Source organism: Priestia sp. TGN 0903, assembly GCF_050846855.1.
Classification (GTDB): Bacteria; Bacillota; Bacilli; order Bacillales; family Bacillaceae_H; genus Priestia; species Priestia zanthoxyli.
The window spans coordinates 1-55,401 of record NZ_JBOZGL010000012.1 but is presented as its reverse complement, the minus strand read 5'-3'; the positions used below and the strand labels follow the sequence as shown (position 1 = coordinate 55,401).

The window sequence follows — 55,401 nt, the reverse complement described above, 5'->3', positions numbered from 1 at the left end:
TGTAAAAGAAAACTTAGGAATAGCCGTTGTTCCACAAATAAGCGCAACTCTTCCGCCGGATCAAGTGGTGGTTAAAACGATTCATGACTTACATGAGGGGCCTGCAATCGGCATTTTAAAGCACCAGTCTCAGACCGTAAGTACAGCTGGAAAAACATTTTTAGCTCTCTTAAAACAAAACCTCGCATTTGATTTAAAAAAGACGCAGATTGAACTCTCTGTATAATAATAAAAAGCACGCGCTCGAACAGCGCGTGCTTTTTATTATTTTCCTGTTGCTGCTTTTTCATTTTCGCAAATAAATGCAATCTTGCTTGCAATCTCTCCATATATTTGACCTAAACGATGCGATTCGTCGTAAATGGAAGGTGCAAAATCTTCTTCATTCCAATCAGGCTGACTTAACGGAAGCTGTCCTAACAGCTCTGTCTGAAGTTCCTCAGCCAGTTTTGGACCCCCACCTTTACCAAATACATACTCTTTTTCCCCTGTTAGCTGGCTTTCAAAGTAAGCCATATTTTCTACAACTCCAATGACCTCATGATCGGTTTTCAAAGCCATAGCACCCGCTCTAGCTGCAACAAATGCCGCTGTAGGATGTGGTGTTGTAATAATCACTTCTTTACAAGCAGGAAGCATGGAGTGAACGTCTAATGCGACATCACCTGTTCCTGGAGGTAAGTCTAGTAAAAGATAATCTAATTCTCCCCATTCAACTTCTGTAAAGAAGCTCGTCAACATTTTTCCGAGCATAGGTCCTCGCCAGATAACAGGTGAATTATCTTCTACAAAGAAGCCCATGGAAATAACTTTTACTCCGAAACGATCAACTGGAATAATCTTTTCACCTTCTACTACAGGACGTTGTGTGATTCCCATCATGTCTGGGACGCTGAATCCATAAATGTCAGCATCAATTAAACCAACTTTTTTTCCTAAACGAGCTAGAGAAACGGCTAAGTTAACAGAGACTGTTGATTTACCAACGCCTCCTTTACCGCTGGCAATAGCAATAAATTCAGGTGCATTCGGACTAGTTAGTAAGTTGCCAGTATTCGGCTGCTCAGCGCGGTACTGCTGAAGTTCCTCAGGCGTAAACTCAACAAATCGCAGTCCAACCGACTGTACACCTGCTTTTTTTAATTCTTCTACAATTGTGCCTTGCAGGCTCAACTGTTCACTCGTACCTGTTTTTGCAACAGCAATCTTCAGGCTTATATGCTGTTTTTCAGCTTTGATTGTTATTTCTTTAATCGCATCTGTTTCTGATAGTTTTTTATTTAAAAATGGATCTGTAATTTCCCCTACTACTTCTTTTACTTGCTTTTCCGTTAGCATACTCCCACCACCATGTTAAAATCTATTTATTTATACTATCAAGTATATCATACATATTAGATTTTTCTGAATAGAAGGGTGCTATGCTTTTTATTTAGGCTTTTCTCCAGTAAAATACCGGCTGACTCCTTCATAAATGGATTCAGCTAACTTTTTTTGATAGCGTTTCGATTGAAGCATTTTACGTTCTGTAGGATTTGACAAGAATCCTACTTCAACCAAAGCACCGGGTGGCTTAGAATGCTTAAGAAGGTAAAGAGTTTGAATAGCTTTTGCTTCACGGGTCGTATTGTCCAGATTATTTCTTAGCTCTTGTTGAATGAGTTTGGCCACTTGCTCGTTTTCTTTTAGGGATCCGTAATAGAAAGTTTGAGCCCCTCTCCACGCAGAGGATGGAATAGCATTCAAGTGAATACTTAAGTACAAATCAGCGTTGGATTTATTAATCATCGTTAAGCGATTTTTTAAGTCTTCTACTTTTCTGCGACTGTATCCTCTTGTATCTTTGGCCGCTAGGTCTTCGTCTTTTTCTCTCGTCATAATAACAAGTGCCCCTTGCTCTTGCAGATAGTCTCGAAGCATTAACGAAATTTTAAGAGTTATTTCTTTTTCAAGCACCTCATCCTCTCCTACCGCTCCTCCATCAACACCGCCATGTCCAGGATCTAGTACAATAACTTTCCCGCTAAGAGGAAGTGAAAGCGAACCGGATGATGTTCTATGATCTATTTGATATTGTACAATGACAAAAAGAACGAGAAGCGCTATAATTGTGCTCATTATTTTTACTTTAGACATTTTATCCCTTCCCTTCTTGCCTCACCTATTTATTTCTATATGGGACAAGAACGGGAATTATGAGTACTTTTTAATGCAAACGTAAACGGCGTCTTTTTTCTGCGGTTCGATAACCTTCTTTCCACCAGTCTTGCACATATCCTTGACACAAATAATACAGACCATCTTGATAAAGATCTGTTACAGACATGCTGACGGCTCCGTACAATGTATCAATTAAAAGAGACTCTTCTTGCTTACTGTGCTTCTGAACATCTTCGTAGCTTTTACCACGTTTACTCACCCGGGCACCTAATAAAAATGATTCGATAGCAATGTCAAGACAGTACTCCTCCACATGTTCGTCTCCTAGCATATTCCACTGAAACATTGGATGAAAATAACGGCGCAGCCTCTCTTGAAGCAAATCAAACGATAGTTCCCTTAGGACTTTGCGTTCATATTTCATTTCTTTTTCATAACGTTTTTCTTTTAAATATGTAACCTCGTTCACGATAACGCCTCCCTTTTTTACATATTGTCTGCACAAGCCTTCGTCTCATACGCAAACAACAAATAAAAAAAGCCTTGGTCCAAAGACCAAGGCTTGAAACGTAATATAAAATTAACGTTTTGAGAATTGTGGTGCACGACGAGCGCCTTTAAGACCGTATTTTTTACGTTCTTTCGCACGAGCGTCACGAGTTAATAGACCAGCACGTTTTAATGTTCCACGGTATTCAGGGTCTGCTTCTAATAAAGCACGAGAGATTCCGTGACGAATAGCGCCAGCTTGACCTGCATAACCTCCACCATTAACGTTTACAAATACGTCATAGTTACCTACAGTTTCAGTTAAAGCAAGTGGTTGTTTTACTACTTCACGTAGTGCAGCAAATGGAATGTATTCTTCGATTTCACGACCGTTGATTGTTACGCGACCGTTACCTGGTACTAAACGTACACGAGCAACAGAGCTTTTACGACGACCAGTTCCGTAATATTGTACCTGTGCCAAGATAATAACCTCCTCTTATTAATTATCCGCGAAGTTCGTAAACTTCTGGTTTTTGTGCTTCATGTGGATGTGTTTCACCAGCATACACATGTAATTTTTTGAACATTTGACGGCCTAGGCTACCTTTTGGAAGCATGCCTTTGATTCCTAATTCAAGCATTTTCTCAGAGTAGTTAGTACGCATTTCTAATGCTGTACGTTGTTTCAAACCACCTGGGTGCATGCTGTGACGGTAATAAATTTTATCAGTTAATTTTTTACCTGTTAATTCGATTTTTGACGCATTGATAAGGATCACGTGATCACCAGTATCAACATGTGGTGTAAAAGTTGGTTTATGTTTACCGCGTAAGATTGATGCTACTTCACTTGCTAAACGACCTAAAGTTTTACCTTCAGCATCGACAACATACCATTTACGCTCTACTTCGTTTGCTTTCGCCATGAAAGTTGTACGCATGAGTTTCCCTCCTAATTTTCATCATCAATTATAAAATTATTTCAACCTTCTATTTCAACACGATTAATTTCCGGGGCTAACCGTGGGGTTAAAATACATACCATATGATATATTATATCTTTAAGCTACTAATGTCAAGAAAATGTTACACCAGGTTTAGTTGTCATAGAAAACGCGCCATAAATATAGTCCTTGCGAAGGCGCAGTTTTCCCTGCACGAGGACGTGATTTGCTTTCTAGAATATCTTTTATAGCATCTGGTTCAATACGGCCTTGTCCTACTTCTAAAAGCGTTCCAACAAGAATACGAACCATATTATACAGAAAGCCACTTCCAACGAATCTAAACACAAGCTGACTATTCTCTTCATACATATCAATCTTGTAAATCGTACGAATCTTATCTTCCACTTCTGTCCTCGCTGAACAAAAGCTTGTAAAGTCGTGTGTACCGAGTAAATATGTGATGGCTTTTTTCATTTTTGAGTAGTCTAATGGATAAGGGTAATGGTATGCATAAGAACGAGTGAAAGGATTTCGATCTTCGCCGCGCAAAATATGATAGCGATACTCTTTTGAAGTAACGTCATACCGGGCGTGAAAATGTGCATCAACTTCACATACATTCTTCATTACAATATCATCTGGTAGCATTGAATTCAATGCTTTTTTCCACTTATCACATGGAATATTTAGGTTTGTGTCAAAATGAATGACTTGCCCCTGTGCATGAACATTTGTGTCCGTTCGTCCAGAGGCGTAAATCGGAACTTTTTTGTTATGCATTTTCTCTAAAACGGCTTCAATCTCCAGTTGAACTGTTCGCTTATTGGGCTGAACTTGATAACCTGAAAAGTGTGTGCCGTCGTATGCAACTATACATTTTAAACGTTTCATCTTTTCACCAAACAATCTTTACGTTCTAATCAGCACTAAAACAACTGCTACTGCCAGCAGAAGTAAAAGCATAATTGTATCTATGCTTCCCCATTTTAATTGACGATACTTTGTACGCCCTTCTCCGCCTTTATATCCTCTTGCCTCCATGGCAATAGCTAGCTCTTCAGCACGCTTAAATGAACCTATAAATAAAGGAACAAGCAAAGGAACGACAGCTTTCAACCGATCCGTAACGGGACCGCTGCTAAAGTCCACTCCTCGTGCTGTCTGCGCTTTAATAATTTTATCTGTCTCTTCCATCAATGTAGGAATAAAGCGAAGAGAAATGGACATCATTAAAGCTAATTCATGAACAGGAAGCTTGAGCTTTTTAAATGGATTCAACAAGCTTTCCATTCCATCTGTTACTTCAATGGGCGTAGTCGTTAACGTTAGCATCGTCGTAATTAAAATTAAGAACAAGAAGCGCAAGGAAATTAAAACACCTTGAATAAGGCCGCCTTTATAGACAGAAAACCATCCCCATTCAAACAAAAGAGAACCTTCCTTCGTCATAAAAATGTGCAAAAGAAACGTGATGATAATAATAAATAGAACGGGCTTTAACCCTCTTAAAATAAAGGAAACGGGCACTTTACTCATGGCCACTATCACAAGGGTATACACACCTAAAAAAGCATAGCCGATAGGGTTATTTGCTAAAAACACAATTAATACATACGCAAATACGAGAAGCAGCTTGGCCCGAGGATCCATTCGATGGACAACAGAATGACCCGGGACATACTTACCAATAATGATTGAGTCCATCATATTCGTTCACCTTGCTGCATAAGGTGCTGCACTTTCTCTACCACTTCAGAAAAGGTAATAACCGTATCCGATGCTTCAAGCTGAAATTTCTCTTGCAGCTTCAGCATAAAGCGAAGCGATTCTGGAACATCCAATCCATATTCTTTTAGCTGCGTATGCTGACCGAAAACTTCTCTAGGTGACCCTTTCATCGCAATCGTTCCTTTATTCATTACAATTAGCTCATCAGCGTACATAGCTGCATCTTCCATGCTGTGAGTCACGAGAATCGTCGTCAAGCCTTTTTCTTTATGAAGACGATAAATCATATTCATAATTTCTTGACGGCCTCTAGGGTCCAATCCAGCAGTTGGCTCATCTAAAATTAGCACATTAGGATTCATCGCTAGAATACCTGCTATCGCTACACGACGCATTTGTCCACCACTCAAATCAAAAGGAGATCTGGTGAGAATGTCTTCTGGCAACCCCACTAACTTGATAAGCTCTCGTGCTTTTTGCTTTGCTTCTTCTTCCGAAACGCCATAATTCATTGGTCCAAAAGCTATATCTTTTTCCACCGTTTCTTCAAAAAGCTGATGTTCTGGAAATTGAAACACCACGCCTACTTGCTGACGAATAGCTTTTAAATTCTTTTCTTTTCGATTGGCTTTAATAGTGCGCTCACCGATTTGAATTTCACCAGCAGTTGGCTTCAATAAGGCATTCAGATGCTGTATGATTGTTGATTTCCCAGAACCAGTATGGCCAATAACAGCCAAAAATGTACCTGATTGAATGCTTAAATTTAAGTCATGCAGAGCAATTCGTTCAAATGGTGTATTAACTTGATAACGATGCTCTACTTCTTTGAATATAATGTCCATAGTTCGTCCACCAAGTCCTCATCTGTTAAATGAATTTTTGATAAAGGAATTCCTACGGAAGCAAAACGATGGCTTAGTTTAACGGAAAACGGCAAGTCTAGTCCAATATCCGTTAACTTGGAACCTAATGCAAATACTTCGCGTGGAGTACCTGTTGCATAGATCTTCCCTTTGTTCATCACAACGACTCTGTCAGCCATTGCTACTTCATCTAAATCGTGGGTAATTGAAATAACCGTCAGTTGTTTTTCTTCTTTTAATTTTCTAACAGTTTCAAGTACTTCAGTTCGTCCAATAGGATCTAACATAGATGTTGCTTCATCTAGAATAATAACAGATGGCTGTACGGCAATTATACCCGCAATGGCCACACGCTGTTTTTGTCCACCTGATAGCTGATGAGGCTCTTGATCCAGAAAAGCACTCATATTGACCATTTCGATTGCTTCAGGTATACGTTTTTCCATAATTTCAAATGGAATCCCGTTGTTTTCAAGCCCAAACGCAATATCATCTTGAACGGTTGAGCCAACAAATTGATTATCTGGGTTTTGAAACACCATTCCAATCTGCTTGCGCACATCCCATATTGTTTCTTCAGATAAAAGAGTATCGCCCACTCGAACCGTTCCTTTTTCAGGTAGCAAAAGGCCGTTTAGAATTCGTGCCAGCGTCGATTTCCCAGATCCATTATGTCCAGCTATCGCTAACCATTCACCTTTATAAGCAGAGAGAGAAAGGTGATCTAATGTTAGGTCTGCTTCAGGATCGTACCGAAAGCATAAATCTTTTACCTCTAAAGACATTTCTTTCAACGCTATCTTCCTCTCAGCTTTTTCTATTGCAGCATTGCCTACATTGGTTTTTTACGCTATTTACCCGGTTTAAGGTATAAAAAAAGGGCAACGACTAGTTACACACTGTCTCGCCCTTTTCTATCTGTATTAAAAATATTAAACTAATTCAATGATAACCATTGGAGCACCGTCACCACGGCGAGGTCCAACTTTTAAGATACGAGTGTAACCGCCTTGGCGATCTTCGTAGCGAGTAGCGATATCGCTGAATAGTTTTTGTAAAGCGCTTTGACCAGCTTCCTCGTTAGCTACTTCATTACGGATGTAAGATGCAGCTTGACGACGAGCGTGTAGATCTCCACGTTTACCTAAAGTAATCATTTTTTCAACAGTTGAACGTAATTCTTTTGCACGAGCTTCAGTTGTCTCAATGCGTTCACTGATGATTAAATCAGTTGTTAAATCACGAAGAAGCGCCTTGCGTTGTGCGCTTGTACGACCTAATTTACGGTAAGACATGTGAGGTCCCCTCCTTTGTTAAGTAGTTAAACAGGTAGATATAATCAGTCGTCCTTACGTAGACCCAAACCTAATTCTTCAAGTTTAGCTTTAACTTCTTCTAAAGATTTACGGCCTAAGTTACGAACTTTCATCATATCTTCTTCTGTTTTATTAGCAAGCTCTTGTACAGTATTGATGCCTGCTCGTTTTAAGCAGTTGTAAGAACGAACAGATAAATCCAGTTCCTCGATCGTCATCTCTAGAACTTTTTCTTTCTGGTCTTCTTCTTTTTCTACCATGATCTCTGCTTTTTGAGCTTCATCTGTTAAGTTAACGAAGATATTTAAGTGTTCCGTTAGAATCTTTGCACCTAAAGCAACAGCTTTTTCTGGCTCGATGCTACCGTCAGTCCAAACATCCAACGTTAACTTATCGTAATTTGTCATTTGACCAACACGAGTATTTTCTACATAATACGATACGCGAGTAACAGGCGTATAGATTGAGTCAATTGGAAGTACACCAATTGGTTGGTCTTCACGCTTGTTAGCATCGGCAGGATTATAACCTCGACCTGTGCGAGCAGTAAGTCTCATACGGAAATGAGCATCTGACTCAAGTGTTGCAATATGAAGATCCGGATTTAGAACTTCGATATCACTGTCTGCTTGAATGTCAGCAGCCGTTACTGTACCAGGACCTTTAACATCGATCTCAAGTGTTTTCTCTTCATCAGAGTAAATCTTTAACGCTAACTTTTTAACGTTTAAAATGATGTTTGTTACATCTTCAACAACTCCAGGAACTGTTGAAAATTCATGTAATACACCTTCAATTTGAATAGATGTTACAGCTGCACCAGGGAGTGAGGATAATAGGATACGACGTAAGGAGTTACCCAAAGTAGTACCATATCCACGCTCAAGTGGTTCGACGACGAATTTACCGTACTTTCTATCATCGCTGATTTCTACCGTTTCGATTTTTGGCTTTTCAATCTCTATCAATATAAACCCTCCTTCAAAACGTCGAAACCTCGGCTAGACGGCTGATTTCTCAAATGCCTAACCGAAATTCCCTATTAGACAGTTCCCGAATGTGCACAACAAATGGAAAACATTTCGTTGCATGAATAAATTCTACACCATCATCATTATAGACAACGAAATAGAATCTATACATATTAATTATACACGACGACGTTTTGGTGGGCGGCATCCGTTGTGAGGTACAGGAGTAACATCTCTAATAGCTGTTACTTCTAAACCTGCAGCTTGAAGAGCACGGATAGCTGCTTCACGACCAGCACCAGGGCCTTTAACTGTAACTTCAAGAGTTTTCATTCCGTTATCCATAGAAACTTTTGCAGCAGCTTCAGCAGCCATTTGCGCAGCAAATGGAGTGGATTTACGAGAACCTCTGAAGCCAAGTGCGCCTGCACTAGACCAAGCAATCGCATTACCGTGAACATCTGTAATTGTTACAATAGTGTTGTTAAACGTTGAGCGAATATGAGCTACACCAGCTTCAATATTCTTTTTCACGCGACGTTTACGTGTATTAGTTTTACGTGCCATCTGTTAATGACCTCCCTTACTAATTATTTCTTCTTGTTCGCTACAGTACGGCGTGGGCCTTTACGTGTACGAGCATTGTTTTTACTGTTTTGACCACGAACTGGTAAACTACGACGGTGGCGGATACCACGGTATGAACCAATCTCAATTAAACGTTTGATGTTTAAAGAAACTTCACGACGAAGATCGCCTTCTACTTTATAGCTATCTAAAATATCACGAATTTTACCTAATTCTTCTTCTGTTAAGTCACGAACGCGAGTATCTTCAGAAACTCCAGCTTCAGCTAGAACTTTTTCAGCAGTTGGACGACCAATACCGAAAATGTATGTTAATGAAATTACTACACGCTTGTCACGAGGAATATCAACACCAGCAATACGTGCCATATGAATAGTGCACCTCCTTATTGATTAACCTTGTTTTTGTTTATGCTTAGGGTTTTCACAAATTACCATTACTTTACCTTTTCTACGGATAACTTTACATTTTTCGCAGATTGGTTTAACTGATGGTCTGACTTTCATGTTTCATACCTCCTTGATAGTACGGAGTGCATAGGTTTTATTTGAAACGGTACGTAATTCTACCGCGAGTTAAATCGTATGGTGACAATTCTACAGTTACTTTATCACCAGGTAAGATTCGAATGAAATGCATGCGAATTTTTCCTGATACGTGAGCAAGTACTGTATGACCATTTTCTAATTCTACCTTGAACATAGCGTTAGGTAAAGTCTCAGCAACTGTACCTTCAACTTCAATTACATCGTCTTTTGCCATTAAAGTGCTCTCCTTTCTTTGAAACAGTAACAAGCTATCATTAAACGACTTAAAAAGAACCTGTTCTGAACATCCGGAGATCGTAATCATTAAATTCAAGATGATTGACGCTAATATACATCTTTACCATTTTAACAGCAATTCAGACGAAAAACGATCATCGTGAATTTAGATAATTACTGTTTACTGTCCAGTGCATCTAGCGAGGAATGGATAGAGATAACATCCTTTAACATTACAATGCTGTCAGAATTTCATATCCCGTCTCAGTAATTGCAATAGTATGTTCGAAGTGCGCACACATTTTACCATCCACTGTCACAACTGTCCAGTTATCAGGTAATGTTTTTACATATCGCATACCAGCATTCACCATTGGCTCAACTGCCAATACCATGCCTGGACGTAGACGCGGTCCTTTATTCGGTGGACCATAATGAGGTACTTGCGGATCTTCATGTAAGTCTTTGCCGACACCATGGCCAACATATTCTCTTACAATCGAAAAGTTACGTGATTCTGCGTACTGTTGAATAGCATGTGAAATATTCGACAAACGCTCACCCGGCTTCGCTTCTGCTAATCCTTTGTAGAGAGATTGCTCAGTCACATCAAGCAGCTCTTGATTTTCTAATGAAATCTTTCCTACTCCATATGTCCAAGCTGAGTCACCATGATAGCCACCGAATTTAGCTCCGATGTCTAAACTGATGATATCCCCTTCATTAAGCTTGCGTTCTCCCGGAATACCATGAACTAATTCTTCATTCACAGAAGCACATACACTGCCGCGAAAACCATTATACCCTTTAAAAGACGGAATTGCATCATGTTGACGAATAAAATTTTCAGCAATTGCATCCAATTCTATAGTCGTAATACCTGGAACGATATGTTTTTTCAACTCTTGATGAGTTAAAGCCACGATTCGTCCAGCTTCACGCATGACCTCAATTTCCTCTGGTGTCTTGCAAATGATCATTGCTTAACCCCAGCAAGTAATTGACGAACATCCTCAAACACAATGTTAATATCTTGATTACCATTAATATTGCGTAGATAACCTTTTTCTTGATAAAAATCAAGTAGAGGTTGAGATTGTTTAACATTAACTGAAAGTCTAGTTGAAACCGTCTCAGCATTGTCATCTGCACGTTGATAAAGCTCTCCGCCACATTTGTCACAAACTCCTTCTTTCGCAGGAGGATTGAATACTAAGTGGTAAGTAGCTCCGCAATCTTTACAAATGCGGCGTCCAGTAAGACGCTCCATTAAAATGCTTTGATCTACATCAATATTAATCACATAATCAATTTGCTTGTTTAGTTCTTTTGTAATTGTTTCAAGAGCTTCTGCTTGGGCTACTGTTCTCGGGAAGCCATCAAGTAAAAAGCCGTTTTCACAATCTTGTTTGTTTAAACGCTCGCGCACAATTCCAATTGTTACTTCATCAGGAACAAGGTTACCTTGGTCCATAAATGATTTAGCTTTTAAACCTAGTTGCGTTCCTTCTTTAATTGCAGCTCGGAACATATCTCCTGTTGAGATATGAGGGATATCGTAATGCTCAACGATTTTTTCTGCTTGAGTACCTTTCCCAGCACCAGGAAGGCCCATTAACACTAAATTCATTTCTTGCTTCCCCCTCAGTATCTTATCCGTTTAATGGGAAAGCAGCCTGCCTCCCACTAAACAGCTTTACTTAATAAATCCCTTATAATGGCGTTTCACTAATTGACTCTCAAGTTGTTTCATTGTCTCAAGAGCTACACCGACAACAATTAACAAACTAGTACCGCCGATCTGAGCAGATGAGGGTAGGTTTGCAATTTTGATGAACAGAACCGGCAACACAGCAATTAACGCAAGGAATATCGAACCGATTAATGTCAGACGATATAACACTTTCGTTAAATAAGCTTGTGTGCTTTTACCAGGACGAATGCCTGGGATGTAGCCACCTTGCTTTTTCAAGTTCTCTGCTACTTGTTCAGGGTTAACTTGAACAAATGTATAGAAGTAACAAAAAGCAATGATTAACGCTACATACACTATCATACCAATTGGCTTAGTATAGTCAAATGTATTCTGAATCCACGTCGTTACATCATTTGGACCGAAAAATGATGCAATTGTTGGTGGTGTGATAATAAATGAAACTGCAAAGATAACAGGAATAACCCCAGCAGCATTTACTTTTAACGGTAAATGAGTGGATTGACCTCCAACAGGATTACGACCAGCTGAACCCTTTGCATATTGAATAGGAATTTTTCGTAGCGCTTGTTGGAAGTAAATAACCCCAACAATAATAGCTAAAACTGCAATCGCAATTAAAACTACCGTTACGATACGAATGAATAATTGATCCCCAACGTCTTCAAATTGCTGTGCATAAATTTGATTTAATGTTGTCGGAATACCAGCTGCAATCCCAGCAAAGATAATGATAGAAATACCATTACCTACGCCTTTTGCAGTAATCTGTTCTCCTAACCACATTAAGAAGGCAGTACCTGCCGTTAACACTGTAGCAATTAGAAGATACGTAGAAATTCCTGGATTAGCGATCAATTGTCCGCCCGAAATATTGTTGAATCCTATAGACATACCTAAAGCCTGGATAAATCCAAGCACAATTGTTCCATAACGAGTTACTTGAGCTAATTTACGGCGCCCAACATCTCCCTGCTTTGACCATTCTGTAAACTTAGGTACAACATCCATCTGCAATAATTGGACGATGATGGATGCTGTAATATAAGGCATAATGCCCATAGCAAGAATGGAAAAGTTTTTTAACGCGCCGCCGCCAAATGTATTCAGAACTCCGAATACATTTAACCCATCTTGCAATTTTAGTACATCCGTATTAACACTTGGTACAGGAATAAATGTACCAATTCGGAAGACAATTAACATTAACAAAGTGAAAAAGATTTTTTGTCTTATTTCACGCACGCGCATTAAATTGGAGATTGTTTGAAACATTAGATCACCTCAACTGTACCGCCAGCAGCTTCGATAGCTTCTTTAGCAGTTGAAGAGAATTTAGCAGCTTTAACAGTTAGCTTAGAGTTTAATGTACCGTTTCCTAGTACTTTAACGCCAGCTTTTGCTTTGCTTACTAAACCAGTTTCGATTAATAATTCTGGTGTTACTTCAGTTCCATCTTCAAAACGGTTAAGAGCTTCTAAATTAACGATCGCGTATTCTTTGCGATTGATATTAGTGAACCCACGTTTTGGAAGACGACGGAATAAAGGAGTTTGACCACCTTCGAAGCCAGGTCTTACGCCACCGCCAGAGCGAGCGTTTTGCCCTTTGTGACCTTTACCTGAAGTCTTTCCGTTACCTGAACCAGTACCACGACCTACACGGTTACGTACTTTACGTGAACCTTCAGCTGGTTTCAATTCATGAAGTTTCATTCCGGAGCACCTCCTTAGAGTGACAATTTATACTTATTGCTCTTTTACTGTAACAAGGTGAGCTACTTTGTTAATCATTCCGCGAATTGCAGGATTATCGTCTTGAACGACAGTTTGATTTAACTTACGTAGGCCAAGTGTACGAACAGTTACACGTTGATCTTCTGGACGACCAATTACGCTACGAGTAAGGGTAATTGCTAGTTTGTTTGCCATTCCATATCCCTCCCTTATCCTAACAGTTCTTCTACAGTCTTGCCACGTAGTTTTGCAACATCTTCAGCACGTTTTAGGTTAGCTAAACCGTTAAGAGTTGCACGTACCATGTTGATTGGAGTGTTTGAACCTAAAGATTTAGATAGAATATCACTTACTCCACCCAATTCTAGTACCGCACGAACTGGGCCACCAGCGATAACTCCTGTACCTTCAGAAGCAGGTTTTAAGAAAATTTGACCTGCACCAAATTGTCCAAGGATTTCGTGTGGAATAGTTGTACCAACCATAGGTACAGTAATTAAGTTTTTCTTCGCATCTTCAATTGCTTTACGGATTGCATCTGGTACCTCTTGTGCTTTACCAGTACCGAATCCAACGTGACCGTTTTTGTCACCAACTACAACTAATGCAGCGAAGCGGAAACGACGTCCACCTTTCACAACTTTAGCTACGCGGTTAACGGTAACAACACGTTCTTCAAGCTCTAATTTATTTGGATCAATACGACGCATGATTTTCCCTCCTTTTACAATTAGAATTGTAATCCAGCTTCACGAGCAGCGTCAGCTAATGCTTTAACACGGCCATGATATAAATAACCGCCACGGTCGAATACTACTTCGTTTACACCTTTTTCTACTGCGCGTTTAGCGACTAATTCGCCAACTTTGATAGCAGCTTCAGTGTTACCAGTGCTTTCTAAAGTCAGGTCTTTATCTAACGTTGAAGCACTTGCGATTGTTACTGAATTTAAATCGTCGATAACTTGTGCGTAAATATGTTGATTAGAACGGAACACGTTTAAACGCGGACGAGTTGCAGTTCCAGATAACTTCGCACGAACACGAGCATGTCTTTTTTTACGAACTTTGTTTTTATCAAGCTTCGTGATCATTTCGGGCACTCCTTTCTTTTACCTAACCGGCATTACTTCTTAGCAGTTTTACCTTCTTTACGACGTACATATTCGCCTTCGTAACGAATACCTTTACCTTTGTAAGGCTCTGGTGGACGAACGTCACGAATATTTGCAGCTAATGCACCTACGCGTTCTTTATCAATACCTTTAATAACGATCTTAGTTTGAGAAGGAACTTCGATTTCGATTCCTGTTTCAGGAGTAATCTCAACTGGGTGAGAGTATCCAACGCTCAATACTAATTTGCTACCAGATTTTTGTGCACGGTAACCTACACCGACTAATTCTAAACCACGTTCGAATCCTTTAGTAACACCTTCAACCATGTTACCTAAAAGGCTACGAGTAGTTCCATGAAGAGCGCGGTGCTCTTTATTGTCACTAGGACGATTAACAACTAATACGTTGTCTTCAACTTTAATTTCGATTTCAGGGTGGAATGTACGAGTTAATTCACCCTTTGGTCCTTTTACAGTTACAGTGTTGCTCTCGTTCGTAACTGTAACACCTGCTGGAAGTTCTAAAGGCTTTTTACCAACACGTGACATAGTTACACCTCCATTCACATTTAAAACTTATTACCAAACGTACGCTAATACTTCTCCACCAGTTTGCTTTTGACGAGCTTCTTTGTCAGTTAAAACACCTTGAGAAGTAGAAACGATTGCGATACCTAAACCGTTAAGTACACGTGGTACTTCGTTAGTTTTTGCATAAACACGTAGACCAGGTTTACTGATACGTTTTAAGCCTGTAATTACACGTTCGTTATTTGAACCGTATTTTAAGAAGATACGGATAATACCTTGTTTGTTGTCTTCGATGTATTCTACATCACGTACGAAACCCTCACGCTTAAGGATTTCTGCAATTTGCTTCTTAATGTTAGAAGCAGGAACTTCAATTTTCTCATGACGAACCATGTTCGCATTGCGGATACGAGTTAGTAAATCTGCAATAGGATCAGTCATTACCATATTAATTTACCTCCTTCCCAAACTTGGGTTTTACCAACTAGCTTTTTTAACACCAGGAATTTGACCTTTATAAGCAAGCTCACGGAAACAAATACGGCAAAGCTTGAATTTACGTAGTACTGAGTGTGGACGTCCACAACGTTCGCAACGTGTATACTCTTGTACTTGGAATTTTTGCTGGCGTTTTTGCTTCGCAATCATTGATTTTTTAGCCACATTTTCGCCTCCTCTGCTTAACGTTGGCAGTTATTACTTCTGGAATGGCATACCGAACTGAGTTAAAAGCTCACGAGCTTCTTCATCAGTGTTTGCTGTTGTAACAATAACGATATCCATACCACGAACTTTAGTTACTTTATCATAATCGATCTCTGGGAAGATCAATTGTTCTTTAACACCTAACGTGTAGTTTCCACGACCATCAAATGCTTTTTTAGATACACCACGGAAATCGCGCACACGTGGAAGTGATACTGATACTAATTTATCGAAGAATTCGTACATACGCTCGCCGCGTAAAGTAACTTTCGCACCGATTGGCATACCTTCACGAAGACGGAAACCAGCGATAGATTTTTTCGCACGAGTTACAACAGGTTTTTGACCAGTGATTTCAGCTAGTTCTTCAACAGCGTTATCTAAAGCTTTTGAGTTAGAAACAGCATCACCGATACCCATGTTGATTACGATCTTGTCGATTTTTGGCACTTGCATTACAGATTCATAATTAAACTTGCTAACTAGAGCAGGAGTAATCTCTTTTGTAAATTTCTCTTTAAGACGGTTCATGTGAACTAAACCTCCCTTCACATTTCATTAATTATTTATCTAAAGTTTCACCAGATTTTTTTGCTACACGTACCTTTTTGCCATCGATAACTTGGTACCCAACACGAGTTGGCTCACCAGATTTAGGATCCAACGGCATTACGTTTGATACGTGGATAGGTGCCTCTTGGCTAACGATTCCACCTTGTGGATTTACTTGAGAAGGTTTAGAGTGTTTTTTCACAACGTTCACGCCTTCAACAAGTACACGGTCTTTCTTTGGGAAAGCTGCAAGTACTTCACCTTGCTTACCTTTGTCTTTACCAGAGATAACCACTACTTTGTCGCCCTTTTTAACATGCATCCTATTCGCACCTCCTTAAAAGGCATTTTGTATTTGTTCTATATATCAATTAGATAACTTCTGGAGCCAATGATACGATCTTCATGAAGTTGTTATCACGTAATTCACGAGCAACTGGTCCGAAGATACGAGTACCACGTGGTCCTTTGTCGTCACGGATGATTACGCAAGCATTTTCGTCGAAACGGATGTAAGAACCGTCAGTACGGCGAACACCACTTTTTGTACGTACAACAACAGCTTTAACAACGTCACCTTTTTTAACAACGCCTCCTGGTGTTGCTTGTTTCACCGTACAAACGATAACATCACCAATGTTTGCTGTCTTACGACCTGAACCACCAAGTACTTTAATAGTAAGTACCTCACGTGCACCAGAGTTGTCTGCAACTTTTAAACGAGATTCTTGTTGAATCATGTACGAAACCTCCCTTCGGATGAATCATTCTTATCCGATCTATCTTAACTATTAGATGATAACAGCTTTTTCTACAACTTCTACTAGACGGAAACGTTTAGTAGCTGATAACGGACGAGTTTCCATGATCTTCACGATATCGCCTAGTTGAGCTGTATTGTTTTCATCGTGAGCTTTGAATTTCTTTGAGTATTTTACACGCTTGCCATAAAGCGAATGCTTTTTGTAAGTTTCAACAAGAACAGTAACAGTCTTATCCATTTTGTCAGAAACTACGCGGCCAGTGTAAACTTTACGTTGGTTGCGTTCACTCATTCTGAAAGCCTCCTCTCAGACTTAATTATTTATTAGCAGCAATCTCTCTTTCACGAACTACAGTTTTCATACGAGCGATCGATTTGCGCACTTCGCGAATACGAGTAGTATTCTCTAATTGTCCAGTCGCTAATTGGAAACGAAGGTTAAACAACTCTTCTTTTAAAGCCTTAACTTTTTGTTCAATTTCAGCAGTGGTAAGGTCACGAATTTCATTAGCTTTCATTAGAATCACCACCAATTTCTTCACGTTTTACAAACTTACATTTTACAGGTAGCTTGTGTGCAGCTAAACGTAAAGCTTCACGTGCAACCTCTTCAGATACACCTGAAATTTCAAACATTACTTTTCCAGGTTTAACAACTGCTACCCAACCTTCAGGAGCACCTTTACCAGAACCCATTCGGACTTCTAGAGGCTTAGCAGTATAAGGTTTAGAAGGGAAAATTTTAATCCATACTTTACCGCCACGTTTCATGTAACGAGTCATTGCGATACGAGCAGCTTCGATTTGACGGTTTGTAATCCAAGAAGCTTCAGTAGCTTGTAAACCGAATTCACCGAAATGTACTTCCGTACCACCTTTAGCGCGTCCACGCATTTTTCCGCGATGTTCGCGACGATATTTAACGCGTTTTGGTAATAACATAATTATTTTCCTCCTTCCTCAGTTTTCTTTTTAGTAGGAAGAACCTCTCCACGATAGATCCATACTTTCACACCAAGTTTACCATAAGTAGTATCTGCTTCAGCGTGAGCATAGTCAATATCAGCGCGAAGTGTATGAAGTGGAACTGTACCTTCACTGTAATATTCAGAACGAGCAATATCAGCTCCGCCTAAACGACCAGATACCATTGTTTTGATACCTTGTGCGCCAGCACGCATACTACGTTGGATAGCTTGCTTTTGAGCACGACGGAATGATACACGGTTCTCAAGTTGGCGAGCGATGTTTTCAGCTACTAGTTTAGCATCTAAATCTGCTCGTTTAATTTCAAGGATGTTAATGTGTACACGCTTGCCTGTTAATTGGTTAAGAGCTTTACGAAGTGATTCTACTTCAGTACCACCTTTACCAATTACCATACCAGGTTTTGCAGTGTGGATCGTTACGTTTAAGCGGTTAGCAGCGCGTTCGATTTCAACTTTAGAAACAGCTGCATCGTTTAAACGTTTAGCGATATATTCACGTACTTTTAAGTCTTCATGTAATAAGTCAGCGTAGTCTTTGCCAGCGAACCATCTTGATTCCCAATCACGGATGACACCGACGCGAAGACCGACCGGATTTACCTTTTGACCCATGAATTATCCCTCCTTCTTTTCTGATACCACGATTGTGATGTGGCTTGTGCGCTTGTTAATTTGGCTTGCACGTCCCATAGCGCGTGGACGGAAACGTTTTAAAGTTGGACCTTCGTTAACAAAAGCGTCAGTAATAACTAAATTGTTAGCGTCCATTTCATAATTGTGTTCTGCATTGGCAATAGCAGATTTTAATACTTTCTCAACGACTGGAGAAGCAGCCTTTGGCGTGTGAAGTAGCACTGCTAGCGCTTCACCCACTTGCTTACCTCGAATTAAATCTACAACTAAACGAACTTTACGAGGAGCAATACGTACTGTTCTCGCGACAGCTTTAGCTTGCATTTAAAAGCCTCCTCTCATATTAGCGTCTTGTTTTCTTATCATCACTTGCGTGACCTTTGTAAGTACGAGATGGTGCGAATTCACCAAGTTTGTGACCTACCATGTCTTCAGTAACATAAACTGGTACATGTTTACGACCGTCATATACAGCAATTGTATGACCAATGAACTGAGGGAAGATAGTTGAACGACGAGACCAAGTTTTTACTACTTGCTTGCTGTCAGTTTCGTTTAACTTCTCAATTTTGTTGATTAAATGGTCATCTACAAAAGGTCCTTTCTTTAAGCTGCGACCCATAAATGAACCTCCCTTCGTGATTGTCCTACGGTTCGTTTGAACCGTAGCTCAATCCCGTTATTTTTTACGACGACGAACGATAAATTTATCGGATTTGTTTTTCTTCTTACGAGTTTTGTAACCAAGTGTTGGTTTACCCCATGGACTCATTGGAGACTTACGTCCGATTGGAGAACGTCCTTCACCACCACCGTGTGGGTGATCGTTAGGGTTCATTACAGAACCACGTACAGTTGGACGAATACCTAACCAACGAGAACGACCGGCTTTACCGATGTTGATTAACTCGTGTTGTTCGTTACCAACTTGACCTACAGTTGCACGACAAGTTGCAAGGATCATGCGTACTTCACCAGAAGTTAAACGTACTAATACGTATTTACCTTCTTTACCAAGTACTTGAGCAGATGTACCTGCAGAACGAACTAATTGTCCACCTTTACCAGGTTTCAATTCGATGTTGTGTACTACTGTACCAACAGGGATGTTAGCTAAAGGAAGCGCGTTACCTACTTTAATGTCAGCTTCAGGACCTGACATAACTTCTAAACCTACTTTTAGGTTTTTAGGAGCAAGGATGTAACGTTTTTCACCATCAGCATAATGAATTAATGCGATGTTAGCTGAACGGTTTGGATCATATTCGATTGTAGCAACGCGTCCAGGTATTCCATCTTTATCGCGTTTAAAATCGATGATACGGTATTGACGCTTGTGCCCACCACCTTGGTGACGAACAGTCAATTTACCTTGGTTGTTACGACCACCTTTTCTCTTGACAGGTGCAAGTAACGATTTTTCTGGTTTGTCAGTAGTAATTTCAGCGAAATCAGAAACTGACATACCACGACGACCATTTGAGGTTGGTTTATACTTTTTAATCGCCATCTCAATTTCCCTCCTTCTCTAGTAATCTTAAGCTTCGAAGAATTCGATTTCGTTGCTCTCTTGAGTTAGTGTTACTACCGCTTTACGACGACGGTTAGTAAGACCACTGTAGCGACCTACACGCTTGAATTTACCTTTGTAGTTCATGATGTTTACTTTTTCAACTTTTACGTCAAAGATTTTTTCGATAGCATCTTTAACCTCAGTTTTATTAGCTTTTACATCAACATCAAACGTATATTTTTTCTCAGCCATTAAGTCTGTTGAACGTTCTGTAATTACGGGGCGCTTAATAATATCACGAGGATCTTTCATTATGCAAGCACCTCCTCTACTTTTTCAACTGCGTCTTTAGTGATTACAAGCTTATCATGGTTCATAACGTCTAATACGCTTAAACCATTAGCTGCAACAACTGTTACACCAGGAATATTACGTGCTGAAAGTGCAACATTTTCGTTAAGATCAGCAGTTACTACTAATGCTTTGCGTTCTACTGTTAGGTTTTTAAGAACTGCTACCATTTCTTTTGTTTTTGGAGCGTCAAAAGAAAGAGCTTCAAGAACAACGATGCTGTTATCTTGAGCTTTAGTTGATAATGCAGACTTAATTGCTAAACGACGAACTTTTTTAGGTAATTTGTAGCTATAGCTTCTTGGAACTGGACCAAATACTACGCCACCACCACGCCATTGTGGAGAACGGATAGATCCTTGACGAGCACGACCAGTACCTTTTTGACGCCATGGCTTACGGCCACCGCCTCTTACTTCAGAACGATTTTTAACTTTAGAAGTACCTTGACGTTGAGATGCGCGTTGCATTACGATCGCGTCGAAAAGTACTTTGTTGTTTGGTTCGATACCGAAAACGGCATCTTGAAGTTCGATCTCTCCAACGTTTTCACCGTTTTGGTTAAACAATGCTACTTTTGGCATTGGTTATTCCTCCTTTCTCGAAGAATTATTATTTAGATTTAACTGCAGATTTAACAGTAACTAGAGATTTTCTAGCTCCTGGCACGTTACCTTTTACTAATAAAAGATTGCGTTCTGCGTCAACTTTAACGATTGATAAGTTTTGCACAGTGATGCGCTCTCCACCCATGCGTCCTGGTAATAATTTACCTTTAAATACGCGGTTTGGAGCTACAGGACCCATTGAACCTGGGCGACGGTGGTAGCGAGAACCATGAGACATAGGTCCGCGAGATTGTCCGTGGCGTTTAATAGCACCTTGGAAACCTTTACCTTTTGAGATTCCTGTTACATCAATTACATCGCCTTCTGCGAAAATATCAACCTTGACTTCTTGACCAACTTCATATGCTGAAGCGTCCACACCGCGTAACTCACGGATGAAGCGCTTAGGAGCAGTATTAGCTTTAGTAGCATGTCCTTTTGCAGGTTTGTTAGATAGTTTTTCACGGATATCTTCGAAACCTAATTGGATTGCTTCGTAACCGTCTGTCTCAGCGTTTTTAACTTGAAGAACTACGTTAGCAGAAGCTTCAATTACTGTTACTGGGATCAAGTCACCATTTTCAGCAAATACTTGAGTCATACCGATCTTTCTTCCTAAGATTCCTTTGGCCATTAGTCACACCTCCTAAGTATCTTTTCATTCTTTATTTTAAATTAAAGTTTAATTTCGATATCTACACCAGATGGTAAGTCTAAACGCATTAATGAATCAACAGTTTGTGGTGTTGGATTCACGATATCAATTAAGCGTTTATGCGTGCGCATTTCGAACTGCTCACGAGAATCTTTATATTTGTGTACTGCACGTAGAATTGTATAAATTGATTTTTCAGTCGGTAATGGAATCGGACCAGATACAGCCGCACCAGAACGTTTTGCAGTTTCTACGATTTTCTCAGCAGATTGATCAAGAATTCTGTGATCATATGCTTTTAAACGAATGCGAATTTTTTCTTTTGCCATTATTTTCCCTCCTTTTTCGCCTATTTTACAATAGACATTCTCCGCGGAAATTTCCCCACACTCGCCATGGCAAAGCGGCCGGGTGTGTCGGCAACCTTCCGCATCATCGCAGTCAAAGACCAACATTTTTATTATACTAAAAATGGGTTCATATTGCAACAATAAAGTTAAAAAACTTTTTTATGTGTCGCACACTTTTTTCATTATATATAAAAGGAGATCATTTTGCAAGTGTAATAGTAAAAACTATCTTTACCTTTTATCACCAAATAAAAAAGGAGTAGGTTACCCTACTCCCTTTACTGAAACGAGAAATTACTCGCTGATTTTAGCTACAACGCCAGCGCCTACTGTACGTCCACCTTCACGGATTGAGAATTTAGTACCTTCTTCAATCGCGATTGGAGCGATAAGTTCAACAGTCATTTCGATGTTGTCGCCAGGCATTACCATTTCTACGCCTTCAGGTAAGTTACAAATACCAGTTACATCAGTTGTACGGAAGTAGAACTGTGGACGGTAGTTTGTGAAGAATGGAGTGTGACGTCCACCTTCGTCTTTAGAAAGAACGTATACTTCAGCAGTAAATTTAGTGTGTGGAGTGATTGAGCCTGGTTTAGCTAATACTTGTCCACGTTGGATTTCTTCACGTGCTACACCACGAAGTAAAGCACCGATGTTGTCGCCAGCTTCAGCATAGTCAAGAAGCTTACGGAACATTTCTACACCTGTTACAGTAGTAGATTTTGGCTCTTCAGTTAAACCGATGATGTCGATAACGTCACCAACTTTAACTTGTCCACGCTCTACACGACCTGTAGCAACTGTACCACGACCAGTGATTGAGAATACGTCCTCAACTGGCATCATGAATGGTTTTTCAGTGTCACGTTCTGGAGTTGGGATGTACTCATCAACAGCGTCCATAAGCTCGATGATTTTAGCTTCCCAATCAGCTTCGCCTTCAAGAGCTTTAAGAGCAGAACCTTTGATTACTGGTACATCGTCACCAGGGAAGTCGTATTCAGAAAGAAGGTCACGTACTTCCATTTCTACTAATTCAAGTAGCTCTTCGTCGTCTACCATGTCACATTTGTTTAAGAATACAACTAGGTAAGGTACACCTACTTGACGAGAAAGAAGGATGTGCTCACGAGTTTGTGGCATTGGACCATCAGCAGCAGATACTACTAAGATACCGCCATCCATTTGAGCAGCACCAGTGATCATGTTTTTAACATAGTCAGCATGTCCTGGGCAGTCAACGTGTGCATAGTGACGAGTGTCAGTTTCATACTCAACGTGTGCAGTTGAGATTGTGATTCCACGCTCGCGCTCTTCTGGAGCAGCGTCGATCATGTCGTAAGCCATTGCTGCACCTTTACCACTTTTCTTAGCAAGAACAGTAGTGATAGCAGCTGTTAAAGTTGTTTTACCATGGTCAACGTGACCAATTGTACCGATATTGGCATGTGTTTTTGAACGGTCGAATTTTTCCTTAGCCATTCGAAAATCCTCCTTAAAATTCATGTAGTTTATGGTTTATGAGGCCGTGAAAGGGAATGAGCTCCACTTTCACAGCGTACATAAGTAGTTATACTTCAATAAAGAGTGAAAATCAATTATTCACCTTTATTTTTTTTAATAATTTCTTCTGAAATTGATTTAGGAACTTCTTCGTAGTGATCGAAGTGCATAGAATATGTTCCGCGACCTTGAGTGTTTGAACGTAATGCAGTTGCATAACCAAACATTTCAGAAAGTGGAACGAATGCACGTACAACTTGAGCGTTACCGCGTGCTTCCATACCTTCTACACGTCCACGACGAGACGTAACGTCACCCATGATATCTCCTAAGTATTCGTCAGGGATAACAACTTCAACCTTCATCATTGGTTCAAGGATAGCTGGGTTACATTTTGATACTGCGTTTTTAAGAGCCATAGAAGCGGCAATTTTAAACGCCATCTCACTTGAGTCAACGTCATGGTAAGATCCATCAACTAAAGCAGCTTTGATATCGATTAATGGATAACCAGCAAGAACACCGTTTTGTAATGCATCTTCAAGACCAGCTTGAACTGCAGGGATGTATTCACGTGGAACTACACCACCAACGATTTTGTTCTCAAATTCAAAGCCTTTTCCTTCTTCATTAGGTTCGAACTCAATCCAAACGTGACCGAATTGTCCACGACCACCAGATTGACGAGCGAATTTACCTTCAACTTTCGCACCAGCGCGGAAAGTTTCACGGTAAGCTACTTGAGGAGCACCAACGTTTGCTTCTACTTTGAATTCGCGACGCATACGGTCAACGATGATATCAAGGTGAAGCTCACCCATACCAGAGATGATGATTTGACCAGTCTCTGTATTAGTTTCCGCACGGAAAGTTGGATCTTCTTCTTGTAACTTTTGAAGAGCTGTCGTCATTTTATCTTGGTCAGCTTTTGATTTTGGCTCAACAGATAAAGAGATAACTGGCTCTGGGAATTCCATAGACTCAAGAATTACAAGACTCTTTTCGTCACATAGAGTATCACCAGTAGAAGTATCTTTTAATCCTACAGCTGCCGCGATATCTCCAGCGTATACTTCAGAAATCTCTTCACGAGAGTTAGCATGCATTTGTAGGATACGACCTACACGCTCACGCTTACCTTTTGTAGAGTTTTTGATGTATGAACCAGAGCTTAGTACACCAGAGTACACACGGAAGAACGTTAATTTACCAACATAAGGGTCCGTCATAACTTTGAACGCTAATGCTGAGAAAGGAGCGTTGTCGCTAGACTCACGCGTAACTTCTTCTTCTGTGTCAGGTACGATACCTTGGATTGCTGGTACATCAACTGGAGATGGTAGGTAATCAATTACCGCATCTAGCATTAATTGTACACCTTTGTTTTTGAATGCTGAACCACAGATAACTGGGTAGAATTCAACGTCACAAGTACCTTTACGGATACCAGCTTTTAGTTCTTCAACTGTAAGCTCGCCTTCGTCTAAGTACTTCATCATTAATTCTTCGTCAAGTTCTGCAACAGCTTCTACTAGGCTTGCACGGTATTCTTCAGCTTGCTCTTTGTATTCCTCAGGAATTTCACGAGATTCTGAACGAGTACCTAAGTCATCTTCGTAGAAGTATGCTTTCATTTCCACAAGGTCAATGATTGCTTCGAAGTCATCTTCAGCACCGATTGGCAACTGAATTGGGTGAGCATTTGCACCTAAACGATCGTGGATCGTTTTTACAGAGTACAAGAAGTCAGCACCAATTTTGTCCATTTTGTTAACGAATACGACACGGGGAACACCGTACGTAGTCGCTTGACGCCATACTGTTTCTGTTTGAGGCTCAACACCAGATTGAGCATCAAGAACTGCCACAGCGCCATCAAGTACACGTAATGAACGCTCAACTTCAACAGTGAAGTCTACGTGTCCAGGAGTATCGATGATGTTAACGCGGTGACCTTTCCAAGAAGCAGTTGTCGCAGCAGACGTGATAGTGATACCACGTTCTTGCTCTTGCTCCATCCAGTCCATTTGTGAAGCTCCTTCATGAGTTTCACCAATTTTATGGATACGGCCAGTATAATAAAGAACACGCTCAGTTGTTGTTGTTTTACCAGCATCAATGTGAGCCATGATCCCAATATTACGAGTGTTTTCTAAGGAGAACTCTCTTGCCATCTTAGGTATTTCTCCTTCCATATTATAATTTGTTTTTTTAAAAGTTTCGTTAAAAGATTACCAACGGTAATGAGCAAATGCTTTATTAGCTTCTGCCATTTTGTGAGTATCTTCACGTTTCTTAACTGCAGCACCAGTGTTGTTAGCTGCGTCAAGGATTTCGTTAGCTAAACGCTCTTCCATCGTTTTTTCTCCACGAAGACGAGCATAGTTTACTAACCAACGAAGACCTAAAGTAGTACGACGCTCTGGACGTACTTCTACAGGAACTTGGTAGTTAGAACCCCCTACACGGCGTGCTCTAACTTCTAGTACAGGCATGATGTTTTTAAGAGCTTGGTCGAATACTTCCATAGCTTCTTTACCACTGCGCTCTTGTACTAAATCGAATGCTCTATAAAGAATAGCTTGTGACTTACCGCGCTTTCCATCAAGCATCATTTTGTTGATTAAGCGAGATACAAGCTTAGAATTGTAAATCGGATCTGGTAATACGTCTCTTTTTGCAACAGGTCCCTTACGTGGCATTCTACTTCCTCCTTTCACTTTTAAAAGTTTATCTATTAATTGTTAAGCTATTATTTTTTAGCTGCTTTTGGTCGCTTAGTACCATATTTAGAACGACCTTGCATACGGCCATCCACACCAGCAGTATCAAGTGCACCACGTACGATATGGTAACGTACCCCTGGTAAATCTTTTACACGTCCACCGCGGATAAGTACCACGCTGTGTTCTTGTAAGTTGTGACCAATACCTGGGATATAAGCTGTTACCTCGATACCGTTTGTTAAACGTACACGAGCATATTTACGAAGAGCCGAGTTCGGTTTCTTCGGTGTCATAGTACCCACACGTGTACATACACCACGTTTTTGTGGAGAAGATTGGTTAGTTTGAGCTTTCTTGAAGCTGTTGTAACCTCTGTTTAAAGCAGGTGAGTCAGATTTTTTACCTTTACTCACACGACCATTACGGATTAATTGGTTAATAGTAGGCATTTAATTTTTCCTCCTTTCGCCTTTTGTAAGACCACACATCCAGGTGGTTCATTTTTTAGCAAAAAACAAAGTCTTTGAAACTAAAAGTTCAAAAACGTGTTAACTAATAATTGCAACAGTTGCAGCGTTAACTTCTATCCTACAAGCTTGACCAAGCTTTCGCATAGAAGGGACATACGTATACGGAACGTTTTCTTGCTGTGCCGTTTTTGCCACAATGGATGTGACATAAAAATCAGCGTCTTCAGCAATGATGACTTCCTTTACTGTACCTTTTTTTAATGCTTTCACCGTCTGCTTTGTTCCTACAATAATATGATCAGCCTGTAATACTTTTTCATAAGACATTATCATATCCTCCAAAGTAACAGGTAGTTTATAGGAGCACCTTTGATATAGTATCATTCCCTAGAATGGATGTCAACTAACGTTTCGTAGTTTTTTTAAAAAACATCCATTCTAGAGTAATGATTTTATAATTAGTCGATTGTTACCGTTTCTTCAGCTTGGTTTTTGATTGGTTCAGCATTACGATATCTCGTCATACCTGTACCAGCCGGAACTAGCTTACCAATGATAACATTCTCTTTAAGTCCAAGCAACTCATCACGTTTTCCTTTGATTGCAGCATCTGTAAGAACACGAGTTGTTTCTTGGAATGACGCAGCAGATAAGAAGGAATCAGTTTCAAGAGATGCTTTTGTAATACCAAGTAATACAGGACGGCCTGTCGCTGGACGATTGCCTTCAAGTAATACTTTTTCATTAGCATCAGTGAATTGGTGAATATCAAGTAATGAACCTGGTAATACATCTGTATCTCCTGAATCCATTACGCGCACTTTACGAAGCATTTGGCGAACCATTACCTCTACGTGTTTATCTCCAATTTCTACCCCTTGCATACGGTATACTTTTTGCACCTCACGAAGCAAGTACTCTTGTACAGCCGTGATGTCTTTTACTTTTAGTAATTCTTTAGGATCAATTGAACCTTCCGTTAATTCTTGACCACGTGCAATGCGCTGTCCTTCAATAACTTTCAGGCGTGCACTGTACGGAGCTGTGTAAGAACGAGTTTCAATCTCTCCTTGAACAGTAATTTCGTGCTGACGATCGCGTCCTTCAGAAATGCCGGCAATTGTACCTTCAATTTCAGAAATAACGGCTTGACCTTTAGGGTTACGCGCTTCGAAGATCTCTTGGATACGCGGTAAACCTTGAGTGATATCGTCTCCAGCAACCCCACCTGTATGGAATGTACGCATCGTTAACTGTGTACCTGGCTCACCGATAGATTGAGCAGCGATGATACCAACTGCCTCACCCACTTCAACTTCTGAACCAGTTGCAAGGTTACGACCGTAACATTTTTTACATACACCGTGGCGAGTGTTACATGTGAATGCAGAACGAATCCATACTTCTTCAACACCAGCATCCACAATTGTTTCAGCTAGGTCTTCTGTAATTAGTTCGTTTTCTTTCACTAACACTTCGTTTGTTCCTGGGTGAAGTAGTGTTTTTCTTGCATAACGTCCAATTAGACGCTCATCAAGTTTCTCAATTTCTTCTGTTCCTTCTTTGATTGCAACAGCCAGAATACCGCGGTCTGTACCACAGTCGTCATCACGTACGATAACGTCTTGTGCCACGTCAACCAGACGACGAGTAAGGTAACCTGAGTCAGCTGTTTTAAGAGCCGTATCGGCAAGACCTTTACGTGCACCATGGGTAGAGATAAAGTACTCTAATACTGTTAAACCTTCACGGAAACTAGATTTGATTGGTAACTCAATGATACGACCAGACGGGTTGGCCATTAGTCCACGCATACCTGCAAGCTGAGTGAAGTTAGATGCGTTACCACGGGCACCAGAGTCACTCATCATGAAGATTGGGTTGCGTTTGTCTAATGACGCCATTAATTTACCTTGGATAACGTCTTTCGCGCTACTCCATACAGAGATAACACGCTCATAACGCTCATCTTCAGTAATTAAACCGCGACGGAATTGTTTTAGTACGTTATCTACTTTAGCTTGCGCTTCTGTTAAGATAACTTCTTTTTCTCCTAAAACCACGATATCAGCTACACCAACTGTAATACCAGCTTTAGTAGAATATTTGAAACCTAGGTCTTTCATACGGTCAAGCATTTTAGAAGTCTCAGTAATTTTGAAACGTTTAAATACTTCAGCGATAATATTACCTAAGATTTTTTTCTTAAACGGTGCGATAGCCGGTTGATTCTTGATGAATTCCTTCACATCTGCACCTTTTTCAACAAAGTACTTCTCAGGAGTTTTCACTTCTAAGTTTTCTCTTGTTGGTTCGTTAATGTATGGGAACGATTTTGGTAAAATTTCGTTGAAAACTAATTTACCAACCGTTGTAACAAGCAACTGTTGATTTTGTGCTTCTGTAAACGTTTCGTTGTTTAAAGAACCTGCATACACACCTACACGTGTATGAAGATGCACATAACCGTTTTGGTACGCTAATAGTGCTTCATTTGTATCCTTGAACACCATGCCTTCTCCAACTGCCTCTTCACGCTCAAGCGTTAAGTAGTAGTTACCTAATACCATATCCTGTGAAGGTGTAACAACTGGTTTACCATCTTTAGGGTTCAAGATATTTTGAGCAGCAAGCATTAAGATACGTGCTTCTGCTTGTGCTTCCGCAGATAATGGAACGTGAACCGCCATTTGGTCACCGTCAAAGTCAGCGTTATATGCTGTACATACAAGCGGATGAAGACGAATAGCGCGACCTTCTACAAGCGTAGGTTCAAATGCTTGAATACCTAGTCTGTGTAGCGTTGGTGCACGGTTTAAAAGAACTGGATGCTCTTTAATAACCGATTCTAATACGTCCCATACTTCAGGTTGCACACGTTCAATTTTACGTTTTGCACTCTTGATGTTATGAGCTAAACCGCGTTCAACAAGCTCTTTCATTACGAAAGGTTTGAAAAGCTCTAACGCCATTTCTTTTGGAAGACCACATTGATACATCTTTAAGTTCGGACCTACAACGATTACCGAACGGCCAGAGTAGTCAACACGTTTACCTAATAAGTTTTGACGGAAGCGACCTTGCTTACCTTTTAACATGTGAGAAAGAGATTTTAATGGACGGTTACCTGGTCCTGTTACCGGACGGCCACGACGACCATTATCGATTAATGCATCTACAGCTTCTTGAAGCATACGCTTTTCGTTTTGAACGATAATGCTAGGAGCTCCAAGGTCTAATAAACGCTTTAAGCGGTTGTTACGGTTAATTACACGGCGATATAAATCATTTAGATCAGACGTAGCAAAGCGTCCACCATCTAATTGAACCATTGGACGAAGTTCTGGCGGAATAACCGGTAGAACGTCTAAAATCATCCAAGAAGGTTCGTTACCAGAATGACGGAAAGCCTCTAGTACCTCTAAACGTTTAATAGCACGTGTACGACGTTGACCTTGAGCAGTTTTCAATTCTTCTTTCAAAGCATCTACTTCTTTATCAAGATCGATGTCATGCAATAATTTTTTAACAGCTTCAGCACCCATTGCTGCATGGAAAGTTTGTCCGTACTTCTCACGATACGCACGGTATTCTTTCTCTGATAAAAGCTGTTTCTTTTCAAGTGGTGTATCACCAGCATCTGTTACTACATAAGAAGCAAAATAAATGATTTCCTCTAGCGCACGAGGGGACATGTCTAAGACAAGTCCCATGCGGCTAGGAATACCTTTGAAGTACCAAATATGTGAAACAGGTGCAGCTAGTTCGATGTGACCCATGCGTTCACGACGAACTTTTGCGCGCGTAACTTCTACGCCACAACGATCACATACAACACCTTTATAACGAACGCGCTTATATTTTCCGCAGTGACATTCCCAGTCCTTTTGTGGACCAAAAATACGCTCACAGAATAAGCCGTCTTTTTCAGGTTTTAACGTACGATAGTTGATCGTTTCAGGTTTTTTTACCTCACCGTACGACCAAGAACGAATTTTATCTGGCGAAGCTAGACCGATTTTCATATACTCAAAGTTATTTACATCTAGCAAGGAGCCTACCTCCCTTTTAATCTACAGGTTTTTTCCCTTAACGTTTATATGAAAGTAATTCCTTACTCTTTTGTGACAGGATCTTTTTGTCCTTCAGAAAGGCTTTCTTCGTTATCTGCAATAATTGATTCTGTTGGTTGCTCATGGTCCTCTTCTGAGTCCATGATATCAATTTCTTGCTCGTCAGCAGAAAGCATCTTCACATCCATACCTAAACTTTGTAGTTCTTTGATTAATACTTTGAACGATTCAGGTATGCCAGGTTCTGGAATGTTTTCACCTTTAACAATTGCTTCGTATGTTTTCACACGACCTACTACGTCGTCTGATTTCACTGTTAAGATCTCTTGTAATGTATAAGCAGCACCGTATGCTTCAAGTGCCCATACTTCCATCTCACCAAAACGCTGTCCACCGAACTGCGCTTTACCACCAAGTGGTTGTTGTGTAACAAGTGAGTATGGTCCAGTAGAACGAGCGTGAAGTTTATCGTCTACCATGTGAGCAAGTTTGATCATGTACATGATTCCTACTGATACACGGTTATCGAATGGTTCACCTGTTCGACCATCATATAGAACTGTTTTAGCATCACGAGACATGCCAGCTTCTTCGATTGTTGCCCAAACATCTTCCTCACGCGCACCATCAAATACTGGAGACGCAACGTGAATGCCAAGCTTACGAGCAGCCATACCTAAATGAAGCTCTAGCACCTGACCGATGTTCATACGAGATGGTACCCCTAATGGGTTTAACATGATGTCAATTGGCGTACCGTCTGGTAGGTAAGGCATATCTTCTTCCGGTAAAATACGTGAAATTACACCTTTGTTACCGTGACGACCGGCCATTTTGTCACCTTCAGAGATTTTACGCTTCTGAACAATGTATACACGGACTAATTGGTTTACACCTGGTGGTAATTCGTCGCCATCTTCACGGTTGAAGACTTTAACATCAAGGATAATTCCACCGCCGCCGTGCGGTACACGAAGAGAAGTATCACGAACTTCACGCGCTTTTTCACCGAAAATAGCGTGTAGAAGACGTTCTTCAGCTGTTAGTTCTGTTACACCTTTTGGCGTTACTTTACCAACTAAAAGATCTCCATCTTTTACTTCTGCACCAATGCGGATGATTCCACGCTCATCTAAGTTGCGAAGCGCATCTTCACCTACGTTTGGAATGTCACGCGTAATTTCTTCAGGTCCAAGTTTCGTATCACGAGACTCAGATTCATATTCTTCAATATGAACAGACGTATATACATCGTCTTTCACAAGGCGTTCACTCATGATGATGGCATCCTCATAGTTGTAACCATCCCATGTCATGAAACCAACCATTACGTTTCGTCCTAAAGCAAGCTCACCTTTTTCCATTGAAGGACCGTCGGCTAAGATCTCACCTTTTACTACTTCGTCGCCAACTGAAACAATTGGACGCTGGTTGTAACAAGTACCTTGGTTAGAACGAACGAATTTTAATAATTTGTATTGATCTAAGTTACCTTTAACTTTTTGTCCGTCTACTTCTTCATAGCGGCGAACAAAAATTTGTTTTGCTTCTACGCGCTCTACAACGCCAGGGTATTTACAAATCACGGCTGCACCAGAGTCTTTACCAGATACATATTCCATACCTGTACCTACGATTGGTGCTTCAGGATTTAATAAAGGTACTGCTTGACGTTGCATGTTCGCACCCATTAATGCACGGTTAGAGTCATCGTTCTCTAAGAATGGGATACATGCTGTAGCGGCAGATACAACTTGTTTTGGTGATACATCCATATAGTCTAAACGATCGCGACGGATAACCGTGTTTTCTCCACGGAAACGTGCAACGACATTTTCATCTAAGAATGAACCATCATCACCTAGACGAGCGTTCGCTTGGGCTACAACATAGTTATCTTCTTCATCAGCTGTTAAGTAGTCAATTCGCTCTGTCACTTTACCTGTTTCAGGATCGATACGACGGTAAGGTGTTTCGATGAAACCGAATTTGTTTACTTTTGCATAAGAAGAAAGTGAGTTGATTAACCCGATATTCGGACCCTCTGGCGTTTCAATCGGACACATACGGCCATAGTGGGAGTAGTGAACGTCACGCACTTCGAAACCAGCGCGTTCACGCGTTAAACCACCAGGTCCTAGAGCTGAAAGACGACGTTTGTGCGTCAATTCGCCTAATGGATTCGTTTGATCCATGAACTGTGATAATTGAGAACTTCCAAAGAACTCTTTAATCGCCGCAATAACTGGACGAATATTAATTAATTGTTGAGGTGTGATTGTATTCGTGTCTTGAATTGACATTCTTTCACGAACAACACGTTCCATACGAGATAAACCGATACGGAATTGGTTTTGTAACAATTCACCTACAGAACGCAGACGACGGTTACCTAAGTGGTCGATATCATCTGTGTCTCCTACTTGATGAAGCAAGTTAAAGAAGTAACTGATTGATGCTAAAATATCAGCAGGTGTGATATTTTTAACTTCTTCTGTTACATAAGCGTTGCCTGATACAGTGATGACTTTTTCACCTTCTGGATCATTTGGCGCATAAATCTTAATAGATTGTAATGTAACATCGTCTTCTACTACTCCACCAACCGGACTATAAGTTTTGAAGTTTACTCCACCTTCAAGCATCGGAATCAAGCGATCTAGCAGACGGCGATCAATCATTGCGCCTTTTTCTGCAATAATTTCACCTGTTTCAGGATCAACTAATGTTTCAGCTAGCTTTTGATTAAATAAGCGATGTTTGATATGAAGCTTTTTATTAATTTTATAGCGACCTACGTTCGCTAAGTCATATCGTTTTGGATCAAAGAAGCGAGATACTAATAGAGACTTCGCATTCTCAACTGTCGGTGGTTCACCCGGACGTAAACGCTCATAGATTTCTAATAGCGCTTTTTCCGTTGTTTCCGTATTATCTTTTTCAAGCGTATTACGGATGTATTCATTATCACCGATTAAATCGATAATCTCTTGGTCAGAACCGAAACCTAGCGCGCGTAACAGCACTGTTACTGGCAGTTTACGAGTACGATCAATACGCACGTATACTACATCTTTTGCATCAGTTTCATATTCTAGCCATGCACCACGGTTAGGGATAACAGTTGCTGTATATCCTTTTTTACCGTTTTTATCAAGCTTTCCACTATAGTAAACACTTGGTGAACGAACCAACTGTGATACGATAACACGCTCAGCACCATTAATTACAAAGGTACCTGTTTCGGTCATCAATGGGAAATCTCCCATGAACACATCTTGGTCTTTTACTTCACCTGTTTCTTTATTAATTAACCGCACCTTAACACGAAGAGGTGCTGCATAAGTTACATCACGTTCTTTAGACTCTCCTACTGAATACTTTGGCTCACCTAAGCTGTAATCAATAAATTCTAGTGATAAGTTACCTGTAAAATCATCAATTGGAGAAATATCTTGGAACATTTCTCGTAAACCTTCATCTAAAAACCATTGGTATGAAGCCGTTTGAATCTCGATTAAGTTCGGTAACTCTAAAACTTCACTAATACGAGCATAACTTCTGCGTTGGCGGTGGCGTCCATACTGAACTAGTTGACCTGTCAACTGATTCACCCCTCAAATCAAGCGTTATTATTCAAAATATATAATAAACCATATGTTTATTATTGAACAAAAGAAAAATGGTCTCTTTAAATAGAAAACCACAATTTCATAAAAACGTACTATTGATTTTATTAGTTTTTCCCATATAATTCAAAATTATACCTTTTATTTTATGTATAACCCGAGCTTATATGGAATATTTATATATTGGCATTTTATAATGCTAACATACTAAAAAATATTAGTCAACATTTTTTAGCACATATGATATAATACCCTTTTTTCTTTTCTACTACTTCTACTTCATTAAATAGAGATTCTAATTTCGCAAGAGCAGATGGCGCTCCTTGCTTTTTCTGAATCACAATCCAAAGTTCTCCTTGGTCAGCAAGGTGATCTAATGACTTTTCTAGAATTTCATGAACAACTTTTTTACCCGCACGGATCGGCGGATTACTAAGAATAGCTGCAAAATTCGTTTCCTTCACATTTTCATAGCAAGAGCTTTGATAGATTGAAACATTTGATACTGAATTAACTTCAGCATTTTTTTGAGCTAGTGCTAATGCACGTTCATTAACATCGACCATATGAACGTTTCTTTGGCTATCCTCTTTTGCAAGAGCCAACCCAATCGGGCCATATCCGCACCCAACATCCAGAAGCGGGCCGGGACTCTCAGGCATTTGAAACGTTTCAATTAACAGGCGCGATCCAAAATCGATCTCTTTTTTTGAAAAAACACCGCTGTCACTCGTAAATGAAAAAGAGGTTCCTCTCAATTCAAATGAAAAGCGCTCTTCATTACTTGCAGACGATGGTGTATTAGAAAAATAATGTTCTGTCAAAATAGAACCTCCTAATCAATATGTTCTTCTTTACTATAAATGAAAAGGATGACAGAAGCAAAAAAGCTCGCTTGTACAAGCGAGCTTTTTTATATCAGTTGTTAAGCAATAATTACTTAACTTCTACAGAAGCGCCAACTTCTTCAAGTTTAGCTTTTGCTTCTTCAGCTTCTTCTTTAGAAATACCTTCTTTAAGAGCTTTTGGAGCGTTATCAACGATTTCTTTAGCTTCTTTTAAGCCAAGACCAGTGATTTCACGTACTACTTTGATAACTTTGATTTTTTGTCCGCCAGCACTTTCAAGTACTAGGTCAAATTCAGTTTTCTCAGCAGCAGCTTCACCAGCAGCACCGCCAGCTACAGCTACAGGAGCAGCAGCAGTTACGCCAAATTCTTCTTCGATTGCTTTTACTAAATCGTTAAGTTCTAAAACAGTCATATTTTTAACTGCTTCAATGATTTGTTCTTGAGTCATTGTTAATTTCCTCCTTGTGATTGTGTTATATATAACAGACTAGATTATGCACCTTGTTCTTCTTTTTGATCTGCCACAGCTTTTGTAGCAAGAGCAAGGTTGCGAATTGGAGCTTGAAGCACGCTAAGCAACATAGAAAGTAAGCCTTCGCGAGATGGTAGTTCTGCAAGTGCTTTAATTTCTTCAACAGATGCAACATTACCTTCAATTACACCAGCTTTGATTTCTAACGCTTCGTGTTCTTTAGCGAAGTTGTTTAAAATTTTAGCTGGAGCAACAACATCTTCTCCACCAAATGCGATTGCATTTGGACCTACTAACGCATCATTAAGATCTGTTAGTTCAAGTTTTTCTACAGCACGGCGAGTTAAAGTGTTTTTGTAAACTTTGAACTCAATGCCTGCTTCACGTAATTGCTTACGAAGTTCAGTAACTTCAGCAACATTCAAACCACGGTAGTCAACGACAACTATTGAGTTACTCGCTTGAAGTTTTTCAGCAATTTCGTCTACGACTTGTTTCTTTTGTTCAATTACGTTGCTCATCTTTACACCTCCTGTAGATTTCCTTCCGTACACTCAGACAAGGTGCAATAAAAAACCTCCATGACAATAAAGACATGGAGGTGTAGTAAGCGAACCATAACGTTTCACTAATTTATCTCACACACCTCGGTAGGAAATTAAGCTTTGCAGCACCTACTGTCTACGGTACAAATGTTATTCTTTTTAACAACATTATCTATTATAATCAGGGACTTTCAAAAAGTCAACACCGATTTATTTCCAAATTTATTAAGCAGAGAATGAAGCAGTATCAACTTTGATACCAGGGCCCATTGTTGAAGTAACAGCTACGTTCTTCATGTATGTGCCTTTTGCTGCTGCCGGCTTAGCTTTTACCATAGTTTCGAAGATTGTAGTGAAGTTTTCAACTAACTTGCTCTCTTCGAAAGATACTTTACCGATTGGTACGTGGATGTTACCAGCTTTATCAACACGGTATTCTACTTTACCAGCTTTGATTTCGTTAACTGCTTTTTGAACATCAAATGTTACTGTACCAGTTTTAGGGTTTGGCATTAAACCTTTAGGTCCTAATACACGACCAAGTTTACCAACTTCACCCATCATGTCTGGAGTAGCTACGATTACATCGAACTCGAACCAACCTTGTTGGATTTTGTTGATGTAGTCAGCATCGCCAACGTAGTCAGCGCCTGCAGCTTCAGCTTCTTTAGCTTTTTCGCCTTTAGCGAATACTAATACACGTTGAGTTTTACCTGTACCGTTTGGTAGTACTACTGCACCACGAATTTGTTGGTCAGCTTTCTTAGGGTCAACTCCTAAACGGAATGCTACTTCTACAGTTGCATCAAATTTAGTTGTGTTTGTTTTCTTTACTAATTCAATCGCTTCTTGTACTGAATAAGTTTGTGTACGATCTACAAGCTTAGCAGCTTCAACGTACTTTTTACCTTTTTTAGCCATTTTTGTTTCCTCCTTATGTGGTTTTAACGGAATAACCTCCCACTAATAAAGGTTGCGAGCATAGGAAAACTTCCATTTCTCGCAACCTTCTAACACCCAATCAAATGGAATTAGTCTTCAACTACGATCCCCATACTGCGCGCTGTACCTTCTACCATGCGCATTGCAGATTCAACGCTAGCAGCGTTTAAGTCAGGCATTTTAGTTTCAGCAATCTCACGCACTTTGTCACGCTTGACTGTTGCAACTTTATTACGGTTTGGTTCACCAGAACCAGACTCAATACCAGCCGCTTTCTTAAGTAGTACAGCAGCAGGTGGAGTTTTCGTAATAAATGTAAATGAACGGTCTTCAAATACCGTGATTTCAACAGGAATGATAAGACCAGCTTGATCAGCTGTGCGAGCGTTAAACTCCTTACAGAAACCCATGATGTTAACACCGGCTTGACCTAATGCAGGACCAACTGGTGGCGCTGGATTTGCTTTACCTGCAGGAATTTGTAACTTAACAAGTTTAATTACTTTTTTAGCCACGAGACACACCTCCTTAAGTCCGTGATGTGGTAATAGGGCGATGCCCTCCCACTCAATGTTCTTTATATATAAAATAAAGAAATAGTTGTTTTAGTCTCTAGTTTTGAGACATACTGACTTATGAAATATTAACATTAAACTTCATGAATTGCAAGGTCTTACAGATTATATTTTTTCAATTTGTGTAAAGTCTAGCTCTACTGGCGTTTGTCTTCCGAACATATCGACATGAACCTTAACTTTACGTTTATCTGTATCGATTTCTTCAATGGTACCTTCGAAGTTTGCAAACGGACCTTCTTGAACCAATACTGTTTCTTTTAGTTCAAAGTCAAAGTCAGCATGCTGCTCGTCCATGCCCATTTGTTTTAAGATCATTTCTACTTCTTCTGGTAGAAGAGCAGTTGGCTTTGATCCAGAACCTGCTGAACCTACAAAGCCCGTAACGCCAGGTGTATTACGAACTACATACCATGAATCATCTGTCATGATGATTTCAACTAACACGTACCCTGGGAATACTTTTTTCTTTGTAATCTTTTCTTTGTTGTTCTTAATTTCTCTTTCTTCTTCTTCAGGAACAACAACGCGGAAAATTTTATCTTGCATACCCATTGTTTCTACGCGCTTTTCTAAATTTGTTTTTACTTTATTTTCATATCCAGAATAAGTATGGACTACATACCAATTTTTCTCCATTTCTGAGGACTATACGTCCTTCCCTCCCAGCTCACTATAAAATAAGATGTCCTAATCTATTGCACAGACAACGCACTAGGAAAATAGTTGACTCCTAGCACAATCATTCTTAAAGCAAATTAAAAAACCCGTCTCCGGGCTTTTCTGAAAAAAACATAATTTAGCTTTATTATACCATGATTCAAGTCAATTTATTCAAGGGATTAAACGAATAAGTGACGAAATTCCGTAATCAACTACTACAAAAAAGAGTGTCATAAATACAACTGTAGAAATAACAGTAATTGTATAACGAGTTAGCTCATTTTTTTTAGGCCAACTTACCTTCTTCATCTCACGCCCAACATCACGCAAGAAATTTCCTACACGGTTCATGTTTGTAACCTCCAATAAATTAAAAGGGGTATTAGTCTGTGCAGATTATTGATCTACTTTGTTTCACGATGAATCGTATGTGCGTTACACGTTTTGCAAAACTTCTTCATTTCTAAACGCTCTTCGTTTTGCTGTGTGTTTTTCATAGTCGTATAGTTACGACTAGCGCATTGCACACACGCAAGTACAACTTTTTTACGCATAATGTCAACCACCTATAGAGTGATAATGTCTATAAAAAAGTATCACAGACTTTCTTAGCATGTCAATATGAGGATAGAAGGCTACATTGTGATTTCACGAATCTCGAGGTAGCGCTCTAATTTCCTCTTCACACGCTGAAGTGCATTATCGATGGATTTGACGTGGCGGTTTAACTCTTCTGAAATCTCTTGATAAGATTGACCATCTAAATAAAGAACGAGAACTTTTCGCTCAAGATCACTTAACAGTTCAGCCATCTTTAATTCAATATCATCAAACTTCTCTCGATTAATGAGCAGCTCTTCTGGATTTGCTACTTTTGTCCCCGAAATAACATCCATTAAGGTTCGGTCGGACTCTTCATCATATATTGGCTTGTCCAATGATACATAAGAGTTTAATGGAATATGTTTTTGCCTTGTTGCGGTTTTAATAGCGGTAATAATTTGCCTGGTAATGCAAAGTTCAGCAAAAGCTTTAAACGAAGTTAGCTTATCTTCTCTAAAATCTCTAATTGCCTTGTATAACCCTATCATACCTTCTTGTACAATATCTTCACGGTCTGCCCCAATTAAAAAATACGACCGCGCCTTTGCTCGCACAAAGTTTTTGTATTTATGAATCAAATACTCTAATGCGTCAATATCGCCTTTATGCACAAGATCGACAACTGTTTCATCCTCTTGTTGTTCGAAATGAGCATGCAGTTTTCTCCCATAAGTATCGCCCATATCGATCCCCCCGACCGCACAGTAGATAGAAATATTATACAGTAGCTAATTCCGTACCGTCAATAACCTCACCGCTGTCCCCGGCGCCATTTTTCGAAAATTTCGGCTACTTGATTGGAAAGTTGAATGCGTGCCGCTGGCTTTTGATTTTGAATAGACTTCACATCAAGATTAATATGTTTCTCAATTTGCTCAATTTCGTTGTACAATTCTCGAGCAGAAATTCTAAGCGCACCTTGTCCAAAGATTGCCCACTGCTCCGTAAAATCAGATGTAGCAACATGAATCTGTGTCTTTACATTGTTTAGCTCTTGAGCCAGCTTTTCAATGTACTCATCCGCTGTTTCATTTTCTCGTGTAAATACAACGTCAACCTTATGATTTTTTGCCTTCTTTTCAATTCCTTCGACCATATGAGCATCGAAGACAATAATGACACGATACCCCATATATGCTTGATACTCTGCCATCTTTTCAATTAACAGGTCTCGAGCACCCGCTAAATCATTATCTCTAAGCTTTCTTAGGTCGGGCCACGCACCTATCATGTTATAACCATCCACCAGTAGAATATCCATTTTTATTCACCTAGAGGATGGCGTTTTCGGTAAACCTCATACATGAGAAGACTAGCTGCTACAGATGCATTTAACGATGTAACATGCCCAACCATTGGAAGCTGTACAAGAAAGTCGCATTTTTCACGAATCAAACGACTCATGCCTTTTCCTTCACTTCCAATCACTAACGTAAGCGGCATACCTCCATCTAAGTTGCGGTAATCGTCACTTTCTTTCGCATCCGTTCCAACAATCCATACGCCTCGATCTTTTAATTCATCAATCGTCCTTGATAGGTTTGTTACCCTTGCTACAGGAATATGTTCAATCGCTCCTGTAGACGCCTTTGCTACAGTGGCCGTTAATCCAACTGAACGGCGCTTTGGAATAATGATACCGTGTGCGCCAACGGCATCGGCTGTTCGCATAATAGAACCTAAATTATGGGGATCTTCGAGCTCATCTAACAGAAGGAAAAACGGACTTTCATTACGTTTTTCCGCTAAGTTAAATAAATCATCTAACTCTGCATACTGATAAGCAGCAACTTGTGCAGCTACTCCTTGATGAATACCGTCTACCATTTGCTCAATTTTCTTTTTCGGTACAAACTGCACCAATACACCATTACGTTTTGCTAACTGCGTGATTTGCCCCATAGAACCGCCTTGCGATCCTTCGGCAATCCATAGCTTGTTAATGTCACGCCCAGACTTTAGGGCTTCTAGGACCGGATTACGTCCAATGATAAATTCATGTTCCATGATTCATTCCTCCCTCTCCTTCATCGACGAAAGAGATAGCTTTAGTAATAAGTTCCATCATTCTTTCTTCTTCACCTAAAAGATACAAATAGCCTACGACCGCTTCAAATGCTGTACTGTAGCGATACGTTTGCACATCTGTGTTTTTAGGGACTGTACCAGACTTTGCATTGCGTCCTCGGCGCAGTACACCTTCTTCTTCTTCAGTAAAAAAGTTTTCATTTTTAAAATAATATACGATTTGTGCTTGTGCTTTTGCTGATACATATTTTTTAGCTTTATTATGAAGCTGGTTAGGGCGCACTGTCCCTAACACCAGCAGGTGGCGGCGAACATGTAAATCAAACACCGCATCACCCATATAAGCAAGAGCTAAGCTATTTAGCTGTTTTACATCTAATTTACTGCTGCTCATAACACTATTATCCTCTTTTCCATCTTGTTCCTTGCGCCGTATCTTCTAAAATAATATTTTTAGCCTTTAATTCATCTCGAATTTGATCTGCTAATTGGAAATTACGATCTTTACGAGCTTGAATACGATCTTGGATCAATTGATCAATTTCTTCGTCTAAAAGTTCAGCTTCTCCAAATGCAATGCCTATTGCAGCACCTAGTTCTTTAAACTCTTTAATAAAGGCTTCAATTACATCTGTAGACGTTGTTTGTTCTAATAAATACAAGTTAGCTTGCTTTGCTAGCTCGAACAGAACAGAAATGGCATTTGCCGTATTAAAATCATCATCCATCTCTTCAACAAAGGTCTCGCGAAGCTCTTTTAGCTTTTCAAACCATTCTGAAGCATCTTCTTGAAGATTTGTTGCTGCCTCTAGACGGTGAGTTAAGTTGCCGTAAGCTGTTTGCAGACGCTCAAACCCTTTGCGCGTATTCTCTAAAATTTCTTCGTTATAGTTAATTGGGTGACGATAGTGAACAGATAAAATAAAGAATCGAAGTAGGGAAGGATCATGCTTTTTAATAATGTCATGAACTAACACGAAGTTCCCTAGTGATTTAGACATCTTTTCATTATCAATATTGATATATCCGTTATGAAGCCAGTATTTCGCAAACGATTTCCCAGTGAGCGCTTCTGATTGAGCAATTTCATTTTCGTGATGAGGGAAAGCTAAATCCTGACCTCCCGCGTGGATATCAATTGTATCACCTAAATACTTGCGCGCCATCGCCGAGCATTCAATATGCCAGCCTGGTCTTCCTTGACCCCAAGGACTATCCCATGCAATCTCTCCATCTTTGGTTGCTTTCCAAAGAGTAAAGTCTAATGGATCTTCTTTCTTTTCTCCAACTTCGATACGAGCACCGGATTGCAATTCATCAATGGACTGATGTGATAATTTTCCGTATCCTTCAAATTTACGCGTACGATAGTATACGTCGCCCTCTGACTCATACGCATAGCCTTTTTTCACCAGTTCATCAATGAATTCAATAATGATATCCATATTTTCAGTTACGCGTGGATGCACATCGGCATGCTTGCATCCAAGAGCTGACGTATCTTCAAAGTAGGCATCGATAAAGCGGTTTGCGATCGTTGGAACATCTTCTCCTAACTCTTTTGCTGCCTTAATTAATTTATCATCCACATCTGTGAAGTTTGAGACATACTCCACGTCGTAGCCTCTAAATTCTAAATAGCGGCGCACCGTATCAAATACGATCGCAGGACGTGCATTTCCAATATGAATATAGTTATACACGGTCGGTCCGCACACGTACATTTTGACTTTGTTTTCTTCTAGCGGTACAAACGTCTCTTTTTGACGTGTTAACGTGTTATATAGCTTAATTGCCATGGTGAATCTTCCCTTCTTTTAATTCCTTTAATTGATTTTGCAGGTGTAAAATTTCTTTCTCTAGCTGTTTGAAACGCTCTGCATCTGGATCTGGCAAATCTTGATGATTCAAATCTTTTGGAATCCGGACGCCATTTTGAATGACGACTCGGCCAGGGATACCAACAACCGTTGAGTTTTCTGGGACGTCATTTAACACAACTGAGCCTGCTCCAATTTTGGAGTGCGCATGAATCGTAATCGACCCTAGCACTTTAGCACCTGTTGCAATTAAGACATTGTCTTCAATCGTCGGGTGACGCTTTCCTTTTTCTTTCCCTGTTCCTCCGAGTGTTACTCCTTGATATACTGTTACATTATCTCCAATTTCGCACGTTTCCCCAATAACAATTCCCATTCCGTGGTCAATAAAAAAGCGGCGGCCAATTTTCGCACCCGGATGAATTTCAATCCCTGTGAAGAATCGGCTAATTTGTGAGATTACACGTGCCAGAAAAAACCACTTTCTTTTAAAAAGCCCGTGAGCGAATCTATGTGCCCAAATAGCATGCAACCCTGAATAGGTTAATATCACTTCAATATAACTTCTTGCTGCAGGATCTTGTTCAAATATGGCCTCAATGTCTTCCTTTAACAACTTTAGCATCATCTCACCCCAATTCCGCTATTCCTTTATCTACTCATTGATTGTATAAAAAAACGCCCCTATGTCAAATGACACAGAGACGTATATACGCGGTTCCACTCTGTTTGGATCAACAAACAATCCCAACTCTTCTCTCATAACGTGAAAGTAACCGCTTTTGCCTACTTACTTAGTAGCATTCAACAAAAGACTCAAAGGCGCACTTCAACAAGTTTTGTCATAGGTTACTTTCAGCCGGTGATAACCCTCTCTGATATGCAATGAACTTGCCTACTCTTCCTTCTCAACGATATCCATATTTGATTATTTTATCATATGGGCAAAATAGAAATTTGTTAACTATAAATGCTTTCTAGACGAGCTAAAACTGTTTCTTTCCCTAAAAGAGAAATAGCTTTTGGAAGCTCGGGACCGTGTGTTTCGCCTGTTGTTGCTACACGAATTGGCATAAATAGTTTTTTACCTTTTTGACCTGTTGCTTTTTGTACAGCCTTTGTTGCTGCCTTAATTTCATCAGCGCTGAATTCTTCTAAGGAAGAAATCTCTTCAGCAAATGCTTTTAACACTTCCGGTACTTGTTCTTCAGCAAGTACTGCTTTTGCTTCTTCACTGTAATCAATTTCTTTCTTAAAGAACATTTCAGTAAGTTCAACAATCTCAGCGCCAAAGCTCATTTGTTCTTGGTATAGAGCGACTAAGTCACGTACCCATTGTTCTGTTTCTGCATCGCGCGTTTCTTCAACTTTTCCAGCTTTCACTAAGTGAGGAACTGATAAAGCTACTACCTCGTCTAAATCCAATTGTTTCATGTATTGGTTGTTCATCCAACGTAATTTGCTTGTATCAAATAGTGCTGGAGATTTTGATAAACGAGCTGGGTCAAAAATTTCAATAAACTGTTCTTTAGAGAAAATTTCTTCTTCTCCCACAGGTGACCAGCCAAGCATTGTAATAAAATTAAATAGTGCTTCTGGCAAGTAGCCTAATTCTTTATATTGCTCGATAAACTGAATGATTGACTCATCACGTTTACTTAGCTTGCGACGATTTTCATTTACGATTAACGTCATATGACCAAATACAGGAGGCGTCCAGCCTAAAGCTTCATACACAAGAATTTGCTTCGGTGTATTGGAAATATGGTCATCTCCGCGTAGAACATGTGTCATCTTCATTAGATAATCATCAATGGCTACAGCGTAGTTATATGTTGGTGTACCGTCTTTTTTCACAATAACGAAATCACCAATGCCTTCAGACTCAAACGATACTTCATCTTTGACAATATCATTCCACTTAATTTCTGTGTTACTAGGAACACGGAAGCGAATGCTCGGCTCACGGCCTTCTGCTTCTAGTTCAGCACGCTGTTCAGCTGTTAAGTTACGGCACTTACCTGAATAGCGCGGCATTTGACTGTTCGCCTGCTGTTCTTCACGCTCTTTTTCAAGCTCTTCTGACGTACAGTAACAGTGATAAGCTAACCCTTTTTCAAGAAGTTCTTCCGTATATTTTTGATAGATTTCCGTACGTTCAGACTGGCGGTAAGGACCGTACTCCCCGCCTACGTCGATACTTTCATCCCATTCAATACCTAACCATTTTAAATAGCGCAGCTGACTTTCTTCGCCGCCTTCGATATTACGCTTTTGATCTGTATCTTCAATACGGATAATAAATTTACCGTTTTGATTTCGTGCAAATAAATAATTAAATAGTGCTGTTCTTGCATTCCCTATATGAAGATGTCCAGTTGGACTCGGGGCATAACGAACTCTTACTTCGCTTGACATAACTAAGATGACCTCCAATTTAATATTACTTATAGTATGTATTTATATGTTTTAGACATGTTCTAATTTTATCACCAAATAGGTATCTGTCAAAGTCAACTGTTTTTATTTTTGATAAACTAAAACGGCTGCTTGGGCAGCGATTCCTTCTTCACGTCCCGTAAAACCTAACTTTTCTGTTGTTGTTGCCTTGACGTTAATTTGAGAAATGCTGGCTTCTAACAGCTGCGCAATACGCTCTCTCATTGGTTCAATGTAAGGAGCCATTTTAGGTTTTTGCGCGATAATCGTGCAATCTACATTGCTTAATTCATAACCTTCATCTTTTAGTAGTTTCCATACGTGTTGAAGAAGCTTTGCTGAATCAGCATCTTTAAATTCAGGGTCTGTATCCGGAAAATGCTTTCCGATATCTCCTTTAGCCGCCGCTCCTAATAAGGCATCTGCGATTGTATGTAACAGCACATCTGCATCTGAGTGGCCTAATAATCCTTTTTCATACGGAATTTCTAAACCGCCGATGATTAAAGGTCTTCCTTCTGCAAATTCATGTACGTCGAAACCTTGTCCTACTCGAATGTTCATTTTTCCACTCCTTCAGTCCTGTTTAGCTTTGTTAATATAGCTTCTGCATATAACAAATCTTCTGGTGTTGTTAGTTTTATATTATCGTAATTTCCCTCTACAATCGATACTTTTTGTCCCGCTTTTTCTACTAAGCTTGCATCATCGGTGCCTAAGTATTCATTTGTTTTTGCTTTTTCGTGTGCATCCATTACTACATCAAAAAGAAAAGCCTGCGGCGTTTGAATAGCCCACAAGCTAGAGCGCTCAACTGTTTCAATGACAGTCCCCTGTTCCACACGCTTAATTGTGTCTTTTACTGGAACAGCCAGTACAGCAGCCTTATCACTAGCAGCTTTTTCTACTAACTCATGGATTGTGTTTTGTTGAACAAATGGTCGAGCGCCATCATGAATTAATACCATTTGAGCCTGCTTTAGACTTTTAAGGCCGTTATAAACGCTATGTTGACGTTCATCGCCTCCAACTGTCAATGATTGAACCTTTTGAATTGGATATTCAGTTAATAACTCTTCAAAAATCGCCACTTCTTTTTCGTTTACAACTAGTACAATTCCACTGCACCAAGGATCTTGTTCGAATTTTTGCAGCGTATGAATGATAAGCGGAACGTTTTGAATAGTTAAAAATTGTTTGTTCCGCCCCGCTTTCATTCGCTTCCCCTGCCCTGCAGCTAAAACGATAATTTCATACTTCATAGGTATACTCCCTTTACCTGTTACGTCACAGTGCTTTTTCTAATAACTTGGGTTTCGCAAAAATCATACGGCCTGCTGAGGTTTGGAGTACGCTCGTCACCAGTACATCAATTTGCTTTCCAATGTAATTTCTTCCTTCTTCTACCACGATCATTGTACCGTCATCAAGATAGGCAATACCTTGATTATGCTCTTTACCATCTTTTATAACCAACACATTCATTTCTTCTCCCGGAAGCACAATTGGCTTAACGGCATTTGCTAAGTCATTAATATTTAAGACGCCGACATTTTGAAGTTCACATACTTTATTTAAATTAAAGTCGTTTGTAACGACCAACCCAGAAGTCAGCTTTGCCAATTTGACCAGCTTACTGTCCACTTCTTGAATGTCTTCGAAATCGCCTTCATAAATTTCTACCTTCATTGCCAGTTCCTTTTGAATACGGTTTAGAATATCTAGACCTCGTCTACCTCTGTTTCGTTTTAGAACATCCGACGAATCAGCAATATGCTGAAGTTCCTCAAGCACAAAGCGCGGAATAACAATCGTTCCGTCTAAAAATCCTGTTTGACAAATATCTGCGATACGACCGTCAATAATAACGCTTGTATCTAAAATTTTAAGAGACTTTAGTGATTCTTCATTATCTGCTTCTTCTTCTTGCCCTTTTTTCTTCCCAATTCGAGATGGCATGGAAAACACGTTCACAAGCTCATCACGTTTTTTAAACCCGACTTGAAACCCTAAGTAACCTAAAAGAATACTTAGAAAGATTGGTAAAATGGTACTTACTACTTGAAGTTGAATTCTGCCTAAAAAAGCTCCGACCAAGTAGGCTACAATAAGCCCTAAAATCAATCCTAAGCTACCAAAAAGTACATCCGTTACAGGCGCCTTCAGCAACGCCTCTTCCACTCGGCGAATTAATTCAACTATATAATCAACAATCCAAAACGTGACAAGGAAGAACAAAATAGCTCCCAGTATTGCATCGACGTAAGGTTTTTCTAGAAATGCTACATCTTGCAGATTTAATAATTGAATAAGTTCAGGTATAAAAAAGACGCCCAATGTACCACCTGTAATAATAAAAAATAACTGTACAAAACGTTTTAACACGCCTTCACCTCCCTTTATCATTATAAACAGTTTACAATGATTGAAACCTGTTATTTAACCAAAAAACAGAATTTGTAAACAAACTGTCACTTTTTTTGTATTTTCACAATATCTTAATGAATCAAACATTTAATGTCAATTAATATCCTATAGCTGACGGTTTGTAAGATGCTGCTCTTTTAGTCTTTTTAGGCCTTCTCTAATTTTCCGTGCTCGAATTTCACCGATGCCTTCTACCTCATCCAATTCTTCTACCGACGCATCTGCTATCGTTTTTAAATCCCCTAATTCATCAATGAGATTTTCAATAATAATCGATGGAAGTCTTGGAATTTTATGAAGCATTCGATACCCTCTAGGAATAACGCTGTCTTCAAAGCTTGTATACATAGGATATCCCATTAAGCGAAGGAGCGTTTGGTCATCGAGAAGAACATTATTTGACGGCTGCTGCATGCGTTCAATCACTCGGTAAGGGTCAAAGCTGAGGTCATACATATAATCTTTGATTAATAAAGTTGCTTCTTCCTCTAAGTGAGAAAGCAGTTCATTCATTTGGAGACGAATTAGCCTTCCTTCTGTTCCTAACTCGCTAATATAGCTCAAAATTTCATTTTTAATACGCAAAACCATTTCTGTACGATGAAGCGACTGCAGCACATCTGTGTGAGTTACTTGCTCTTCAAACTCTAATGCACTGAGACTTGTAATCGATTCATCTAATACCGCCTTGTACTTTTCAAGGGTTCCAAGCGCTTGATTCGCTTTTGCTAAAATAACGCTAATGTCTTTCAATACATACTGCAGAGACCCTTTGTAAAGCGTAATCACATTCCGTCTTTGTGAAATGGCTATCACCAATACACCTGACTGCTTAGCTACGCGCTCCGCTGTACGGTGACGCATTCCTGTCTGTGAAGAAGGGGTAGAGGGATCTGGCATGAGCTGAGCATTAGCAAACAATATCTTGCTTCCGCTGTCGTTTAAAATAAGCGCTCCATCCATTTTGGCTAACTCGTATAAATGCGCAGGTGTAAATGCACAATTAATCGAAAATCCTCCATCTACCATCTTTTTGACTTGTTCATTGTAGCCCATAACAATTAAGCCGCCCGTCTTTGCCCGCAAGACGTTATCGATACCGTCACGAATAGGGGTTCCTGGTGCTACAAACTGCAGAATTTCTGATATTTGTTTTTGACTAACTGTTGTTTTTTCTCCTTCCACTGCTTATCCTCCTAATGTATATTGCAGAGCCTCCGCTACTGTTGATACCCCAATCACATCAATACCATCTGGGACTTTCCATCCTCCTAAATTTTTCTCCGGAATAATAATTCGTTGGAACCCTAATTTTACCGCTTCTTGAACGCGCTGTTCAATTCTAGACACTCGGCGTACTTCGCCTGTTAATCCTACCTCTCCTACAATAACATCTGTAGCGCTAGAAGCAGCATCTCTGAAGCTTGAAGCAATGCTAACGGCTACAGCTAAATCGATTGCTGGTTCATCTAATTTCACTCCACCTGCTACTTTTAAATAAGCATCTTGATTCTGCAGCAGCATTCCTACACGCTTTTCTAAGACAGCCATGATAAGCGAAACGCGATTATGATCTACTCCTGTCGCCATTCTTCTAGGGTTTCCAAAGCTCGTTGGACTGATTAGCGCCTGCAGCTCTACTAATACGGGTCTTGTCCCTTCCATTGAAGCGACAACAACCGAACCTGCTGCTCCCTGAGACCGTTCTTCTAGAAAGATTTCAGATGGATTCAATACTTCTTCTAGCCCACTTTCTTTCATTTCAAAAATGCCCATTTCATTTGTAGATCCAAATCGGTTCTTAACCGCTCTTAATATACGATACGTATGATGGCGCTCTCCTTCAAAATAAAGAACCGTATCTACCATATGTTCAAGAAGTCTTGGACCCGCAATGGCCCCTTCTTTCGTTACATGACCCACAATAAAGATGGCAATGCCATTCGTTTTAGCAACACGCATTAGTTCAGCCGTACACTCTCGCACCTGTGAGACGCTTCCTGGCGCTGATGTCACATCAGCATGGTAAATGGTTTGAATTGAATCAATCACCACAAAATCAGGCTGCATGCTTGAGATGGCCTCTAGTATTAATTCTAAGTTTGTTTCTGCGTGAACATAAAGCTCTTCAGCTTTTACACCTAGCCTGTCCGCTCTTAACTTCGTTTGTTTGGTTGATTCCTCTCCCGAAATATATAGTACTTTATTTTGTTTCATTGCTAACTGCGCGGAGGTTTGCAAAAGTAAAGTAGACTTTCCGATACCCGGATCTCCCCCTATTAAAACGAGTGACCCTCTGACAATACCGCCTCCTAATACACGGTTTAACTCTGCAGAAGGTGTAAAAATCCGTGGTTCTGTTGTAGATTCAATCGCTGTAATTGACTGAGGTTTTTGAACTTTAGAAGCAGTAGCTCCGGAAAAAGCTCCTCGGCGTGATGATTTCGTTTCTTCCATTTCTTCCACCATCGAATTCCAGCTTCCGCATCCAGGACATTTCCCCATCCATTTTGCGGATTCATATCCGCAATGCTGACATGCAAATTTTGTTTTTCGTTTCGCCATTATGTTATCAATCTCTCCGTTCATTCAATCGATTTCTATCTCTATTGTACACTATTTCCTAAGCTAAAATAAAAAGGGAGGCATACGTGTTTTTTCGTATGCCTCGTCTTGGTTTGAGTAAATTTAGCTGATGCTGCTTGGAGCGGAGGATTTAACAACAAATTCTCCTTTGTCTACATCTAGCGTCACTTTCTGACCTTTTTGAACAACCCCTTTTAGCAGCTCTTCAGATAAACGGTCTTCAATATGTTTTTGAATTGCTCTACGAAGTGGACGAGCGCCGTATTCTGGGTCAAAACCTTCCTCTGCAATCTTATCAATTGCTTCTTTTGTTAATTCAAGATCAATTTCTTGCTCTTTTAAGCGTTTTGTTAACTGGTCCGCCATTAATTTAACGATTTCAGCTAAGTGAGGTTTCTCCAATGAATGGAAGACGATAATTTCATCGATACGGTTTAGGAACTCCGGACGGAATGCGCGCTTCATTTCCGCCATTACTTTTCCTTTCATATCTTTGTAGTCTTGGCCTTCTGCTTCTACTGTGAACCCTAAGTGCTTGCTTCGTTTTAATGTGTCCGCACCTACGTTTGATGTCATAATTAAAATCGTATTACGGAAATCGACTGTACGGCCTTTTGAATCTGTTAAGCGTCCATCTTCTAACACTTGTAATAAAATGTTAAATACATCCGGATGTGCTTTTTCAATTTCGTCTAAAAGAACAACTGAGTAAGGTTTTCTTCTTACTTTTTCCGTTAACTGGCCGCCTTCTTCGTATCCAACATATCCTGGAGGTGAACCTACTAAGCGTGAAGTAGAATGTTTCTCCATGTACTCAGACATATCGATACGAATCATTGCGTCTTCGTCGCCAAAGATTGACTCCGCTAATGCGCGTGCAAGCTCTGTTTTACCAACCCCTGTTGGTCCTAAGAAAATGAATGAACCAATTGGGCGTTTTGGATCTTTCAAGCCTGCTCTAGCACGGCGCACAGCTTTTGCAACTGCTTTTACCGCTTCTTCTTGCCCAATTACACGAGAGTGAAGAATCTCTTCCATGTTTAGCAGTCTTTCTGTCTCTTCCTGTGCCAGTTTAGAGACCGGTACACCCGTCCAGCTAGATACCACCATCGCAATATCTTCTACGGTTACAGCTGAGTTTTCTTTACCTTGCTGCTCTTTCCAAATTTTCTTTGTGTCTTCTAATTCTTCGCGTAGGCGTTGTTCTGTATCGCGTAAAGATGCTGCTTTTTCAAATTCTTGACTTTGAACAGACGCATCTTTTTCATTGCGTACTGATTCTAATTTTTGCTCTAATTCCTTTAAATTTGGTGGCGTTGTAAATGAACGTAAACGCACTTTTGAACCAGCTTCATCAATTAAATCGATTGCTTTATCCGGTAAGAAACGATCTGAAATATAGCGATCTGATAGTTTCACCGCTTGCTCGATTGCCTCATCAGAAATAGATACTCGGTGATGCGCTTCATAACGGTCACGAAGCCCTTTTAAGATTTGAATAGACTCTTCCAACGTTGGTTCATCCACTTGAATTGGCTGGAAGCGACGCTCTAACGCTGCATCTTTTTCAATATATTTTCTGTATTCATCTAAAGTCGTAGCACCGATACACTGAAGTTCTCCACGAGCAAGAGACGGTTTTAAAATATTAGAAGCATCGATAGCACCTTCTGCACCACCAGCGCCAATTAATGTGTGTAACTCATCGATAAAGAGAATGATATTACCTGCTTGACGAATTTCATCCATTACTTTCTTCAGGCGATCTTCAAATTCTCCGCGATATTTTGTACCAGCCACGACCGTTCCCATATCCAAAGTCATAACGCGTTTGTCACGTAAAATTTCTGGAACTTCATTGTTGACGATTTGCTGAGCCAAACCTTCAGCGATTGCCGTTTTACCGACACCTGGCTCCCCAATTAATACAGGATTGTTTTTTGTACGTCGGCTTAACACTTCAATAACACGCTGAATTTCTTTCCCACGTCCGATAACAGGGTCTAAGCTTCCTTCGCGCGCTACAACTGTTAAATCGCGTGCTAAGCTGTCTAGCGTAGGTGTATTGGCATTTGAAGAACCTCCGCCTTGATGGCTTGAAGCAGCTTCATTGCTACCTAATAAATGAAGTACTTGCTGACGAGCTTTATTTAGGCTGACACCTAGATTATTTAAAACGCGTGCTGCAACGCCTTCACCTTCACGAATTAAGCCTAGTAAGATATGTTCTGTTCCTACGTAAGAATGACCAAGCTTTCGGGCTTCATCCATTGAAAGTTCAATGACTTTTTTCGCTCGAGGTGTATAATGAATGGTCTGCGTTAATTCTTGGCCTCTGCCAATTAATGCTTCCACTTCTTTTTGAATTTTTTCAGTGCTTAGGCCTAGAGCAGAAAGAGCTTTTGCTGCAATTCCTTCACCTTCACGAACGATACCTAATAAAATGTGCTCCGTTCCAATGTTGTTGTGACCTAGGCGTAGTGCTTCTTCCTGTGCTAAAGCTAATACTTTTTGTGCGCGCTCTGTAAATCTACCAAACATCATATAATCGTCACCCTCCACGTTTAATTTGTGTTTTTATTTATAGTGAGACGTTCTCGAATTAAGGTGGCTCTTTTAATGTCACGTTCCTGAGGCTTTAGGGGCCCTCCCGAATACTTTTGTAAAAAGCCTGGCTGCGTCATAATGATAAGTTCATTCAATATATTTTGACTCAGTCCTTTTATATACCCTAAATCGATTCCTAATCGAACATCTGATAAACATTGTGAAGCTTCTTTTGACTCAATAATACGGCTATTGGCCAATACTCCATATGAACGATACACTCGATCTTCTAACTCTACATGAGATGTTTTAAACAGTGCGTCTCTTGCAGAGTGCTCTTGTGTAATTAACTGCTGTACGACACTATTTAAATCTGCCACAATATCTTCTTCAGATTTCCCTAAGGTTATCTGATTAGAAATTTGAAAGATATTCCCTAAAGCTTCGCTACCTTCTCCATAAATTCCTCTCACCACTAAGCCAAGCTGGTTAATAGCGGGAATAATACGATGAATTTGACGGGTCATCACTAAAGCCGGCAGATGCATCATCACAGATGCACGTAGCCCAGTACCCACATTTGTGGGACAGCTGGTTAAATACCCTCTATTTTCATCAAACGCATAATCTACGTATTTCTCAATCCAATTATCTACTTTATTCGCTGTGCTTAAAGCTTCAGATAATTGAAGGCCTGGAAATAAACATTGTATGCGTAAATGATCTTCTTCATTAACCATAATACTCAAATCTTCTTTTTCTGATAAAAAACAAGCTCCGTTGTTGTCTCCTTCAGCCAAGTTAGGACTGATAAGATGTTTTTCAACCAACACTTGCTTTTGAAGAGGCTGTAATTCGTTCATCTTTAGTAAATGCAAATTCCACTGATTGGTGTTCTCGCTTTTTTGAAAAACTTGCTCAAATACTCGAACCACTTCAACTGCTTGTTCTTTAGAAAAGAGAGTTGGAAAAAGATAATGAGTTAAATTTCGAGCCAGCCTGATTCGACTGCTTAGCACAATATCTGAATTCGAAGCTTCTTGACGCATCCAAGAGCTAACAGGCTGGGAAAAGAACAAATCCTGGGACATGAATTACGCTTCCTCCTCTCTCGATTCGTTCATCTTCTTTTCTAGTAATCGAATGTGATCTCGGAGTTCGGCTGCTTTCTCAAACTCCTCTTTTTCGATATACTCTTTTAAGTTCAATCTTAATGCCTGTAATTCCTTTTTTAAATGAAGATTACTTGCAATTCTTGCTGGTATTTTTCCATGATGTAGATAATTACCTCCATGCAGCCTCTTCAAGAAAGGAATAAGAGGTCGCTCAAATGTTTTGTAGCAATCTGCACATCCAAACCTGCCGATTTTAGCAAATTTTTGATATGTCATGCCACAAGTAGGACAAGAAAGAACGTCCTGACTTTGTTTCTTATAATTTTCAGTTACTGCTGGGTCTAGGTTAAGTAGGCCAGCTAGTAAGTTATTGATTGAAAAACCTTGCTGATTTGAAAAAGAAAATGCATCTCCATTTTCTGAAGCGCATTGTTCACATACGTGCATCTCCGTCTTTTCACCATTAATAATTTTTGTGAAGTGAAGAGTTGCAGGTCTCGTTTCACATTGCTGACAAATCATCCTGTCATCACTCCCTGTTCTAAATAAAATAGATCATGAGCTTATCGGTAGCGTAATGAATTAAGCATTGCTTTTAAAAGATTGGCTCTTAGCTCATCACGATAAGGAAGTTCAATATTAATAACTGAACGATTGATAACGCTCAACATGATTTTTGCTTCTCGTTCTGTGATGACTTTTTCTTCAACTAACCTAATAATGACATTTTCAGCACTTACTTGTGAAATTTCATTTTGAATCATCTCAATCACTTGCTGAAACAAATCCGCTGCATCATGCATTTTTACTTTTGCAATACGAATAAATCCGCCGCCGCCTCGCTTACTTTCTACAAGATAACCTCTCTCAACCGTAAAGCGGGTATTGATAACGTAATTAATTTGCGACGGAACGCATTGAAATTTATCAGCAATCTCACTGCGCCTTATTTCAACAATTTCTCTTTCACTTAATTCAAGTACTTGTTTTAAATACTGTTCGATAATGTCAGAGATATTTGGCACGCTGCCCCCTCCTTCTGACTTTGACTATATTTGACCTTAATTTAAATATAAAAGGAAACGAAAAAATTTTCAACTATGTACTATTAAAGTTTATTCTTTACTTTTATCGTTGCCACTAAAATTTATTTCAAAACCTGCAAATCGCGAATTTTATTGTTCTTACTATACTTTTTCATAAAACAAATAAATTGTAAACAAAAAAGGACTAGCTAAAATAGCTAGTCCTTTTTCAGGTGCCTGGCAACGTCCTACTCTCACAGGGACAAAGTCCCAACTACCATTGGCGCTAAAGAGCTTAACTTCCGTGTTCG

The 55,401-nt window shown here is 39.9% G+C and carries 71 protein-coding genes, 1 rRNA gene and 2 other annotated features (1 of these 74 only partly in view); of the genes, 1 reads left to right on the top strand and 71 read right to left on the bottom strand.

Features of this window, described 5'->3' with window-relative positions; translation table 11 throughout:
• On the top strand, positions 1–226 hold the 3' portion of the coding sequence (locus ACRPLY_RS24815; RefSeq protein WP_432232141.1) for a LysR family transcriptional regulator. 683 nt of this gene lie to the left of the window's left edge; the window shows 226 of its 909 coding nt (coding positions 684–909); its start codon lies off the left edge, out of view; the stop codon is at positions 224–226.
• Between the two features lie 38 nt (positions 227–264).
• Here the strand turns inward: ACRPLY_RS24815 and ACRPLY_RS24810 are convergent, their stop codons facing one another.
• The 71 genes from ACRPLY_RS24810 to rrf all read right to left on the bottom strand — a co-directional run.
• Positions 265–1,338: an Mrp/NBP35 family ATP-binding protein gene (locus ACRPLY_RS24810; protein ID WP_014462004.1), complete on the bottom strand. Its 1,074-nt coding sequence runs from the start codon at positions 1,336–1,338 to the stop codon at positions 265–267.
• A 90-nt stretch (positions 1,339–1,428) separates the two neighbouring features.
• Positions 1,429–2,136 carry an N-acetylmuramoyl-L-alanine amidase CwlD gene (gene cwlD, locus ACRPLY_RS24805; protein WP_014462005.1) on the bottom strand — a complete coding sequence of 236 codons (708 nt, stop codon included), beginning with the start codon at positions 2,134–2,136 and terminating at the stop codon, positions 1,429–1,431.
• A 70-nt stretch (positions 2,137–2,206) separates the two neighbouring features.
• Complete coding sequence (locus ACRPLY_RS24800; RefSeq protein ID WP_047749538.1) at positions 2,207–2,629, bottom strand: DUF2521 family protein; 423 nt, start codon at positions 2,627–2,629, stop codon at positions 2,207–2,209.
• 111 nt (positions 2,630–2,740) lie between these two features.
• Positions 2,741–3,133: a 30S ribosomal protein S9 gene (gene rpsI, locus ACRPLY_RS24795; RefSeq protein ID WP_013054959.1), complete on the bottom strand. Its 393-nt coding sequence runs from the start codon at positions 3,131–3,133 to the stop codon at positions 2,741–2,743.
• Positions 3,134–3,155: 22 nt separating this feature from the next.
• Complete coding sequence (rplM, locus tag ACRPLY_RS24790) at positions 3,156–3,593, bottom strand: 50S ribosomal protein L13 (RefSeq protein WP_013054958.1); 438 nt, start codon at positions 3,591–3,593, stop codon at positions 3,156–3,158.
• Between the two features lie 156 nt (positions 3,594–3,749).
• Positions 3,750–4,490, bottom strand: a complete 741-nt coding sequence (gene truA, locus ACRPLY_RS24785) for a tRNA pseudouridine(38-40) synthase TruA (protein ID WP_013054957.1) — start codon at positions 4,488–4,490, stop codon at positions 3,750–3,752.
• An 18-nt stretch (positions 4,491–4,508) separates the two neighbouring features.
• The gene (locus tag ACRPLY_RS24780) at positions 4,509–5,306 is read right to left on the bottom strand and encodes an energy-coupling factor transporter transmembrane component T family protein (protein WP_048022294.1); all 798 of its coding nucleotides are present in this window, start codon (positions 5,304–5,306) and stop codon (positions 4,509–4,511) included.
• Positions 5,303–6,172, bottom strand: a complete 870-nt coding sequence (locus ACRPLY_RS24775; protein ID WP_034263658.1) for an energy-coupling factor ABC transporter ATP-binding protein — start codon at positions 6,170–6,172, stop codon at positions 5,303–5,305. Before ACRPLY_RS24775 ends, ACRPLY_RS24780 begins: the two co-directional genes overlap by 4 nt.
• Positions 6,148–6,987 (bottom strand): energy-coupling factor ABC transporter ATP-binding protein, encoded by an 840-nt coding sequence (locus ACRPLY_RS24770; protein ID WP_013054954.1) that lies wholly within the window; start codon positions 6,985–6,987, stop codon positions 6,148–6,150. The genes ACRPLY_RS24775 and ACRPLY_RS24770 overlap by 25 nt, the downstream gene beginning before the upstream one ends.
• A gap of 138 nt (positions 6,988–7,125) precedes the next feature.
• Complete coding sequence (gene rplQ / locus ACRPLY_RS24765) at positions 7,126–7,488, bottom strand: 50S ribosomal protein L17 (RefSeq protein ID WP_013054953.1); 363 nt, start codon at positions 7,486–7,488, stop codon at positions 7,126–7,128.
• A gap of 44 nt (positions 7,489–7,532) precedes the next feature.
• Positions 7,533–8,477: a DNA-directed RNA polymerase subunit alpha gene (locus tag ACRPLY_RS24760; protein ID WP_013054952.1), complete on the bottom strand. Its 945-nt coding sequence runs from the start codon at positions 8,475–8,477 to the stop codon at positions 7,533–7,535.
• Between the two features lie 180 nt (positions 8,478–8,657).
• Entirely contained in the window at positions 8,658–9,047 is a 390-nt protein-coding gene (gene rpsK / locus ACRPLY_RS24755; RefSeq protein WP_028412666.1) for a 30S ribosomal protein S11, read from the bottom strand.
• A gap of 23 nt (positions 9,048–9,070) precedes the next feature.
• A complete protein-coding gene (gene rpsM, locus ACRPLY_RS24750; protein ID WP_013054950.1) occupies positions 9,071–9,436 on the bottom strand; it encodes a 30S ribosomal protein S13 in 366 nt (121 codons plus the stop codon).
• Positions 9,437–9,460: 24 nt separating this feature from the next.
• Positions 9,461–9,574 carry a 50S ribosomal protein L36 gene (rpmJ, locus tag ACRPLY_RS24745; protein WP_003156543.1) on the bottom strand — a complete coding sequence of 38 codons (114 nt, stop codon included), beginning with the start codon at positions 9,572–9,574 and terminating at the stop codon, positions 9,461–9,463.
• A 37-nt stretch (positions 9,575–9,611) separates the two neighbouring features.
• Complete coding sequence (gene infA, locus ACRPLY_RS24740; protein ID WP_010285101.1) at positions 9,612–9,830, bottom strand: translation initiation factor IF-1; 219 nt, start codon at positions 9,828–9,830, stop codon at positions 9,612–9,614.
• A 235-nt stretch (positions 9,831–10,065) separates the two neighbouring features.
• Positions 10,066–10,812 carry a type I methionyl aminopeptidase gene (map, locus tag ACRPLY_RS24735; RefSeq protein ID WP_028412665.1) on the bottom strand — a complete coding sequence of 249 codons (747 nt, stop codon included), beginning with the start codon at positions 10,810–10,812 and terminating at the stop codon, positions 10,066–10,068.
• Positions 10,809–11,462 carry an adenylate kinase gene (locus ACRPLY_RS24730; protein WP_013054948.1) on the bottom strand — a complete coding sequence of 218 codons (654 nt, stop codon included), beginning with the start codon at positions 11,460–11,462 and terminating at the stop codon, positions 10,809–10,811. Before ACRPLY_RS24730 ends, map begins: the two co-directional genes overlap by 4 nt.
• A gap of 66 nt (positions 11,463–11,528) precedes the next feature.
• Complete coding sequence (gene secY / locus ACRPLY_RS24725) at positions 11,529–12,821, bottom strand: preprotein translocase subunit SecY (protein WP_013054947.1); 1,293 nt, start codon at positions 12,819–12,821, stop codon at positions 11,529–11,531.
• A complete protein-coding gene (rplO, locus tag ACRPLY_RS24720) occupies positions 12,821–13,261 on the bottom strand; it encodes a 50S ribosomal protein L15 (protein ID WP_013054946.1) in 441 nt (146 codons plus the stop codon). Before rplO ends, secY begins: the two co-directional genes overlap by 1 nt.
• A 33-nt stretch (positions 13,262–13,294) precedes the next feature.
• Positions 13,295–13,477 (bottom strand): 50S ribosomal protein L30, encoded by a 183-nt coding sequence (gene rpmD, locus ACRPLY_RS24715; RefSeq protein WP_013054945.1) that lies wholly within the window; start codon positions 13,475–13,477, stop codon positions 13,295–13,297.
• 14 nt (positions 13,478–13,491) lie between these two features.
• Positions 13,492–13,992 (bottom strand): 30S ribosomal protein S5, encoded by a 501-nt coding sequence (gene rpsE, locus ACRPLY_RS24710; RefSeq protein ID WP_013054944.1) that lies wholly within the window; start codon positions 13,990–13,992, stop codon positions 13,492–13,494.
• 20 nt (positions 13,993–14,012) lie between these two features.
• A complete protein-coding gene (gene rplR, locus ACRPLY_RS24705; RefSeq protein WP_013054943.1) occupies positions 14,013–14,375 on the bottom strand; it encodes a 50S ribosomal protein L18 in 363 nt (120 codons plus the stop codon).
• A 32-nt stretch (positions 14,376–14,407) separates the two neighbouring features.
• Positions 14,408–14,947: a 50S ribosomal protein L6 gene (gene rplF / locus ACRPLY_RS24700; protein WP_013054942.1), complete on the bottom strand. Its 540-nt coding sequence runs from the start codon at positions 14,945–14,947 to the stop codon at positions 14,408–14,410.
• 30 nt (positions 14,948–14,977) lie between these two features.
• Positions 14,978–15,376, bottom strand: coding sequence for a 30S ribosomal protein S8 (rpsH, locus tag ACRPLY_RS24695; RefSeq protein WP_013054941.1), 399 nt, complete (start codon positions 15,374–15,376; stop codon positions 14,978–14,980).
• Between the two features lie 30 nt (positions 15,377–15,406).
• Positions 15,407–15,592, bottom strand: coding sequence for a type Z 30S ribosomal protein S14 (locus tag ACRPLY_RS24690; RefSeq protein WP_013054940.1), 186 nt, complete (start codon positions 15,590–15,592; stop codon positions 15,407–15,409).
• 33 nt (positions 15,593–15,625) lie between these two features.
• Positions 15,626–16,165, bottom strand: a complete 540-nt coding sequence (rplE, locus tag ACRPLY_RS24685) for a 50S ribosomal protein L5 (RefSeq protein WP_013054939.1) — start codon at positions 16,163–16,165, stop codon at positions 15,626–15,628.
• Between the two features lie 31 nt (positions 16,166–16,196).
• Positions 16,197–16,508, bottom strand: a complete 312-nt coding sequence (rplX, locus tag ACRPLY_RS24680; RefSeq protein WP_013054938.1) for a 50S ribosomal protein L24 — start codon at positions 16,506–16,508, stop codon at positions 16,197–16,199.
• A gap of 49 nt (positions 16,509–16,557) precedes the next feature.
• Positions 16,558–16,926: a 50S ribosomal protein L14 gene (gene rplN / locus ACRPLY_RS24675; protein WP_013054937.1), complete on the bottom strand. Its 369-nt coding sequence runs from the start codon at positions 16,924–16,926 to the stop codon at positions 16,558–16,560.
• 51 nt (positions 16,927–16,977) lie between these two features.
• On the bottom strand, positions 16,978–17,241 hold the full coding sequence (rpsQ, locus tag ACRPLY_RS24670) for a 30S ribosomal protein S17 (RefSeq protein WP_013054936.1): 264 nt from the start codon (positions 17,239–17,241) through the stop codon (positions 16,978–16,980).
• A gap of 25 nt (positions 17,242–17,266) precedes the next feature.
• On the bottom strand, positions 17,267–17,467 hold the full coding sequence (gene rpmC, locus ACRPLY_RS24665; protein ID WP_013054935.1) for a 50S ribosomal protein L29: 201 nt from the start codon (positions 17,465–17,467) through the stop codon (positions 17,267–17,269).
• A complete protein-coding gene (gene rplP / locus ACRPLY_RS24660; protein WP_013054934.1) occupies positions 17,457–17,891 on the bottom strand; it encodes a 50S ribosomal protein L16 in 435 nt (144 codons plus the stop codon). Before rplP ends, rpmC begins: the two co-directional genes overlap by 11 nt.
• 2 nt (positions 17,892–17,893) lie before the next feature.
• A complete protein-coding gene (gene rpsC, locus ACRPLY_RS24655; protein ID WP_013054933.1) occupies positions 17,894–18,550 on the bottom strand; it encodes a 30S ribosomal protein S3 in 657 nt (218 codons plus the stop codon).
• 3 nt (positions 18,551–18,553) lie between these two features.
• Positions 18,554–18,895 carry a 50S ribosomal protein L22 gene (gene rplV, locus ACRPLY_RS24650; RefSeq protein WP_013054932.1) on the bottom strand — a complete coding sequence of 114 codons (342 nt, stop codon included), beginning with the start codon at positions 18,893–18,895 and terminating at the stop codon, positions 18,554–18,556.
• Between the two features lie 19 nt (positions 18,896–18,914).
• Positions 18,915–19,193: a 30S ribosomal protein S19 gene (gene rpsS / locus ACRPLY_RS24645; protein ID WP_013054931.1), complete on the bottom strand. Its 279-nt coding sequence runs from the start codon at positions 19,191–19,193 to the stop codon at positions 18,915–18,917.
• A 57-nt stretch (positions 19,194–19,250) separates the two neighbouring features.
• The gene (gene rplB / locus ACRPLY_RS24640; RefSeq protein ID WP_013081374.1) at positions 19,251–20,081 is read right to left on the bottom strand and encodes a 50S ribosomal protein L2; all 831 of its coding nucleotides are present in this window, start codon (positions 20,079–20,081) and stop codon (positions 19,251–19,253) included.
• A 27-nt stretch (positions 20,082–20,108) separates the two neighbouring features.
• The gene (gene rplW / locus ACRPLY_RS24635) at positions 20,109–20,396 is read right to left on the bottom strand and encodes a 50S ribosomal protein L23 (RefSeq protein ID WP_028412664.1); all 288 of its coding nucleotides are present in this window, start codon (positions 20,394–20,396) and stop codon (positions 20,109–20,111) included.
• Positions 20,396–21,019, bottom strand: coding sequence for a 50S ribosomal protein L4 (rplD, locus tag ACRPLY_RS24630; RefSeq protein WP_013081372.1), 624 nt, complete (start codon positions 21,017–21,019; stop codon positions 20,396–20,398). The genes rplW and rplD overlap by 1 nt, the downstream gene beginning before the upstream one ends.
• A gap of 28 nt (positions 21,020–21,047) precedes the next feature.
• The gene (rplC, locus tag ACRPLY_RS24625; RefSeq protein WP_013054927.1) at positions 21,048–21,677 is read right to left on the bottom strand and encodes a 50S ribosomal protein L3; all 630 of its coding nucleotides are present in this window, start codon (positions 21,675–21,677) and stop codon (positions 21,048–21,050) included.
• A gap of 41 nt (positions 21,678–21,718) precedes the next feature.
• Positions 21,719–22,027 (bottom strand): 30S ribosomal protein S10, encoded by a 309-nt coding sequence (gene rpsJ / locus ACRPLY_RS24620; RefSeq protein WP_013054926.1) that lies wholly within the window; start codon positions 22,025–22,027, stop codon positions 21,719–21,721.
• Positions 22,028–22,342: 315 nt separating this feature from the next.
• Positions 22,343–23,533, bottom strand: coding sequence for an elongation factor Tu (gene tuf, locus ACRPLY_RS24615; protein ID WP_013081371.1), 1,191 nt, complete (start codon positions 23,531–23,533; stop codon positions 22,343–22,345).
• 116 nt (positions 23,534–23,649) lie between these two features.
• Positions 23,650–25,728, bottom strand: a complete 2,079-nt coding sequence (fusA, locus tag ACRPLY_RS24610; protein ID WP_028412663.1) for an elongation factor G — start codon at positions 25,726–25,728, stop codon at positions 23,650–23,652.
• A 57-nt stretch (positions 25,729–25,785) separates the two neighbouring features.
• On the bottom strand, positions 25,786–26,256 hold the full coding sequence (rpsG, locus tag ACRPLY_RS24605) for a 30S ribosomal protein S7 (RefSeq protein WP_013054923.1): 471 nt from the start codon (positions 26,254–26,256) through the stop codon (positions 25,786–25,788).
• Positions 26,257–26,306: 50 nt separating this feature from the next.
• On the bottom strand, positions 26,307–26,729 hold the full coding sequence (gene rpsL / locus ACRPLY_RS24600) for a 30S ribosomal protein S12 (protein WP_013054922.1): 423 nt from the start codon (positions 26,727–26,729) through the stop codon (positions 26,307–26,309).
• A 99-nt stretch (positions 26,730–26,828) separates the two neighbouring features.
• Positions 26,829–27,077 carry a 50S ribosomal protein L7ae-like protein gene (locus ACRPLY_RS24595; protein WP_013054921.1) on the bottom strand — a complete coding sequence of 83 codons (249 nt, stop codon included), beginning with the start codon at positions 27,075–27,077 and terminating at the stop codon, positions 26,829–26,831.
• A gap of 131 nt (positions 27,078–27,208) precedes the next feature.
• Positions 27,209–30,802 carry a DNA-directed RNA polymerase subunit beta' gene (gene rpoC, locus ACRPLY_RS24590; RefSeq protein WP_013081369.1) on the bottom strand — a complete coding sequence of 1,198 codons (3,594 nt, stop codon included), beginning with the start codon at positions 30,800–30,802 and terminating at the stop codon, positions 27,209–27,211.
• 62 nt (positions 30,803–30,864) lie between these two features.
• A complete protein-coding gene (gene rpoB / locus ACRPLY_RS24585; protein WP_028412662.1) occupies positions 30,865–34,428 on the bottom strand; it encodes a DNA-directed RNA polymerase subunit beta in 3,564 nt (1,187 codons plus the stop codon).
• A 245-nt stretch (positions 34,429–34,673) separates the two neighbouring features.
• Entirely contained in the window at positions 34,674–35,276 is a 603-nt protein-coding gene (locus tag ACRPLY_RS24580) for a class I SAM-dependent methyltransferase (RefSeq protein ID WP_034263652.1), read from the bottom strand.
• Between the two features lie 112 nt (positions 35,277–35,388).
• Complete coding sequence (rplL, locus tag ACRPLY_RS24575) at positions 35,389–35,751, bottom strand: 50S ribosomal protein L7/L12 (protein ID WP_013054917.1); 363 nt, start codon at positions 35,749–35,751, stop codon at positions 35,389–35,391.
• Positions 35,752–35,795: 44 nt separating this feature from the next.
• On the bottom strand, positions 35,796–36,296 hold the full coding sequence (gene rplJ, locus ACRPLY_RS24570; RefSeq protein WP_013054916.1) for a 50S ribosomal protein L10: 501 nt from the start codon (positions 36,294–36,296) through the stop codon (positions 35,796–35,798).
• A 40-nt stretch (positions 36,297–36,336) separates the two neighbouring features.
• Positions 36,337–36,480 (bottom strand) — a sequence feature (ribosomal protein L10 leader region).
• Between the two features lie 65 nt (positions 36,481–36,545).
• Positions 36,546–37,241 carry a 50S ribosomal protein L1 gene (gene rplA, locus ACRPLY_RS24565; RefSeq protein WP_013054915.1) on the bottom strand — a complete coding sequence of 232 codons (696 nt, stop codon included), beginning with the start codon at positions 37,239–37,241 and terminating at the stop codon, positions 36,546–36,548.
• 110 nt (positions 37,242–37,351) lie between these two features.
• Positions 37,352–37,777: a 50S ribosomal protein L11 gene (rplK, locus tag ACRPLY_RS24560; protein ID WP_013054914.1), complete on the bottom strand. Its 426-nt coding sequence runs from the start codon at positions 37,775–37,777 to the stop codon at positions 37,352–37,354.
• Between the two features lie 165 nt (positions 37,778–37,942).
• Positions 37,943–38,476: a transcription termination/antitermination protein NusG gene (gene nusG / locus ACRPLY_RS24555; RefSeq protein WP_014462032.1), complete on the bottom strand. Its 534-nt coding sequence runs from the start codon at positions 38,474–38,476 to the stop codon at positions 37,943–37,945.
• Positions 38,477–38,671: 195 nt separating this feature from the next.
• The gene (gene secE, locus ACRPLY_RS24550; protein ID WP_013054912.1) at positions 38,672–38,851 is read right to left on the bottom strand and encodes a preprotein translocase subunit SecE; all 180 of its coding nucleotides are present in this window, start codon (positions 38,849–38,851) and stop codon (positions 38,672–38,674) included.
• A gap of 53 nt (positions 38,852–38,904) precedes the next feature.
• Complete coding sequence (rpmG, locus tag ACRPLY_RS24545) at positions 38,905–39,054, bottom strand: 50S ribosomal protein L33 (protein ID WP_013081365.1); 150 nt, start codon at positions 39,052–39,054, stop codon at positions 38,905–38,907.
• Positions 39,055–39,135: 81 nt separating this feature from the next.
• The gene (sigH, locus tag ACRPLY_RS24540; RefSeq protein ID WP_028412660.1) at positions 39,136–39,786 is read right to left on the bottom strand and encodes an RNA polymerase sporulation sigma factor SigH; all 651 of its coding nucleotides are present in this window, start codon (positions 39,784–39,786) and stop codon (positions 39,136–39,138) included.
• A gap of 68 nt (positions 39,787–39,854) precedes the next feature.
• Positions 39,855–40,364, bottom strand: coding sequence for an NYN domain-containing protein (locus tag ACRPLY_RS24535; RefSeq protein ID WP_013081364.1), 510 nt, complete (start codon positions 40,362–40,364; stop codon positions 39,855–39,857).
• A gap of 2 nt (positions 40,365–40,366) precedes the next feature.
• Positions 40,367–41,110: a 23S rRNA (guanosine(2251)-2'-O)-methyltransferase RlmB gene (gene rlmB / locus ACRPLY_RS24530; RefSeq protein ID WP_014462034.1), complete on the bottom strand. Its 744-nt coding sequence runs from the start codon at positions 41,108–41,110 to the stop codon at positions 40,367–40,369.
• Entirely contained in the window at positions 41,100–41,525 is a 426-nt protein-coding gene (locus ACRPLY_RS24525; protein ID WP_013054907.1) for a Mini-ribonuclease 3, read from the bottom strand. Before ACRPLY_RS24525 ends, rlmB begins: the two co-directional genes overlap by 11 nt.
• 7 nt (positions 41,526–41,532) lie before the next feature.
• Complete coding sequence (cysS, locus tag ACRPLY_RS24520; protein WP_033580789.1) at positions 41,533–42,930, bottom strand: cysteine--tRNA ligase; 1,398 nt, start codon at positions 42,928–42,930, stop codon at positions 41,533–41,535.
• Positions 42,920–43,576, bottom strand: coding sequence for a serine O-acetyltransferase (gene cysE / locus ACRPLY_RS24515; protein WP_025753192.1), 657 nt, complete (start codon positions 43,574–43,576; stop codon positions 42,920–42,922). Before cysE ends, cysS begins: the two co-directional genes overlap by 11 nt.
• Before the next feature lie 72 nt (positions 43,577–43,648).
• Positions 43,649–43,872, bottom strand: a binding site (T-box leader).
• Between the two features lie 39 nt (positions 43,873–43,911).
• Positions 43,912–45,369: a glutamate--tRNA ligase gene (gltX, locus tag ACRPLY_RS24510; RefSeq protein ID WP_028412658.1), complete on the bottom strand. Its 1,458-nt coding sequence runs from the start codon at positions 45,367–45,369 to the stop codon at positions 43,912–43,914.
• A 105-nt stretch (positions 45,370–45,474) separates the two neighbouring features.
• Positions 45,475–45,954, bottom strand: a complete 480-nt coding sequence (gene ispF, locus ACRPLY_RS24505) for a 2-C-methyl-D-erythritol 2,4-cyclodiphosphate synthase (RefSeq protein WP_013054903.1) — start codon at positions 45,952–45,954, stop codon at positions 45,475–45,477.
• Positions 45,951–46,652 carry a 2-C-methyl-D-erythritol 4-phosphate cytidylyltransferase gene (gene ispD / locus ACRPLY_RS24500; protein ID WP_028412657.1) on the bottom strand — a complete coding sequence of 234 codons (702 nt, stop codon included), beginning with the start codon at positions 46,650–46,652 and terminating at the stop codon, positions 45,951–45,953. The genes ispF and ispD overlap by 4 nt, the downstream gene beginning before the upstream one ends.
• A gap of 25 nt (positions 46,653–46,677) precedes the next feature.
• The gene (locus ACRPLY_RS24495) at positions 46,678–47,775 is read right to left on the bottom strand and encodes a PIN/TRAM domain-containing protein (RefSeq protein ID WP_014462040.1); all 1,098 of its coding nucleotides are present in this window, start codon (positions 47,773–47,775) and stop codon (positions 46,678–46,680) included.
• Positions 47,776–47,922: 147 nt separating this feature from the next.
• Positions 47,923–49,002, bottom strand: a complete 1,080-nt coding sequence (gene disA / locus ACRPLY_RS24490) for a DNA integrity scanning diadenylate cyclase DisA (RefSeq protein ID WP_013054900.1) — start codon at positions 49,000–49,002, stop codon at positions 47,923–47,925.
• A gap of 3 nt (positions 49,003–49,005) precedes the next feature.
• Complete coding sequence (radA, locus tag ACRPLY_RS24485) at positions 49,006–50,382, bottom strand: DNA repair protein RadA (protein ID WP_013054899.1); 1,377 nt, start codon at positions 50,380–50,382, stop codon at positions 49,006–49,008.
• A 123-nt stretch (positions 50,383–50,505) separates the two neighbouring features.
• Positions 50,506–52,947 (bottom strand): ATP-dependent protease ATP-binding subunit ClpC, encoded by a 2,442-nt coding sequence (gene clpC, locus ACRPLY_RS24480; RefSeq protein ID WP_014462041.1) that lies wholly within the window; start codon positions 52,945–52,947, stop codon positions 50,506–50,508.
• A 20-nt stretch (positions 52,948–52,967) separates the two neighbouring features.
• Positions 52,968–54,041, bottom strand: a complete 1,074-nt coding sequence (locus ACRPLY_RS24475; RefSeq protein ID WP_013054897.1) for a protein arginine kinase — start codon at positions 54,039–54,041, stop codon at positions 52,968–52,970.
• Between the two features lie 3 nt (positions 54,042–54,044).
• Positions 54,045–54,587 (bottom strand): UvrB/UvrC motif-containing protein, encoded by a 543-nt coding sequence (locus ACRPLY_RS24470; protein ID WP_028412656.1) that lies wholly within the window; start codon positions 54,585–54,587, stop codon positions 54,045–54,047.
• 41 nt (positions 54,588–54,628) lie between these two features.
• Positions 54,629–55,090, bottom strand: coding sequence for a CtsR family transcriptional regulator (locus ACRPLY_RS24465; protein ID WP_013054895.1), 462 nt, complete (start codon positions 55,088–55,090; stop codon positions 54,629–54,631).
• A gap of 235 nt (positions 55,091–55,325) precedes the next feature.
• Positions 55,326–55,401, bottom strand: a 5S ribosomal RNA gene (gene rrf / locus ACRPLY_RS24460); the annotation flags it as partial.

What these genes read in the sequence shown, in the direction of transcription:
- infA (WP_010285101.1), bottom strand. Translation starts at nt 9,830, where the DNA reads ATGGCAAAAGACGATGTAATTGAAGTTGAAGGTACAGTTGCTGAGACT.
- radA (WP_013054899.1), bottom strand. Translation starts at nt 50,382, where the DNA reads ATGGCGAAACGAAAAACAAAATTTGCATGTCAGCATTGCGGATATGAA.
- rplE (WP_013054939.1), bottom strand. Translation starts at nt 16,165, where the DNA reads ATGAACCGTCTTAAAGAGAAATTTACAAAAGAGATTACTCCTGCTCTA.
- rplP (WP_013054934.1), bottom strand. Translation starts at nt 17,891, where the DNA reads ATGTTATTACCAAAACGCGTTAAATATCGTCGCGAACATCGCGGAAAA.
- rpmD (WP_013054945.1), bottom strand. Translation starts at nt 13,477, where the DNA reads ATGGCAAACAAACTAGCAATTACCCTTACTCGTAGCGTAATTGGTCGT.
- sigH (WP_028412660.1), bottom strand. Translation starts at nt 39,786, where the DNA reads ATGGGCGATACTTATGGGAGAAAACTGCATGCTCATTTCGAACAACAA.
- ispD (WP_028412657.1), bottom strand. Translation starts at nt 46,652, where the DNA reads ATGAAGTATGAAATTATCGTTTTAGCTGCAGGGCAGGGGAAGCGAATG.
- rplX (WP_013054938.1), bottom strand. Translation starts at nt 16,508, where the DNA reads ATGCATGTTAAAAAGGGCGACAAAGTAGTGGTTATCTCTGGTAAAGAC.
- rplV (WP_013054932.1), bottom strand. Translation starts at nt 18,895, where the DNA reads ATGCAAGCTAAAGCTGTCGCGAGAACAGTACGTATTGCTCCTCGTAAA.
- ACRPLY_RS24775 (WP_034263658.1), bottom strand. Translation starts at nt 6,172, where the DNA reads ATGGACATTATATTCAAAGAAGTAGAGCATCGTTATCAAGTTAATACA.
- cysS (WP_033580789.1), bottom strand. Translation starts at nt 42,930, where the DNA reads ATGGCAATTAAGCTATATAACACGTTAACACGTCAAAAAGAGACGTTT.
- tuf (WP_013081371.1), bottom strand. Translation starts at nt 23,533, where the DNA reads ATGGCTAAGGAAAAATTCGACCGTTCAAAAACACATGCCAATATCGGT.
- rplQ (WP_013054953.1), bottom strand. Translation starts at nt 7,488, where the DNA reads ATGTCTTACCGTAAATTAGGTCGTACAAGCGCACAACGCAAGGCGCTT.
- rpsQ (WP_013054936.1), bottom strand. Translation starts at nt 17,241, where the DNA reads ATGAGTGAACGCAACCAACGTAAAGTTTACACTGGCCGCGTAGTTTCT.
- rpmJ (WP_003156543.1), bottom strand. Translation starts at nt 9,574, where the DNA reads ATGAAAGTCAGACCATCAGTTAAACCAATCTGCGAAAAATGTAAAGTT.
- ACRPLY_RS24475 (WP_013054897.1), bottom strand. Translation starts at nt 54,041, where the DNA reads ATGTCCCAGGATTTGTTCTTTTCCCAGCCTGTTAGCTCTTGGATGCGT.
- ACRPLY_RS24730 (WP_013054948.1), bottom strand. Translation starts at nt 11,462, where the DNA reads ATGAATTTAGTGTTAATGGGCCTTCCTGGTGCTGGGAAAGGTACTCAA.
- rplN (WP_013054937.1), bottom strand. Translation starts at nt 16,926, where the DNA reads ATGATTCAACAAGAATCTCGTTTAAAAGTTGCAGACAACTCTGGTGCA.
- rpsS (WP_013054931.1), bottom strand. Translation starts at nt 19,193, where the DNA reads ATGGGTCGCAGCTTAAAGAAAGGACCTTTTGTAGATGACCATTTAATC.
- ACRPLY_RS24535 (WP_013081364.1), bottom strand. Translation starts at nt 40,364, where the DNA reads ATGGATATTCTACTGGTGGATGGTTATAACATGATAGGTGCGTGGCCC.
- rpsK (WP_028412666.1), bottom strand. Translation starts at nt 9,047, where the DNA reads ATGGCACGTAAAACTAATACACGTAAACGTCGCGTGAAAAAGAATATT.
- rplB (WP_013081374.1), bottom strand. Translation starts at nt 20,081, where the DNA reads ATGGCGATTAAAAAGTATAAACCAACCTCAAATGGTCGTCGTGGTATG.
- rplW (WP_028412664.1), bottom strand. Translation starts at nt 20,396, where the DNA reads ATGAAAGATCCTCGTGATATTATTAAGCGCCCCGTAATTACAGAACGT.
- ACRPLY_RS24525 (WP_013054907.1), bottom strand. Translation starts at nt 41,525, where the DNA reads ATGAGCAGCAGTAAATTAGATGTAAAACAGCTAAATAGCTTAGCTCTT.
- map (WP_028412665.1), bottom strand. Translation starts at nt 10,812, where the DNA reads ATGATCATTTGCAAGACACCAGAGGAAATTGAGGTCATGCGTGAAGCT.
- ACRPLY_RS24780 (WP_048022294.1), bottom strand. Translation starts at nt 5,306, where the DNA reads ATGATGGACTCAATCATTATTGGTAAGTATGTCCCGGGTCATTCTGTT.
- rpsC (WP_013054933.1), bottom strand. Translation starts at nt 18,550, where the DNA reads ATGGGTCAAAAGGTAAATCCGGTCGGTCTTCGCGTCGGTGTCATCCGT.
- rplL (WP_013054917.1), bottom strand. Translation starts at nt 35,751, where the DNA reads ATGACTCAAGAACAAATCATTGAAGCAGTTAAAAATATGACTGTTTTA.
- rplM (WP_013054958.1), bottom strand. Translation starts at nt 3,593, where the DNA reads ATGCGTACAACTTTCATGGCGAAAGCAAACGAAGTAGAGCGTAAATGG.
- rplC (WP_013054927.1), bottom strand. Translation starts at nt 21,677, where the DNA reads ATGGCCAAAGGAATCTTAGGAAGAAAGATCGGTATGACTCAAGTATTT.
- rpsG (WP_013054923.1), bottom strand. Translation starts at nt 26,256, where the DNA reads ATGCCACGTAAGGGACCTGTTGCAAAAAGAGACGTATTACCAGATCCG.
- ACRPLY_RS24810 (WP_014462004.1), bottom strand. Translation starts at nt 1,338, where the DNA reads ATGCTAACGGAAAAGCAAGTAAAAGAAGTAGTAGGGGAAATTACAGAT.
- truA (WP_013054957.1), bottom strand. Translation starts at nt 4,490, where the DNA reads ATGAAACGTTTAAAATGTATAGTTGCATACGACGGCACACACTTTTCA.
- rplD (WP_013081372.1), bottom strand. Translation starts at nt 21,019, where the DNA reads ATGCCAAAAGTAGCATTGTTTAACCAAAACGGTGAAAACGTTGGAGAG.
- rpsH (WP_013054941.1), bottom strand. Translation starts at nt 15,376, where the DNA reads ATGGTAATGACTGATCCTATTGCAGATTTACTAACTCGTATCCGCAAT.
- rpsE (WP_013054944.1), bottom strand. Translation starts at nt 13,992, where the DNA reads ATGCGTCGTATTGATCCAAATAAATTAGAGCTTGAAGAACGTGTTGTT.
- gltX (WP_028412658.1), bottom strand. Translation starts at nt 45,369, where the DNA reads ATGTCAAGCGAAGTAAGAGTTCGTTATGCCCCGAGTCCAACTGGACAT.
- cysE (WP_025753192.1), bottom strand. Translation starts at nt 43,576, where the DNA reads ATGCTAAAGTTGTTAAAGGAAGACATTGAGGCCATATTTGAACAAGAT.
- fusA (WP_028412663.1), bottom strand. Translation starts at nt 25,728, where the DNA reads ATGGCAAGAGAGTTCTCCTTAGAAAACACTCGTAATATTGGGATCATG.
- rplF (WP_013054942.1), bottom strand. Translation starts at nt 14,947, where the DNA reads ATGTCACGTGTTGGTAAAAAGCCTTTAGAACTTCCAGCAGGTGTTACA.
- rpmG (WP_013081365.1), bottom strand. Translation starts at nt 39,054, where the DNA reads ATGCGTAAAAAAGTTGTACTTGCGTGTGTGCAATGCGCTAGTCGTAAC.
- ispF (WP_013054903.1), bottom strand. Translation starts at nt 45,954, where the DNA reads ATGAACATTCGAGTAGGACAAGGTTTCGACGTACATGAATTTGCAGAA.
- rplJ (WP_013054916.1), bottom strand. Translation starts at nt 36,296, where the DNA reads ATGAGCAACGTAATTGAACAAAAGAAACAAGTCGTAGACGAAATTGCT.
- rpmC (WP_013054935.1), bottom strand. Translation starts at nt 17,467, where the DNA reads ATGAAAGCTAATGAAATTCGTGACCTTACCACTGCTGAAATTGAACAA.
- rplO (WP_013054946.1), bottom strand. Translation starts at nt 13,261, where the DNA reads ATGAAACTTCATGAATTGAAACCAGCTGAAGGTTCACGTAAAGTACGT.
- nusG (WP_014462032.1), bottom strand. Translation starts at nt 38,476, where the DNA reads ATGGAGAAAAATTGGTATGTAGTCCATACTTATTCTGGATATGAAAAT.
- rplR (WP_013054943.1), bottom strand. Translation starts at nt 14,375, where the DNA reads ATGATCACGAAGCTTGATAAAAACAAAGTTCGTAAAAAAAGACATGCT.
- rpsJ (WP_013054926.1), bottom strand. Translation starts at nt 22,027, where the DNA reads ATGGCAAAAGAAAAAATTCGCATTCGTTTAAAAGCATATGATCACAGA.
- secY (WP_013054947.1), bottom strand. Translation starts at nt 12,821, where the DNA reads ATGTTTCAAACAATCTCCAATTTAATGCGCGTGCGTGAAATAAGACAA.
- secE (WP_013054912.1), bottom strand. Translation starts at nt 38,851, where the DNA reads ATGAACCGTGTAGGAAATTTCTTGCGTGATGTTGGGCGTGAGATGAAG.
- ACRPLY_RS24470 (WP_028412656.1), bottom strand. Translation starts at nt 54,587, where the DNA reads ATGATTTGTCAGCAATGTGAAACGAGACCTGCAACTCTTCACTTCACA.
- rpsL (WP_013054922.1), bottom strand. Translation starts at nt 26,729, where the DNA reads ATGCCTACTATTAACCAATTAATCCGTAATGGTCGTGTGAGTAAAGGT.
- clpC (WP_014462041.1), bottom strand. Translation starts at nt 52,947, where the DNA reads ATGATGTTTGGTAGATTTACAGAGCGCGCACAAAAAGTATTAGCTTTA.
- rlmB (WP_014462034.1), bottom strand. Translation starts at nt 41,110, where the DNA reads ATGGAACATGAATTTATCATTGGACGTAATCCGGTCCTAGAAGCCCTA.
- rpsM (WP_013054950.1), bottom strand. Translation starts at nt 9,436, where the DNA reads ATGGCACGTATTGCTGGTGTTGATATTCCTCGTGACAAGCGTGTAGTA.
- ACRPLY_RS24595 (WP_013054921.1), bottom strand. Translation starts at nt 27,077, where the DNA reads ATGTCTTATGAAAAAGTATTACAGGCTGATCATATTATTGTAGGAACA.
- rplA (WP_013054915.1), bottom strand. Translation starts at nt 37,241, where the DNA reads ATGGCTAAAAAAGGTAAAAAGTACGTTGAAGCTGCTAAGCTTGTAGAT.
- cwlD (WP_014462005.1), bottom strand. Translation starts at nt 2,136, where the DNA reads ATGTCTAAAGTAAAAATAATGAGCACAATTATAGCGCTTCTCGTTCTT.